The organism is Pseudomonas siliginis (assembly GCF_019145195.1).
Lineage (GTDB): Bacteria > Pseudomonadota > Gammaproteobacteria > Pseudomonadales > Pseudomonadaceae > Aquipseudomonas > Aquipseudomonas siliginis.
Window position 1 is genome coordinate 806945 of sequence record NZ_JAHSTW010000001.1, and the last position, 55212, is coordinate 862156.

Here is a 55212-nt window from a genome sequence, read left to right on the forward strand (position 1 = left end):
TGGCGCAATCGCTGGGTTGGTTGACGCCGCTGTTCACGGCAATTGTCAGCTACACCTTCTTCGGCTTCGACGCGATTGCCGATGAACTCGAAGACCCGTTCGGGCGTGATGAGAACGATCTGCCGACCGATGCGCTGGTGCGCACCCTGGAGCGCGATGTGCTGTACGAACTGGGCGTCTCGCCATTGCCCCCCGCGCCGGAGCCGGACGACTACGTGCTGCGCTGAATGGCTCAGCGGCAAACAACGAGATGGCCCGGCGCGTCCGCTCGGGACCGAGGTGCGGCCATTCGCGAGCAGGCTCGCTCCCACAGTTGAAATGCATTCTCCTGTGGGAGCGAGCCTGCTCGCGAAAAAGGCAACTCGGCCAATCAGCCCAAACGCCGTAAAGCGCCACCGACGAATCTTCCATTTACACGCGCGCAAATTCCCCCTTACTATCCGGGCACACCGGTCGCCGGGCCTGCCCAGCCGCCGACGCTTTCCGCCAACGGAAACACGCGTTATGAGTACGTCACCACAACAACCCCAAAGGTTGCACGTCTCTGCCGTACGCGCCCACTGCAACAGGGGCCGCGTATGAACCGCATCGTCAATCTGCCCATGGCCCTGCGCCGTTCCAAGCTGCGTCATTCCGCACGCCCGCCGGATATCGCCGTTCCTGCCTGATCGCGTGAGCTGAAACCGCGACAGTCAATTTCCCGATTTTCCTGATATCCCTGCCGGGACACCTACGCCTTTTTGTCGCGTCGTGTCCGGCCGAATCTGCGCGCCTGTGCGGCGCCATCGTGAGTGATTTGCCATGAAATTCGCAGCCATTGAAGACGCACGCCTGTTCCTCGAACAGAACCCCGATATCGACATGATCGAACTGTTCATTCTCGACGCCAACGGCGTGCCGCGCGGCAAGCTGTTGCATCGCGAAGAACTGCTCGCCGTGTATGAAAGCGGCCGACCACTGCCGAGCACCATCCTCGGCCTGACCGTACAAGGCGAGGACGTGGAAAACTCTGGACTGGTCTGGGATGTGGGCGACATCGACTGCCGCGCCTATCCGTTGCAAGGCAGTCTGGTGCGCCTGCCGTGGCGACAGATTCCGACCGCCGCCGTGCAGGTCAGCATGCACCCGAGCGAGGGCCTGCCGGCGAGCATCGCTGACCCTCGGCACCTGCTGATCAAGGTGATCGACGGACTCAAGGCCGAGGGTTTCCACCCGATCATGGCCTGCGAGCTGGAGTTCTATCTGCTCGACGCCAAACGCGATCACAACGGCCGCCCGCAACCGGCGCGGGACGCTGACGGCGGGCGACCGCGACACACGCAAGTCTACGGTTTGCGCGAGCTGGAACAGATCGAGCCGTTCCTCGCCGACCTTTACAGCGCCTGCAAACTGCACGGCATTCCGGCGCGCACGGCGATCTCCGAATACGCCCCGGGGCAAGTGGAAATCACCCTCGAACACGGCGATGCGCTGGAGGCGATGGATCAGGCGGTGCGCTACAAGCGTCTGGTCAAAGGCGTGGCGCACAAGCACGGCATGCAGGCGACGTTCATGGCCAAACCGTTCGATGATCTGGCCGGCACCGGCATGCACATGCACGTCAGCCTCGCCGATGCCGAGGGGCGTAATCTGTTCGCTTCTGAAGACCCGGCCGGCACACCGCTGTTGCGCACGGCGATCGGCGGCATGCTCGCCTCGCTGCTTGATTCGCTGCTGCTGTTCTGCCCCAACGCCAACTCTTACCGGCGTTTCCAAGCCAACAGCTACGCGCCACTGGCGCCGACCTGGGGCGTCGACAACCGCACCGTCAGCCTGCGCGTACCCGGCGGCCCGGCCCCTACGCGACACATCGAACACCGCATCTGCGGCGCCGACGCCAACCCGTATCTGGCAGCGGCAGCGATCCTCGCCGGCATTCATCGCGGCATCCGTGAAGAGCTGGATCCCGGGGCACCGGTCGAGGGCAATGGTTATGCCCAAGCGAAAGAACTGCTGCCGACCGATTGGCTGACCTCGCTGCAGGCGCTGGAAAATTCCGCATGGGCACGCGAGGCGCTGGGGCAGGAATTCCTTGGGGTGTATCTGGCGGTGAAGCGTGCCGAGTATCGGCAGTTCATGGCTGAAGTGGGTGAGCAGGATTGGCGGTGGTACCTGACCGAGGCCTAACGATCCGACACCGAACCTGTGGGAGCGAGCCTGCTCGCGAAGGCGTCGTCACATTCAACATTTTGGGTGACTGACACACCGCTTTCGCGAGCAGGCTCGCTCCCACAGGGAATGCACTTCGAACTAGAATTTTTTGTGGACCCTGACATGACCATTCGCTGCAATTCCTACTACACCGCCACCCTCAACCAGGACACCGACTACCCGACCCTGCAAGGTCGGCACAAGGTCGATGTGGTGATCATCGGCGGCGGTTTCACTGGCGTCGCCACTGCCGTCGAGCTGGCGGAAAAAGGCCTGAAAGTCGCCATCGTCGAAAGCCACAAGATCGGCTGGGGCGCCACCGGGCGCAATGGCGGGCAAGTCACCGGCAGCCTTTCCGGCGACGGCGCGATGCGCAAGCAGATGCGCGCGAAACTGGGCGATGACGTGGACGATTTCATCTGGCATCTGCGCTGGCGCGGGCATGAAATCATCCGCCAGCGCGTCGAGAAATATGCGATCCAGTGCGACCTCAAGCACGGCCATTTGCACGCGGCGTACAAGCCGAGCCACATGGTCGATCTGCGCAAGGATTACGACGAAGCCGTGCGTCGCGGATTGGGCGATGAAGTGAGCCTGCTCGACCGCAGCCAGGTTCGCGACCTGCTGCAAAGCGAGCTCTACCACGGCGCAATCAAGAACACCCGCAACATGCATCTGCACCCGCTCAACCTGTGCATTGGCGAAGCACGCGCAGCCGAAAGCCTGGGCGCGCTGATCTTCGAAAACAGTGAAGTGCTGGAGATCATTCACGGCGACACACCTGGCGTGCGCACCGCTCACGGTCAGATCGACGCCAGTCAGGTGATGCTCGCCGGTGACGTCTATCACAAGCTCGAACCGGGTCAGCTCAAGGGCAAGATCTTCCCGGCCATGGGCGGCATCGTCACCACCGCGCCGCTCGGTGATCTGGCGCAACAGATCAACCCCGAAGACCTCGCCGTGTACGACTGCCGCTTCGTCCTCGATTACTACCGGCTCACCGCCGACGGCCGTTTGCTGTTCGGCGGCGGCGCCAACTACAGTGGCAAGGATTCGCGCGACATTGCTGCGGAACTGCGCCCGTGTATCGAGCGCACGTTCCCGGCGCTAAAAGGCGTGCCGATCGACTACCAGTGGAGCTGCGCGATGGGCATCGTCATCAACCGCATCCCGCAACTGGGCAAGCTCTCGGACAATGTCTGGTATTGCCAGGGCTACTCGGGACACGGCATCGCCACCACGCACATCATGGGCGAGATCATGAGCCGCGCGATCACCGGGCAAATGGAGCAATTCGACACTTTCGCCGCGTGCCAGCACATTCGCGTGCCAATGGGCGACCTGCTAGGCAACCCGTTGCTGGCGGCGGGGATGTGGTATTACCAGATGCTCGAGCGGTTGCGCTGACTGGACCGGCCCTATCGCGAGCAGGCTCGCTCCTACATTGGATTTGTGCACGACACAACACCCTGTGGGAGCGAGCCTGCTCGCGAAGAGGCCCTCAAACCCCACACAAGCTCAATCCGGCAACTGCTCCACGACAATCCCCAACCGCCGATAATCCTCGACATTCCCCGACCCGGGATGCCGCTCGGTAATCAACATATGCAGGCGCGTACACGGCGCGACCACAAACGGCTCCACCGCGCCCAGCTTGTCCGCCGTGGTCACCGCAATCACCCGCGTTGCACTGTCGAGCATCGCCTGTTTGATCGGCACTTCATCGAAATGCAGCGAGGTAATCCCGACCTCGGGATGAATCGCACACACCCCGGTAATCGCCAGATCCGCCTTGATCCCCGCCAGCAGTCGCAGCGCTTCCTGACCACTGGCCGACATCGAATGCGGATTCAGTTCACCGCCCGCCAGAATCACTTTCACACCTTTATATTCGGACAAGGCAATCGCCGTCAGTGGGGAAGCGGTCACGGCGGTGATGCGGATATCGGACGGTAACGCGCGCGCCACCTGCAACGTGGTCGAGCCGGAATCAAAAAGCACAATCTGCCCGTCCTCGATGTGCTGCGCCGCCAATTGCGCCAGACGTACTTTGACCTCATCGGTCTCATCCAGACGTGTGAAGTAATCCTTGCCCGAGTCCTTCGGTCGCGGCAGCGCCCCGCCATGCACCCGCTGCACCAGTCCGGCGCTGTCCAGCTCGGCGAGGTCGCGGCGGATGGTGTCTTCGGACACTGCGAAATGCTGGCTCAGCTCGGAGGCCATGACCTTGCCGTCACGTTCGAGAAGCAAAAGGATCTTCTGCCGGCGCAGGGACGGCAATTCGGCGATGGAGTGGTCGTGCATGGTTATGCCTGTTTGTGCTTGTAGTTGCAGGTTTCAGCGACACTAGCGAAAGTTTCAGGCAAATACAAACGTAACGGCTATCAATGCTTTCGATCATTGGAATCAACACGGCGAATTTTTTCTTTGCGCTGCGCCTGTTCACAATGGCCCCACTCTCAAAAGCTCAGGATGAACAGCCCATGAATCTCAACTTCGCCTTCGCCTGCATGATCGTCGTGTCGTTCGCGATTGCCTTGGGCCACGCCTGAAAAAGCGTTAAACCGAGGCCAGCAATTGCTCACGAAGCTGTTTATGCGCCGCAGCCCCCCTGGGCGAGAGGGCTGGGGTGAGGGAAATGCATCTGACTGACACGCCGCAATCGCCAGGCAACACTGGCTTGCTTCAAGTTTCCTGGCGCACCCGCCTGACCTGCACCAACAACGCCGGGGCAAAATGCAGCAGCACCATCCGGCTCAGATGATGCGTCAGAATAAACACCACATTCAGCCCGCCACCAAACGCGACAATCGCAATCGTCTCGATCGCGCCCGGCATGTACGCCAGCCACAGCGCCAGCGGATCACTGCCCAGCCAGCGCGCAGCTACCTCGGCAAACGCCGCTGCGACGACGATCATCAAGCCGACCGAAACCAAAGCGGTGCGCCCATGACTCGCCAGCTCTGCGATGCCCAGCCCCTGAAACCGTGAGCCGATACGCACGCCAAGAATCAGTGCGGCCAGGTTCAAACTCCACTCCGGCATGTGAAAGCCGTGCAGCCATCCCGACTTCACAAACACAGCAGTGATGATGATCGCAGTGAGCATGAACGGCGCCGGGACGCCGATCAGCAACAGCAGGCGGCCGAGCAATACGCTCAGCGCGATGACAGAGAACGCGGTCAGCGCCATGCCTGTGGTCAACGGATCGCTGACCACTTCAGCCACCGCTGCTTGCCCGGGAATGAGCAAACTCACCAGCACGGTGATCAACAGCAGTCGCATGAGATGCACGATGATGACTTTGCTCGAAGCCTTTTCCGGCTCAAGCAAATCGAACACTGCGGCCAACGCGCCGGGATACACCGCCAGCAGTGCATCGGTGCGATTCCAGCCGGCGCCGCGTGTCAGCCACCATCCGGCGAGTGCAATTTGTACGGTCAAGCAGATCAGCAACACGCCAAGGCTGGGCAGCATCGTCGTCGCCGTTTCGCTGTCCCATGCTTCGAACATCAGCCCGGTGGCAATGCCCAGTGTGATCTGGATGTAACCCAATCCATAAGGAGTTGCCGGGGCGATGCCGGTTTTACTGGCGAACAACGCAGTAACGACAATCGAGCCCAACAGCAAGCCGTGAGGCACGCCTTCAAACTGCAACAACGCGCCGAAACCGGCAGCAAGCAACAAGCACACAATGGATTTCATAGTTCGCCTTCCTGGCTATTTTGTGAGACACCACCATTCCCCTGTGGGAGCGAGCCTGCTCGCGAAAGCGTCCTGCCAGTCACAGATGAATAACTGATCTATCGCCTTCGCGAGCAGGCTCGCTCCCACAAGAATCCAATACGTCTTACATACGCAAGCGTGCAATCGCCCGCCGATATTTCTCGATCCGCTCCAGATCCTCCCAACTCGGCGAGGCGATCCGCGAGATATCGCTGTTCTCTTCCAGATCCGCCAGCTTCACCACCCGGCCGATCGGGTTTTGCGCGGCGCGGTCGACAAAATCCTCGTAGGACTCGCCCGGCACTTTGGTCACTGCCGCAATCGCCGCCAGCACCTCTTCGCTGAAACCTTCCCCGCGCAAATCATCCAGACTCACCCCGCAATCCTCGACCACATCGTGCAGCACAGCGACGATGCGCTCCTCCAGCGTGTGCATGCGCAACATGACTTTCAGCGGATGCAGAATGTACGGCGCCCCACCCTTGTCCACCTGCCCGGTGTGGGCCGTGGCGGCAATGGCGATAGCGCGTTCGAGGGTTTGGGCCATGGGGATCGAATCCTGCGCTGTATGTTTCTGATTGTTGCGCAGTGTACGCGAAGATCGCTCAGCGCAAACCGATTGAACCTTGCCCGCCCTCGCCGCCTCGAAACCAGACAAGCGCCAAATCACCGATCAGACGCGGCGCCATTGGAGAGGAATTGCCGATGAAAACCCGACTGCTGCTCCTGATCGCCACGTTTGCCATCATCCCCACCTGCGTCATGGCTGAAGGCTGCGACGTCCAGACCCGCTCCTCCAGCGCCTCGGTGCCAGCGGTGGAAACCCACAGCTGCTACGAATACGAAGGCATGCCCGTGGACTCTATCAACTGGTCCTGCAGCAACGAAAGCAAGGACACCCTCAACGCCACCAAGAAAAAAGTCCAACGCTGCGACGACCACTACCAGGCCACCTGCACCGCCCGCCTCACCCAGGAATCCCTGGCCAACCCGCACTCGACCAGCAAAGACAAAAGCGCCAAACCACTGAACATGCCCGACAACGCCAAAGTCACCACGTATTACTACGACGTTGAGCACTTGGCGCAGGCGAAGATTGATTGTGAGAACAGCGGCGGAAACTGGAAGGCTAAATAGCTTCGGTTATCGAGGAATACCTGACAGAGAGCCCGGCTTGATGCCGGGCTTGCTGCATCTGCAAACAGCTTCAACCTTCACCAGCACCGCTGCTGGTGCCGCTGTCGTTCGATTGCTTCGAACCACTCGGTTTGGAACCCGAGGGTGTAGAGCCGTCATTGTTGGTGGTGTTGCCCTGTGTGCCTTTGGGCACGGTGGCACCGTTGGAATGAATGTCCTCCGGCGCACTCGGGTTGGTTTGGCTGTTGCCGTCGTTAGCGGTCGGTGCCGGGGTGTCGCTGGCGGCTGTTGCGTAAAGCGAAGTGGCGGATAACAGCGTGGCCAGGGTGAATGCTGCGAGACTGGATTTATGCATGTCGGCGGTTCCTTTGCGGGGGTGAGTTATGCATTGGAAGCGCGTGCGCGGGGAAAATGCGGGAGGGCTGACGAATGGCAGGAACAAACAACCCGACACCTCGTAAAAGATGCCGGGTCAACAAAAAAATAATGCGTTATCCGATCAGAAGTTCGCCGGCGTATTCGCACTGATAATCTCAGCCTCATCCGCGCCGATATTGCGGAACTTATGCGGCAACGTCGTCGGAAAGTAGTAACCATCCCCCGCACTCAACACACTCACCTGCCCGTCCACGGTCAATTCCACCGTGCCGCGCGTGACCAGTCCGCACTCTTCGCCTTCGGCATGCACGATCGGCTCTTCGCCGGAGCTGGCGCCAGGGGCATATTGTTCGCGGAGCAGGCGCATCTGGCGGCTGGGCACCGAGGCGCCGATGAGCAGCAGGCGCAGGCCGTGGCGGCCGAGGTCGGGTTGTTCGTTGGCGCGGAATACGTATTGGTGTTCGCGCGGGGGCTGGTCGAAGGTGAAGAAGTCGGCCAGGGACATCGGTATGCCTTCGAGCAGCTTTTTCAGCGAGCTGACGGAGGGGCTGACGCGGTTCTGTTCGATCAGCGAGATGGTCGCGTTGGTCACGCCGCTACGCCGGGCGAGCTCGCGCTGGGAGAGTTTGTAGCTTTCGCGTACTAGTTTGAGTCGAGAACCCGTATCCATGACAGCCTTATGTAAGAGCGACTTAAGGGCGATGGGGGTGGGTGGCGGGTGACGCGCAGGTCGCGCGGATCACGTTGCTCCCGTGTCCCGGAACCGTGAAAGGCGGCTATTAAATCACGTTTGCGGGTGTTGCTCAGCAGGTTCGATGGATGGTGATCGAAATGAGCTGGCTGGCGATTATTGCGGACAAATAAAAAACTTGTGGGAGCTGGCTTGCCAGCGATTGGATGGCACATTCAACATCCCTTTTGCTGAAAGACCGCAATCGCTGGCAAGCCAGCTCCCACAGGTTTTGTGTGCTGTTTAGGGAAAAACCGGCGAGGTCTTTCGGACCGCCGCCGGCAAGGTCAATCAGACGCCGAAGCGGTCGCGCAGGGAGTAGTAGACGGCACCCAGAGCGGTAAGCGGTGCGGAGAAGGTGCGGCCGCCGAGCATCGGCATGTGCGGCAGCGAGGCGAAGGCGTTGAAGCGTTCGGCGTCGCCGCGGATCATTTCCGAGATCAGTTTGCCGGCCAGGTGCGAGCAGGTGACGCCGTGGCCGCTGTAGCCCTGCATGTAGTAGGCGTTCTTTTCGATACGGCCGAATTGCGGCATGCGCGACATGGTCAGCAGGAAGTTGCCGGTCCAGCGGTAGTCGATCTTCACGTCTTTGAGCTGCGGAAAGGTCTTGAGGATCTTCGGCCGGATCAGTTGCTCGATATCGTCCGGCTCCCGCGCGCCGTAGACCACACCACCACCGTAAAGCAGACGGTTGTCGGCGGTCAGGCGGTAGTAATCCAGCAGGTAGTTGCAGTCTTCGACGCAATAGTTGTTGGTGATCAGGCTGCGCGCCTGCTGCTCGGTCAGAGGTTCGGTGACGACGATCTGCGAACCACAGGGCATGCTTTTCGCGGTGACGCGGTTGTCGAGGCCTTGCGGCAGATAAGCGTTGCCGGCGATCAGCAAATATTTGGCGTGGACCAGACCTTTGGCGGTGCGCACGGTGATCGGCTCGCCGTAGGTGATTTCCACCGCCGCTGATTGCTCGTAGATCTTGCCGCCCAAACGCACGATGGCGGCGGCCTCCCCTAGCGCCAGATTCAATGGATGAACGTGGCCACCCTGCATGTCCAGCAAGCCGCCAACGTAAGCGTCGGAGCCGACTTCGCGACGAATGTCCGCTGCATCAAGCATCTTCAGATTGCGGTTGCCGTAGCGTTCCCAGTTGCGTTTCTGCTCGGCCAGGCCATTGAGTTGTTTCTTGTTCATCGCTGCGAAGATACCGCCCGGGCGATAGTCGCACTTGATGTCGTAATCTTTGATGCGCGAACGAATGATGTCGGCGCCTTCAAAGATCATGCTGCCGAGGATTTCTGCAGTCTTGTCGCCGTAGCGCTCTTCGATCACGTCGACGTCGCGGCTATAGGAATTGACCAGTTGCCCGCCATTGCGACCGCTGGCGCCGTAGCCGACTTTCGCCGCTTCCAGCACGGTGACTTTGTAGCCGGCTTCGCTGAGGAACAGTGCCGAGGACAGGCCCGTGTAGCCGGCGCCGATGATGCAGACGTCGCAGTCCAGCGCTTCTTCGAGAATCGGGAAGTCGATGACTTCGTTGCGGGTGGCGGCGTAGTAGCTGTTTACGTGTTGCTGTTTCATAGGTTTCTCCGAGGGCCACCAACCAGGGGCGGCCGCCGCTGTAAAAGAATCAGAGCTTGATCCAGGTCGCTTTCAGTTCGGTGTACTTGTCGAACGCATGCAGCGATTTGTCGCGACCGTTGCCCGATTGTTTGAAGCCACCGAATGGCGCAGTCATGTCGCCGCCGTCGTACTGGTTGACCCAGACGCTGCCGGCGCGCAGGCCGCGGGCGAAGGTATGCGCCTTGCTCAGGTTGCTGGTCCACACCCCGGCGGCGAGGCCGAAGATGCTGTCGTTGGCGATCTGCAGGGCTTCTTCGGCAGTGTCGAAGGTGATCAGCGACAGCACCGGGCCGAAGATTTCTTCTTGGGCGATAGTCATCGCATTGGTCACGCCGTCGAAAATCGCTGGCTGCACGTAGAGGCCGCCGGTTTCTTCGAGGGTGCGTTGGCCGCCGGCAATCAACTCGGCGCCCTGCTCGCGGCCGATGCTGATGTAGCGCAGCACGTTGTCCAGTTGACGCTGGTCGACCACGGCGCCGACGGTGGTCGCCGGATCAAGCGCGTGCCCCGGTTTCCACGCTTGCAGCGCTTCCACCAGCAGCGGGATGAACTGCTCGCGAATCGAGCGCTCGACCAGCAGACGCGAGCCGGCAGTGCAGACTTCGCCCTGATTGAAGGCGATGGCACTGGCTGCTGCCTGGGCTGCCGCGCGCAGGTCCGGTGCGTCGGCGAACACCACGTTCGGGCTCTTGCCGCCGGCCTCGAGCCAGACGCGTTTCATGTTGCTCTGCCCGGCATAGATCATCAGCTGCTTGGCGATCGCCGTGGAGCCGGTGAAGGCCAGCACGTCGACATCCATGTGCAACGCCAGCGCCTTGCCGACGGTGTGGCCGTAGCCCGGCAGCACGTTGAACACGCCCTTCGGAATACCCGCCTCCAGCGCCAGTTGCGCGATGCGGATGGCGGTCAGCGGTGATTTTTCCGAAGGCTTGAGGATGAACGAGTTACCCGCCGCCAGCGCCGGGGCGAATTTCCAGCTGGCCATGATCAGCGGGAAATTCCACGGCACGATCGCTGCGACCACACCGGACGGCTCACGGGTCACGAGGCCGAGTTGGTCGTGCGGCGTGGCAGCGACTTCGTCGTAGATCTTGTCGATGGCCTCGGCGCTCCAGCGGATCGCGTTGGCGGTCGCCGGGATGTCGATGTTCATCGAATCGCTGATCGGTTTACCCATATCGAGGGTTTCCAGCAGCGCCAGTTCTTCCTGGTGCTGCAGGATCAGATCGGCGAAGCGGATCAGCACGCGCTTGCGCTCGGCGGGGGCTTTTTTCGCCCAGATGCCGGAGTTGAAGGACTGGCGCGCCGCTTCGACGGCCAGGTTGGCGTCGGCTTCATCGGTGCTGGCGACGGCGGCAAGAAAGCGGCCATCGACCGGGCTCAGGCATTCGAAGGTGTCGCCGCTGATCGCCGGGCGATATTCACCGTCGATGAAGGCGCGGGATTCGATGGACAGGGACTGGAAGCGTTGTTCCCAGTCGTTGCGGGTTGTGGTCATTGTTTTGAGCTCGACAAAGGCGGATTGGGCGACGGCGGGTGATCACCCACTCATCCAAATTGATAACCCGATCCCCTGTGGGAGCGAGCCTGCTCGCGAAAGCGTCGTGTCAGGCAACAATATTCTGAATGACATACCGCATTCGCGAGCAGGCTCGCTCCCACATTGGATCGGTGGTGTCTGTGATCACACCGTATGCAGATACCAGTTGTACTCAAGGTCAGAAATCGAGTTCTCGAACTCGGCCAGCTCGCTTTCCTTGCACGCGACGAACACGTCGATGTACATCGGGTCGATGTAGCGCGCCATGACTTCGCTGTCGTCGAGCTCGCGCAAGGCGTCGCGCAGGTTGTTCGGCAGGCTCTGCTCGTTCTGCTCGTAGCTGTTGCCTTCGACCGGGGCGCCGGGCTCGATCTGGTTGGTCAGGCCGTGGTGAATGCCGGCCAACACTGAAGCCATCAGCAGGTACGGGTTGGCATCGGCACCGGCGACACGGTGTTCGATGCGCACGGCATCCGCTGAACCGGTCGGCACGCGTACGGCCACGGTGCGGTTGTCGATGCCCCAGCTTGGCGAGTTCGGCACATAGAATTGCGCGCCAAAGCGGCGGTACGAGTTGACGTTCGGGCAGAGGAAGGCCATTTGCGCCGGCAGGGTCTCGAGCACACCGCCGATCGCGTGACGCAGTGCGGCGTTCTGCTCGGGATCCTCGCTGGCGAAGATGTTGTTGCCTTCTTTGTCCAGAATCGAAATGTGCACGTGCAGACCGTTGCCGGCCTGGCCCGGATACGGCTTGGCCATGAAAGTCGTGTCCATCTCGTGGTCGTAGGCAATGTTCTTCACCAGACGCTTGAGCAGGACCGCGTAATCGCAGGCCTTGATCGGGTCGGAGACGTGATGCAGGTTGACTTCGAACTGCGCCGGGGCGCTTTCCTTGACGATCGCATCAGCCGGGATGCCCTGCTCTTTCGCGCCTTCGAGGATGTCTTGCAGGCAGTCGACGTATTCGTCGAGGTCGTCGATCAGGTAAACCTGAGTCGACACCGGACGCTTGCCGGATACCGGTGAACGTGGCGATTGCGGACGGCCATTCACGTTGTCTTGGTCGATCAGGTAGAACTCGAGTTCAAACGCCGCGCAGATGGTCAGGCCGAGGTCGTCGAATTTGCGCACAACGTTGGCCAGCACTTCACGCGGGTCGGCGAAGAACGGCTGACCTTCGATCTCGTGCATGGTCATCAGCAGTTGAGCGGTCGGGCGTTTTTGCCACGGCTCGATGCTCAGGGTGCCGGGAATCGGGTAGCAGATGCGATCGGCATCGCCAATATCCAGGCCCAGACCGGTGCTTTCCACCGTCGAGCCGTTGATGTCCAGCGCGAACAGCGACGCCGGCAGGTTGATGCCTTTTTCGTACACCTTATGAAGACTGGTGCGTTCGATGCGCTTGCCGCGCACCACACCGTTCATATCCGCAATCAGAAGGTCGACGTACAAAACCTCAGGATATTTCTTAAGGAATGCGTTGGCTTCGTTGAGTTGAACGGTACGCAGAGGGACCGACATGATGCACCTATTTAGCTGTTAATTATTATGTTCACCACTGTGTTGCGCAGCCAGTCAATCCGAAAGGCAAAGTGAAGTCAATAGCGAACACCCTGCCCTGCAGCCTTTATTTTTCGGGCTTTTCTTAACACTCTCGTGCCATATCCGCCGGCAAACCCCGGTAAACCTGAGCGATTTGATGAATGGCGTTTAGAATTTTTTACATGGCAGTTGTTAATTAAAATCAACGAGGCTAAGCTCCGGAAAAGCTCGTTCAAGTGACAGACTTCGAGGTGAATAAAAATGGCACTCAAGCCATTGATCGGCGTTACTGCGTGCGTCAAACAGATTGGCCTGCACCCCTATCACATCAGCGGCGACAAGTACGTACGTGCTGTCAGCGTTGGCGCTCAAGGGTTGCCAGTGGTCATTCCTTCCCTCGGCAACCTGACTGAAATCGATGACCTGCTCGGTCAGCTCGACGGTCTGTTGCTCACCGGCTCCCCTTCGAACGTGGAGCCCTTCCACTATCAAGGCCCGGCCAGTGCACCCGGCACGGATCACGATCCGGCCCGTGACGCCACTACCCTTCCTTTATTGCGTGCAGCCATCGCGGCGGGCGTTCCGGTGCTCGGCATCTGCCGTGGTTTCCAGGAAATGAACGTGGCGTTCGGCGGCAGCCTGCATCAGAAGGTGCATGAGCTGCCCGGCATGCTCGACCACCGCGAAGCCGACAGCCCGGACGTGGCCGTGCAATACGCCCCGGCTCATGCGGTCAGCGTGATCGCTGGCGGCGTGTTCGAAGCGCTGGAGCTGCCCGACGAATTTCAGGTCAATTCGATTCACAGTCAGGGCATCGACCGCCTCGCTCCCGGCCTTCGTGCTGAAGCCATGGCACCGGATGGATTGATCGAGGCGATCTCGGTCGAGCACAGCCCGACTTTCGCCCTCGGCGTGCAATGGCACCCGGAATGGCAAGTGCTGGACAACCCGAACTACCTGAGGATTTTCCAGGCGTTCGGCGCAGCGTGCCGGCAACGGGCGGCGAAGCGCAGTCAGCGCTGACGCAATCCCAGACTCGATAACAATTTACTGCCCCCACGGCGGGCGGGTGTGCGTTTGCACATCCGCCCGTCGTGAACAGCAACACCCGTAATAACAACAAGTACGACCCAGGCAGCCAGGACGGCGGCGCCGAACAAGCCGGATCGGTACGGACAAAGGCCACTCAGGTCAACGCATATCCCCTGTGGGAGCGAGCCTGCTCGCGAAAGCGGTGTATCAGCAAACGATGATGTCGACTGACACTCCGTATTCGCGAGCAGGCTCGCTCCCACAGGTTCTGCGCCAGCTGACAGGCATTCCGGACCGCTCCGCAATCCACTTAAGCCCGGCCACATTGGCCAGGCACACGACACCTGTTGGGAGTTTCACATGGCAAACGCCTCCAGCACTTACCGCAAGGCACTCGAAGGTCAGCAGCAACCGAAAAAGGTGCTGGTGAAAGTCGATCGTGTCACCAAGAAGTTCGACGAAACCGTGGCCGTGGACGATGTGTCCCTGGAGATCCATCAGGGCGAGATTTTCGCGCTGCTGGGCGGTTCCGGTTCGGGCAAATCGACTCTGCTGCGCATGCTCGCCGGTTTCGAGCGGCCGACCGAGGGGCGGATTCTGCTCGATGGCGTGGACATCACCGACATGCCGCCGTACGAGCGGCCGATCAACATGATGTTCCAGTCCTACGCGCTGTTCCCGCACATGACCGTGGCGCAGAACATCGCCTTCGGCCTCAAACAGGACCGTTTGCCTGCCAGCGAAATCGATGCCCGCGTCGAAGAAATGCTGCGTCTGGTGCACATGACCCAATACGCCAAGCGCCGCCCGCACCAGTTGTCCGGCGGCCAGCGGCAGCGCGTGGCGCTCGCCCGCTCGTTGGCCAAACGGCCGAAACTGTTGCTGCTCGACGAGCCGATGGGTGCGCTGGATAAAAAGCTGCGTTCGCAGATGCAGCTTGAGCTGGTGGAAATCATCGAGCGCGTCGGCGTGACTTGCGTGATGGTCACCCACGACCAGGAAGAAGCCATGACCATGGCCCAGCGCATCGCGATCATGCACCTGGGCTGGATCGCGCAGATCGGCAGCCCGGTGGACATTTATGAAGCGCCGGTCAGCCGCATGGTCTGCGAATTCATCGGCAACGTGAACGCTTTCGACGGCACTGTGGTGGAAGATCTGGAAGGCCACGCGATCATTCACAGCCCGGACCTGCAACAGAAGATCTACGTCGGTCACGGCGTCAGCACGTCGGTGCAGGATAAGTCGATCACCTACGCCATCCGCCCGGAAAAAATGCTCGTCAGCACCACCCAACCGGAGTTCCGCTACAACTGGTCCGAAGGCAAGGTCCACGACATCGCTTACCTCGGCGGCCATTCGGTGTTCTACGTCGAGCTGCCCGGCGGCAAGATCGTCCAGTCGTTCATGGCCAATGCCGAACGCCGTGGCGCGCGGCCGACCTGGGACGACAAGGTCTACGTCTGGTGGGAAGACGACAGCGGCGTGGTGCTGCGCTCATGAGAACTTTCAATCAGCAATTCTTGCGCCTGGTGCCCAGCGGACGAAAACTGGTGATCGGCATTCCGTTCATCTGGCTGTTCCTGTTCTTCATGCTGCCGTTCTTTCTGGTGATGAAGATAAGCTTCTCGGAAGCCGCGCTGTCGATCCCGCCGTACTCGGAGATCTACACCTTCGCCGAACAGAAATTCCAGCTGCTGCTGGACATCGGCAACTACACCTTGCTCGGCGAAGACGAGCTGTACCTGTCGGCGTACCTCGGCTCGCTGAAAGTCGCGGCACTGAGCACGCTGATGTGCCTGGTGATCGGTTTCCCGATGGCCTACGCGATCACCAAGACCGGCAAGGAAACGCAAAACGTCCTGCTGCTGTTGATCATGATGCCGACCTGGACGGCGATCCTGATCCGCGTGTATGCGTGGATGGGCATCCTCAGCAACAACGGTCTGCTCAACGGGTTCCTGATGTGGACCGGACTCACCGATCACCCGATCGAGATCCTCAACACCAACACTGCGGTGTACATCGGCGTGGTCTATGCCTATCTGCCGTTCATGGTGCTGCCGCTCTACGCCAACCTCGTCAAGCACGACAACAGCCTGCTGGAAGCCGCGCAGGATCTGGGTTCGAGTAACTTCAACAACTTCTGGAAGATCACCGTGCCGCTGGCCAAGAACGGCATCATTGCCGGCTGCATGCTGGTGTTCATTCCGGTGGTCGGCGAGTTCGTGATTCCAGAACTGCTGGGTGGCCCGGAGACGCTGATGATCGGTCGCGTGCTGTGGCAGGAGTTCTTCAATAACCGCGACTGGCCGGTGGCTTCTGCGCTGGCGGTGGTGATGCTGTTGATCCTGATTGTGCCGATTCTGCTGTTCAACCGCAGCCAGGCCAAAGAGATGGAGGCACGGGGATGAAACGCTTCAACTTTTCCAAGTTCATGCTGATCTTCGGCTTGATGTTCATTTATCTGCCGATGCTGATTCTGGTGATCTACTCGTTCAACGCCTCGAAACTGGTGACGGTGTGGGGTGGCTGGTCGATCAAGTGGTATGTCGGCCTGCTCGACAACACGCAACTGATGGGCTCGGTGCTGCGCTCGCTGGAGATCGCCTGCTACACCGCGATTGCCGCTGTGGCACTGGGTACGCTGGCGGCGTTCGTGCTGACGCGGGTGACGCGCTTCAAGGGTCGCACGCTGTTTGGTGGCCTGGTGACCGCGCCGTTGGTGATGCCGGAAGTGATCACCGGTCTGTCGCTGTTGCTGCTGTTCGTGGCGATGGCGCAGCTGATCGGCTGGCCGCAGGAGCGCGGCATCGTCACCATCTGGATCGCCCACACCACCTTTTGTGCCGCTTATGTGGCGGTGGTAGTCTCCGCGCGCCTTCGCGAGCTGGATCTGTCGATCGAAGAAGCGGCGATGGACCTCGGGGCCAAACCATTCAAAGTGTTTTTCCTCATCACCATTCCCATGATCGCGCCGTCGCTGGCCGCCGGCGGGATGATGTCGTTTGCCTTGTCGCTGGATGATCTGGTGCTGGCGAGTTTTGTCTCCGGGCCGGGCTCGACGACGCTGCCGATGGAGGTGTTCTCGGCGGTGCGCCTGGGCGTGAAGCCTGAGATAAACGCCGTGGCCAGCCTGATTCTGCTGGCAGTGTCGCTGGTGACTTTCCTGGTCTGGTATTTCGGCCGCAAGGCAGAGGCCAACCGCAAACGGGCGATTCAGGAAGCGATGGATCAGACGGCGAATGAGTCGTGGCAACAGCCGGCAGCGGCGACTGCCTGAGCAACACCGATGAACAACTGTGGCGAGGGGATTTATCCCCGTTGGGCTGCGAAGCGGCCCCTGCAGTTCTACCTGAAGACTCCGTATTCAGGTTTTGCGACTGCTTCGCAGCCGAACGCGGATAAATCCCCTCGCCACAAGGTTCAAGTGCACCGAGCTTTTGTTTTGTTGAATAAGAAGAAGGGAGTTGTACCGATGAAAATGTTTGGCAGGACTCTGCTGACACTGTCCTTAATGGGCGCGATGGTCATGGGCGCCCAGGCCAACGACAAGGTGCTGCGTGTTTACAACTGGTCCGATTACATCGCGCCGGATACCGTGAAAAAGTTCGAAGACGAGACCGGCATTCGCGTGACCTACGACGTCTTCGACAGCAACGAAACCCTGGAAGCGCGCCTGCTCGCGGGCAAATCCGGCTATGACATCGTCGTGCCGTCGAACAGTTTTCTGGCCAAGCAGATCAAAGCCGGCGTCTACCAGACGCTGGACAAGTCGAAGCTGCCGAACTGGAAGAATCTCAACCCAGTATTGCTGAAAAACGCCTCCGCCAGTGATCCGGACAACGCGCATGCGTTCCCGTACATGTGGGGCTCGATCGGCATCGGTTTCAACCCGGCGAAGGTCAAGGAAGTACTCGGCGCCAACGCCCCGACCAACTCCTGGGACTTGCTGTTCAAACCGGAGAACGCGGAAAAGCTCAAAGCCTGTGGCATCAGTTTCCTCGATTCGCCGACCGAAATGCTCCCGGCCGCCCTGCACTACCTGGGCTATCCGGTGAACGACAAGGACAAGGCGCACATTGCCGAGGCCGAAGCTTTGTTCATGAAAATCCGCCCTTACGTGGCGTATTTCCATTCCTCGAAGTACATCTCCGATCTGGCCAACGGCAACATCTGCGTGGCGGTCGGTTACTCCGGCGACGTCCTGCAGGCCAAGGCCCGCGCAGTGGAATCGGGCAACAAGGTGGTGATCGACTACAGCATTCCCAAGGAAGGCGCCGGCAGTTTCTACGACATGGTCGCCATCCCCCGTGATGCGGCGAACGTCGACAATGCCTACCTGTTCATGGACTTCCTGATGCGCCCGGACATCATCGCCGAAGTCACCAACAGCATCGGCTACAGCAACGCCAACGCAGCGGCCACGCCACTGGTGGACGAAGCGATCCGCAACGAACCGGGTTCGTATCCGTCGCAAGTGGTGATGGCGACGTTGTATGCAGTGCCGGATCAGCCAATTGCCACGCAGCGGATCATGACGCGCGGCTGGACCCGGGTGAAGCTGGGTAAATAAAAACAGCGATGATCAAAATGTGGGAGCGAGCCTGCTCGCGAAGGCGCCGTGTCAGGCGATTGAGACGCCGGATGTGCCGACGCTTTCGCGAGCAGGCTCGCTCCCACAATGAAGCAATGCAGTGCTGAAAATTTTCCGTTCACGCAGCGCCTTACCACCGCTGCACCCTGCTCTGAACGGCCTCACCCGGCTCCCTCGGCTCGGGTGAATTTGCAGGCGCCTTCGGGCGCCTTTTTTTGTCCGTTCAGATCAGCGGCCAGTCCTGCACAACCCGATAGCGACCCTTGTGCGATTCGAACAGAGCGAAGCGTTCAGCGCGCAGAAAGAACTCCGGCGGCGTGCGCGCTTCCGGCTCCGGCGCGCGGTACTCGCGGGCCAGCGTCAGGTGCGGGCGGAACTCGTGGGTGGGCTCGTCAAAACCGAACGGCAGCATCGCCTGCTCCAGCGCGTAGACCAGGCGCAACAACGCGGGCGGCGCCTGTTCCGGTGCCAGCGATAGCACACCGGCGCGATGCCAGACCTGCAAACGATCCAGCGCAATGCGCAACGTTTCGCCGGGAATACGCACACTGCCCGCTGCTTCACAGACGCCATGAATCTGCGCCAGCGGCACCGCACCGAGGAACAGCAGAGTCAGATGAAAGTTATCCGCCGGCACCGGTTTGCCGCTGCGCAGGCCCAGCTCCGCGCGCCACTGGGCGATTGCCTTGCGCTGCGCCGGTGGGCAGTCCAAAGCGAAAAACAGCCGTTTCGACGGTTCATCCCTGCGCACTTCATCCATCATCGCCCTGCCCCCCATATCGTCATGATCGCGCCGATTCTACACAGCCTGTGCAGACGACTCGCGACAGGAAGCTATAGTTCAAGGATTGCCATCAACCGGAGGCTGCCATGCGCGAGATCCTCAGCAAAGAACCCTGGTGGGCCCGGCCACCGCATCCCGGACAGGACGAAAGCGAACTGGAATGGGGCTGGCTGGTGCATTACAGCGAAGGCGAACCGCGCTTCGAATTCGTCCGCCAACGGCCCAGTGACGAGCAGATTCGCAACCGCAAAAGTTGCCGGGTCACCCCCTCGCCCGAATGAATAGAGCCCGTGCATTGATCAGTGGGGTTGGGTGTCGCCGGCGGCGGTGTCGATGCTGACAACCACTGACATCCCCGGCCGCAAGCGTTCTGCTTCCTGCTGATCGGGATCGATGGTGATGCGCACCGGCACGCGCTGGGCGATCTTGACGAAGTTGCCGGTGGCGTTGTCGGCCTGCAGCAAGGCAAATTCCGAGCCGGTGCCCGGCGAAATATGCTGCACATGGCCGGTGAATCTGCGGTGGTTCAAGGCGTCGACGGTGAAGCGTACCGGTTGCCCGACCCGCACGTTGGCCATTTGGGTTTCCTTCATGTTGGCGATCACCCACTTCTGGTCCGGGACCAACGCCATCAGCTGCGCGCCGGAGTTGACGTAGGCCCCCAAGCGCACGCCGATCTGCCCGAGCTGACCGTCGCGCGGGGCGACAATTCGCGTGTTCGACAGATCGATCCGCGCCAGTTGCACCGCCGCTTCGGCACTGGCCACGGCGGCCTCCAGCGAGCCGCGATTGACGATCACCGTTTGCAGATCCTGCCGGGCGATTTCCAGATTGGCCTTGGCCTGCGCCACAGAAGCCGTGCTTTGCGCGTTGGCAGCGAGGGTCACGTCAAATTCGCGTTTGGACACCGAGCCGTCGCGCACCAGCTCCTGATTACGCCGCAGATCCGCCTCGCTCTTGCGCAACTGCGCCTGGCTGTCGGCGAGCACCGCCTGGCGCAATTTGATCGTTGCCTCGGCGCTGTTGCGCTGTTGCACGACGTTGGCCAGTCCAGCCTTCTGCACCGCCAGTTGTGCCAGGGACTGGTCGAGGCGTTGCTGATAAATGCGGTCGTCCAGACGCACCAGCAGATCCCCGGCCTTGACGTACTGGAAGTCCTGCACCGGCACTTCGAACACATAGCCGCTGAGCTGCGGGCCGATGATCGTCACCTGCCCGCGAATCAAGGCGTTTTCGGTGGTTTCGACCGCACTGCTGAACGGCGGCAGTTGCCAGGCATACAACACGATCAACACGCCGACAATGGCGATTGCGGCAAAGCCCAGCGAAGAAATGATCCGCACCCGCAGCGAACGCGGCGCAGTGTTGGGTGATGACGGCGGCGCCTCCCCTTCAGGTGTGGCGGCGATGGCGTTGGTGGTTGTGGTGGTCGGTTCGGTCATGAAGAAGTGGCACCGCTGGGTGGTACGGAAGGTGTCGGTTCAATGGCTTTGGTGGTGCTCATCAGCCACAACGCGCGAATCGAAAGCCAGATCATGGTCAGGACGGCAATGACCGCGATCAGCATGAAGACATCGTTATAGGCCAGCACGTTCGCTTCGCGTGTCGCCGCATTGGCGAGGCTGCGAATGCCGGCCAGATTGCGCAGGCTCGGGTCGGCGAGCAAACCGCCGAACGCCGAGCCGCCGCTCTGCACTCGCGCAGCCACCAAAGGATCGGACATCACCAGATGATCGACGATGTGGCTGGAATGGTACTTCTCCCGCACGATCTGAAAAGTGCCAAGCAACGCCGCGCCGAGCAGTCCGCCGAGGTTATTGCAGATCCCGAACAGCACGGAAAAGCTCACCAGGTTGCGCGGATTGGTCAGCACGTTACGCGTGCCGAAGACCATGGTCGGGCCGAGAAAAAACGTGCTGCCGAACGCCAGCAGGAACTGACTGAAATACATGTTTTCGGGGCGGGTCAGGTTGTTCGAGAAGCTGTCCATCACCGAACCGGTGGCCATCAGCGCCAAGGAAATGATCAACGGCATCAGCAAATGTTTGGGGTCGATGGTCAGCGCGCTGGTGGCAAGGCCGGCGATGCTGCCGATCAACATCACCACGTACAGACTGTGCAACTGCTCATAGCCCATGTTGAGGTTCTGCATGAAACCGACCGCGCCGGTGGATTGCTCCGAGGTGACCATGCGGATCAGAGTCACCGCCAGCGCCAGGCGGATCATCGTTCCGCTGCCCAGCCAACGTGTCATCAACATCGGGTTGCTGCGGTTGTGCTCAATAGCCAGGCCCATGATGATCAGCGCGATCGAACAGGCCAGCGCCACGCCGATCCAGTCTGCCTCCAGCCACCAGTCGATCCGCCCCAGCGACAACACCGCGCACAACAACGCTACACCAGTGGCGAGGATGGCGAAGGTGAGGAAATCGAGTTTTTCAAAGGTTTTGAAGCGGTCACCGGGCGGCAGCTTCAGCAGCAACACACAGCCCAATGACAGCAGGGCCATGCCCAATTCGAACAGGTACAGACCGCGCCATTCGGCGATCTGCAACAGGTCTTCGGAAAACAGCCGCGCCAGCGGTAACGCCAATTGCGACGTGCCGAGGCCGAGCACCAGCGCTTTGAGCCGCCACTTCGCCGGGAACGCCTGCACCATGTAATACAGACCCAGCGAGCTCAGCGCCGCACCGACCATGCCGTGCGCCGCTCGCACCGCCACTGCCGAGTTGAGATCGTTGACGAACAAATGGCCGAAGGTCACCAGTGCATACAGCACCAGAAACACTTCGGTGAACGCGCGCAAGCCGAACTGCTGGCGAAACTTCACCAGCAGCAGGTTCATCGACACGTTGGTCATCACATAGGCCGCGGGCAGCCAGGCCATCTCCGCCGTGGTCGCGCCGAGCGAGCCTTGCAGGTAAGGCAGGTTGGCAACCACCAGCGAGTTGCCCAGCCCACCGGTCACCGCCACCAGCACGCCAACCGCCGCGTACGCCAGGCGCTTGGGCGTGGAGTGCAGAGGTGTCGACGGAGAACCGGGCAGGCTGGGCTTTTCGTGGGGTTGCCAGTTGCGCGGGGCGTATTTATCCATGAATCGGCCTGGTGCTGGGGGTGGAGGAAGTTTGCCGCAATTTGACGGGCAATACACGACTCGACAGACACCAAGGAACCCTGTGGGAGCGAGCCTGCTCGCGAAAGCGCTGTGTCAGTCGACAACTTCATTGATTGAAAGTCCGCATTCGCGAGCAGGCTCGCTCCCACATGGGTTCGGCGTCGAATGGGAGGTCATCGTATAACTTCCAGTTGACAATCCCCGAAAATCTGGGAAATATCCGAATCGATGTTGTACGACGACGTATGACAAATAATAAAAACAACAAACGATCCAGGGAGCGTCACAGTGAGCCCACTCGCCCGCAATTCCGTCCGCCCTTCACGTTTTGCCCATTTCAAACCGCGTTCGACCCTCAGCCTGATCGGTTGCAGCAGCCTCGCTCTGGCCTTGCCGATGAGCGCCGATGCCGAGGGCTTTCTCGACGACAGCAAAGCCACGCTGAACCTGCGCAACGCCTACTTCAACCGCAACTTCGTCAACCCGGCCTATCCGCAGGGCAAGGCCGAAGAGTGGACGCAGAGCTTCATTCTCGACGCCAAATCCGGCTTCACCCAAGGTACCGTCGGCTTCGGCCTCGATGTGCTCGGGCTGTATTCGCAAAAGCTCGATGGCGGCAAAGGCACTGGCGGTACGCAGTTGTTGCCGATTCATGATGACGGTCGCCCGGCCGACAATTTCGGTCGCCTCGGCGTGGCGCTGAAAGCCAAAGTCTCGAAGACCGAATTGAAGGTCGGCGAATGGATGCCGGTATTGCCGATCCTGCGCTCCGACGACGGCCGCTCCCTGCCGCAGACCTTTCGCGGCGGGCAGATCACGTCCACCGAGATCAACGGCCTGACCGTCTACGGCGGCCAGTTCCGTGGCAACAGCCCGCGCAACGACGCGAGCATGGAAGACATGTCGATGAACGGCCGCGGTGCATTCACCTCCGATCGTTTCAACTTCGGCGGCGGCGAATACACCTTTAACGAAAAACGCACCATGGTCGGCGTGTGGTACGCCGAGCTCACCGACATCTACCAGCAGCAGTATTTCAACCTCAGCCACAGTCAGCCGATGGGCGACTGGACGCTGGGCGCCAACCTCGGTTTCTTCACCGGCAAGGAAGACGGCAGCGCTCAGGCCGGCGACCTCGACAACAAGACCGCGTTCGCCCTGCTCTCGGCCAAGTACGGTGGCAACACCTTCTACGTCGGCCTGCAGAAACTCACCGGCGACGATGCCTGGATGCGCGTCAACGGCACCAGCGGCGGAACCCTGGCCAACGACAGTTACAACGCCAGTTATGACAACGCCAAAGAGCGCTCCTGGCAGGTGCGTCACGACTACAACTTCGTTGCGCTGGGCGTGCCTGGCCTGACCCTGATGAACCGCTACATCAGCGGCGATAACGTGCACACCGCCACCACCAATGACGGCAAGGAATGGGGCCGCGAATCGGAACTGGCCTACACCGTGCAGAGCGGCCCGCTGAAGAACCTCAACGTGAAATGGCGCAACGCGACCATTCGCCGGGACTTCAGCACCAACGAATTTGACGAGAACCGGATTTTTATCAGCTATCCGATTTCGTTGTTGTAACGGTTGGCGGTTTACCCTGCGGGAGCGAGTCTGCTCGCGAAAGCGCCGGACCAGTCGATTTGTTCTGACTGGCACACCGCATTCGCGAGCAGGCTCGCTCCCACAAGGGGATTGCATTGCAAGGCAGGTATCGGGTCTTGAGAAAATGAATCGCCCCTTCCGTCATCTACACCAAAAGTCGCGTTGACAAGATCCGGAAACCCTACCGATACTTCAGCGCAGTCATACGACAACCTACAACAAACCTAATAACAATGTGTTCAGGGATTGCCATGACGTCTACTTCTACCCCCCGCGCTCCTTTCAACCGCCTGCTGCTGACCGGTGCCGCCGGCGGCTTGGGCAAAGTGTTGCGCGAACGCCTGCGCCCTTACGCCAATGTGCTGCGCCTGTCCGACATCGCCGCCCTCGCCCCGGCCGTCGATGAACACGAAGAAGTCGTGCTCTGCGACCTCGCCGACAAGCAAGCCGTGCATCAACTGGTCGAAGGGGTCGATGCGATCCTGCATTTCGGCGGCGTCTCGGTCGAGCGCCCGTTCGAAGAAATCCTCGGCGCCAACATCTGTGGCGTGTTCCACATTTACGAAGCGGCACGCAAGCACGGTGTGAAGCGGGTGATCTTCGCCAGTTCCAACCACGTCATCGGTTTCTACAAACAGGACCAACAGCTCGACGCCACTTCGGCGCGTCGTCCCGATGGTTACTACGGCTTGTCCAAGTCCTACGGCGAAGACATGGCCAGTTTCTACTTCGATCGCTACGGCATCGAAACCGTCAGCATCCGCATCGGCTCCTCGTTCCCCGAACCGCAGAACCGCCGGATGATGCACACCTGGCTGAGCTTCGACGATCTCACGCAACTGCTCGAACGCTCGCTGTACACCCCAAATGTCGGCCACACAGTGGTCTACGGCATGTCCGCCAACAAAGACGTCTGGTGGGACAACCGCTACGCCAGCCACCTCGGTTTCGAAGCCAAGGACACCTCGGAAGTGTTCCGCGACAAGGTCGAAGCGCAACCGATGCCAGCCGACGATGATCCGGCGCGGATCTATCAGGGCGGCGCTTTCGTCGCAGCAGGCCCGTTCGGCGACTGACCGTTCGACTTGATCCCCTCCAATAAAAACCATGGGAATGAGTATGCAAGCCGAATTGATCGTCGACGCCCGCAACGCGGTCGGTGAAAGCCCGGTCTGGGTGCCGCAGGAAAACGCTCTGTACTGGGTCGATATTCCCAACGGCGGGCTGCAACGCTGGAGCGCTGACACTGGCCATGTTGCCTCGTGGAAGGCCCCGCAAATGCTCGCCTGCATCACCCGCCACCGCAGTGGCGGCTGGGTCGCTGGCATGGAAAGCGGCTTCTTTCGCCTGCACCCGCACAGCGACGGCAGCCTCGACAGCGAATTGCTCGCCACCGTCGAGCACAGCCGCGCGGACATGCGCCTCAACGACGGTCGCTGCGATCGCCAAGGGCGTTTCTGGGCCGGCAGCATGGTGCTGAATATGGGCCTGAACGCGCCTGAAGGCCGGCTCTATCGCTACGGCGCCGGGCAGACTGGCGTGATCGAAGCGCAACTGGATGGCTTCATCGTACCCAACGGCCTCGCTTTCAGCCCTGACGGCAAAACCATGTACCTCTCGGATTCGCACCCCAACGTGCAACTGATCTGGGCCTTCGATTACGACACCGAGACCGGCACGCCATCGAATCGCCGAATCTTCGTCGACATGAACCATTTCCCCGGCCGCCCCGATGGAGCTGCCGTGGACGCCGAAGGCTGCTACTGGATCTGCGCCAACGACGCCGGCCTGATCCACCGCTTTGCCCCGGATGGCCGACTGGATTTCTCGCTGGAAGTACCGGTGAAGAAACCGACCATGTGCGCCTTCGGCGGCAGCAACCTGGACACCTTGTTTGTCGCCTCGATTCGCCCCGGCGATGACCACGACCCGCAATCCCTGGCCGGCGGCGTGTTCGCCCTGAAGCCAGGCGTCAAGGGCCTCGCCGAACCGCAATTCAACGATTTGCTTTAAACCCTCTGCTGCACCGCTGCGCCTTGAACACAAAAATAACAAGACTGGAGACTCACCCCCATGAACTTCAAACGCACCTTGCTCGCCGCTGCACTCCCGCTGATGTTCACCTTTGCTGGTGGCGCTCAGGCAGATATGAAACTCAAATTCGCTGATATTCATCCAGACGGTTACCCAACCGTGGTGGCCGAAAAGAGCATGGGCAAAACGCTTGAAAAGGAAACCAACGGCGAGCTGACCTTCCAATACTTCCCGGGCGGTGTGCTCGGCTCCGAGAAGGAAGTTATCGAGCAGATGCAGGTCGGCGCGGTGCAGCTGTCGCGCGTCAGCCTGGGGATCGTCGGCCCCGTGGTGCCGGATGTGAACGTGTTCAACATGCCGTTCATCTTCCGCGACCAGCAACACATGCGTAACGTCATTGATGGCGCGGTAGGCGATGAGATCCTCGACAAGATCACCAACTCCGAATTCGGCCTGGTAGCCCTGGCGTGGATGGACGGCGGGACGCGCAACATCTACACCAAGAAACCGGTGCGCAAGCTCGAAGACCTCAAGGGCATGAAAATTCGCGTGCAAGGCAACCCGATGTTCATCGACATGATGAACGCCATGGGCGGTAACGGCATCGCCATGGACACCGGGGAAATCTTCAGCGCCCTGCAGACCGGCGTGATCGACGGTGCGGAAAACAACCCGCCGACCCTGCTCGAACACAACCACTTCCAGAACGCCAAGTTCTACAGCCTGACCGGTCACCTGATCCTGCCGGAGCCGATCGTGATGTCGAAAATCACCTGGGAAAAACTCACTCCGGATCAACAGAAGATGGTGAAAACGGCGGCCAAGGCTGCCCAGGCTGAGGAGCGCGTGCTGTGGGACAAGAAGTCCGCTGCCAGTGAAGAAAAACTCAAGGCCGCCGGCGTCGAGTTCATCGAAGTCGACAAGAAACCTTTCTACGACGCCACCGCTCCGGTACGGGAAAAGTACGGCGCGAAGTACGCCGACCTGATCAAGAAAATCGAAGCTGTTCAGTAACGCCTCCCGCTCCGTACTCATGAAAAAGGCCCGGCGCGCCAGCGGTTCAGGCGCGCCCGGTTACGGTGGAACCCGATGAAGAATCTGCTGCTGCGTATCAACGACAAGATCTACATGACGTGCATCTGGGTCGCCGGCCTTTCCGTCCTGGCGATTTCCCTGATGATTCCCTGGGGCGTGTTCGCCCGTTACGTGCTCGGCACCGGCTCCAGCTGGCCAGAGCCGACGGCGATCCTGCTGATGATGGTGTTCACCTTCATCGGCGCCGCCGCCAGTTACCGCGCCGGTGCGCACATGGCCGTGGCCATGCTCACCGACCGCATGCCACCGCAGCTGAAATCCGCAGCAGCGATTTTTTCGCAACTGCTGATGGCGGCAATCTGCATCTTCATGACCATCTGGGGCACCAAGCTGTGCATGTCCACTTGGAACCAGTTCATGGCCGCCCTGCCCGATCTGCGCGTTGGTGTGACCTATCTGCCGATCCCCGTGGGCGGTTTGCTGACGCTGATTTTTGTCGTGGAAAAACTCTTGCTCGGTGACCAGAGCAAACGTCGGGTCGTGCAGTTCGACCTGGTTGAAGAAAGTGAAGGTGCCGTTTAATGGACGCTCTGATTCTGCTGGGCAGTTTTATCGTATTGATCCTGATCGGCATGCCGGTCGCCTACGCGTTGGGCGCCGCTGCGCTGATCGGCGCTTGGTGGATCGACATTCCCTTCCAGGCGGTGATGATCCAGGTCGCCTCGGGGGTGAACAAATTCTCGCTGCTGGCGATTCCGTTCTTCGTCCTCGCCGGCGCGATCATGGCCGAGGGCGGCATGTCCCGGCGGTTGGTGGCGTGTGCCGGCGTGCTGGTAGGTTTCGTCCGTGGTGGCCTGTCACTGGTCAACATCGTGGCATCGACCTTCTTCGGTGCGATCTCCGGTTCGTCGGTGGCTGACACGGCGTCGGTGGGTTCGGTGCTGATTCCGGAAATGGAACGCAAGGGCTATCCACGGGACTTCTCCACCGCCGTGACCGTCAGCGGTTCGGTGCAAGCTTTGCTGACCCCGCCAAGCCACAACTCGGTGCTCTACTCGCTGGCCGCTGGCGGTACGGTGTCGATCGCTTCGCTGTTCATGGCCGGCATCGTCCCGGGCCTGCTGATGAGCGCCTGCCTGATGGTGCTGTGCCTGATTTTCGCGAAAAAGCGCAACTACCCCAAGGGCGAAGTGATTCCGATGCGCCAGGCGCTGAAGATCGTCGGCGAAGCCCTGTGGGGCATGATGGCGATGGTGATCATCCTCGGCGGCATTCTCTCGGGTATTTTCACCGCCACTGAATCGGCGGCCATCGCGGTACTTTGGTCATTCTTCGTGACCATGTTCATCTACCGCGACTACAAATGGAGCGAGCTGCCCAAGCTGATGCACCGCACGGTGCGCACCATCTCCATTGTGATGATCCTGATCGGTTTCGCCGCCAGCTTCGGCTACATCATGACCCTGATGCAGATCCCGGCGAAGATCACCACGCTGTTCCTGACCCTGTCGGACAACCGCTACGTGATCCTGATGTGCATCAACGTCATGCTGCTGTTGCTTGGCACGGTGATGGACATGGCGCCGCTGATCCTGATCCTCACGCCGATCCTGATGCCAGTGATCATGGGCATCGGTGTCGATCCGGTGCAGTTCGGCATGATCATGCTGGTCAACCTGGGGATCGGATTGATAACACCGCCGGTGGGCGCCGTGCTCTTCGTCGGCTCGGCGGTGGGCAAGGTCAGTATCGAAAGCACCGTGAAAGCGCTGCTGCCGTTCTATGGCGTGCTGTTCCTGGTGTTGCTGCTGGTGACCTACGTGCCGGCGATTTCGCTGTGGCTGCCACACCTGGTGTTGTAACCCGCTGAGAAGATCGCAGCCTCGTGCAAGGAGGCTGCGATCTTTTGCTCTTCACGCCCGCAACAACATGTACCCCGCCACCACCAGACAGACACTGGCAAACCCCACCTGCAACGCCCGCGCCGGCACCTGCGCGCACAGCCTGCGACCGACGATCATGCCAACGATGCTGGCGACAATGAACGCCGCGCCCTGACTGTCGATACGCACCCCCGCATGAAGCGCGCCGATCACCCCGATCGCGGAAATCAGACTGATCACCATCAACGACGTCGCAACGATGCCGCGCATCTGCACATCGGTCAGTTGCTTGAACGCCGGCACGATCAGAAAGCCGCCGCCGACGCCGAGCAAGCCCGAAACCACGCCGGTAATCGCGCCCAGTGCAGCCAGGGTGGCGGTGCATTTGGCGGTCCAGTCGAAGCGCCCGGTCTGCTCGTTGAGCATGCAGTTTTTCTGCCCCCAACTGGCATGGCCGTGGTCGCTCGGCCCCGCTTGCTGACGGTCCTTTCTGAACATTCGCCACGCGACCAGAACCATCAGCAGGCTAAACAGCATCCTCAGAATCTTTTCCTGCAACTGATGTGCGAAGTAGATCCCCAGCGGCGAAAACACCGCGCCCAGAGCCGCGATCAACAGCGCCGCGCGGTAACGCACCAGGCCATGGCGCAAACCGTCGATCGCCCCGACCGCAGCCGCGCTGCCGACCGCAAACAAGGCCACCGGCGCCGCTTGCGTCATCGTCCAGCCGAGCCCGAGCACCAGCGCCGGCACCGCGAGAATCCCGCCGCCCGCACCGGTCAGGCCGAGGACCAAGCCCATCACCACGCCAAACAGACTTGCCAGCAACATAGGAGTTTTCTCAGTCGACCCTGGACAGACGCGTCAGCCACTCGCGGCCCTTGAGCATGCCGTGCCAGTAGAACCACGGCAGCAGCGTCGCCTTCAGCCACCATGCCGAACGGCGGGCCACGGTCGGGTCCAGCGGGAAGGTCGGCAGCAGTTTGCCGCCATAGCCGAACTCGGCGAGGATCACCTTGCCCTTCTCCACCGTCAGCGGGCAGGAACCGTAGCCGTCGTACTTGAGCGGCAGCGGCTGTTGTTTGCGCGCGGCCAGCAGGTTTTGCGCAACGACGACAACCTGCTTGCGCACCGCTGCGGCAGTTTTCGCATTGCTGGTGCCGCAGATATCGCCCAGTGCGAACACCTCGGGATAACGCGGATGCTGCAAGCTGTGTGGATCGACTTCGCACCAACCGCCGGCATCGGCCAGCGGACTCTGTGCGATGAAATCCGGCGCGACTTGTGGCGGCACGACGTGCAGCAGGTCGAAGGTTTTCGCCACGCGGCTGACAGTGCCGTCGGCGTCCTTGACTTCAAACCACGCGGTTTTTGCCGGGCCGTCGACCTTGACCAGATTCGAGTTGAACGCCAGTTGCGCGTCGTACTGTTCGATGTACTTCATCAACGGCGGCACGAAGGTCGGCACGCCAAACAGCGCAGCGCCAGCGAGATTGAATTCAACCTTGATGTCTTTCAGCACGGCGGATTTGCGCCAGTGATCGCAAGACAGGTACAGGGCTTTTTGCGGCGCGCCGGCGCATTTGATCGGCATCGCCGGCTGGGTGAACAGCGCCCGGCCATCGCGCAGTTTCTGCACTTGATCCCAGGTGTACTGGGCGTGTTGATAGCTGTAGTTGGAGGTGACGCCGTGCTGACCGAGGCTTTCCTGCAAGCCTTCGATTTTCTCCCAGGCCAGGCGCAGGCCGGGGCAGACGATCAGGTTTTGATAGCTGACGGTGCGCTGGTCGTCGAGGGTGAGTTGGCGGCTTTGCGGGTCGATGGCGCTGACACTGGCCTGAATCCACGTTGCCTGACGCGGCATGACTTGGCTCATCGGCCTGACCGTGTCTTTCACGTCAAATGCACCACCGCCGACCAGCGTCCACGCAGGTTGATAGTAGTGCTGCGAACTCGGTTCGATCACGGTGACTTTGAGCTGCGGGTCACGCTTGAGCAGGCTGGCGACAAAACCGATGCCGGCCGTGCCACCGCCGATGACCACGATGTCCGCACTGATGGATAGGCCCCAGTGTTGATCGTTCATTGCTTGTTCCTTTTGCTGCACGCAAGGATTTGTTCGGGTCAAACCAAAGAACCTGTGGGAGCTGGCTTGCCAGCGATAGCGGTGTGTCAGTCACATAAATGTTCGCTGATAAGTCCTCATCGCTGGCAAGCCAGCTCCCACAGGGTAAGTAAGTGTGAGGGCTGGCATTTATGGCTGTTCCCAGCTCTTGAGTACCGCTCCGCAATACAGCCCCGACAGGGTTTTCATCACCTGGATCACTTCGTGACTGGCCAGGCCATAGAAAATGTATTTGCCTTCGCGGCGGGTCGCGACCAGGCCTTCATCGCGCAAGATGCCCAGTTGCTGGGACAGCGTCGGCTGGCGTACGCCGGTCATTTTTTCCAGTTCGCCGACGTTGCGTTCGCCCTGGGTCAGTTGACAGAGGATCAACAGGCGATCCTCATTGGCCAGGGCTTTGAGCAAGGCGCAGGCTTTGGACGCCGAGGCGCGCAGTTGGGCGACTTCACATTCGGTCAGACTGGATTGCATTTGCACGAGGCCTTGAAGGTCACTTAAGCTGCGAACATTATGTTTTTACATAAACTGTTGCAACCCGAAATTCCCAGCACAGGTTTCTGCCATGTCCGCCCAGATTGAAGCGTTCCTCGACCCCGCCTCCTCGACCTACAGCTACGTGGTCTACGAAGCCGACGGCGGCCAGTGCGCGATCGTCGACCCGGTGCTCGATTACGATGGCGCTGCCGGGCGCACCGGCACGGCGCAGGCGGACAAGATCATCGCTTTCGTGCGTGCGCACCGGCTGCAAGTGCAATGGCTGCTGGAAACCCACGCCCACGCCGATCACCTGTCTGCCGCGCCGTATCTGCGTCGGGAACTGGGCGGCAAGATCGCCATCGGTGAATCGATCAGCAAAGTGCAGAGTGTGTTCAAGGCACTGTTCAATCTGGAGCCGGAATTTTGCGTCGATGGCTCGCAGTTCGATCATCTGTTCGCGCCGAACGAGTCGTTCATGATCGGCAACCTCATGGCTACCGCCCTACACGTCCCCGGCCATACGCCAGCGGACATGGCCTACCTGATCGACGGCGAGCAGATCCTGGTGGGTGACACGCTGTTCATGCCGGACGTTGGCACCGCGCGCTGTGATTTCCCTGGCGGCAATGCGCAGCAATTGTTCAAGTCGATCCAGAAGCTGTTGGCGTTTCCGGCCAGCGTGAAGCTTTACGTTTGCCACGACTATCCGCCCGAGGGCCGCGCCTCGCAGTGCCAGACCACTGTCGGCGAACAGCGCAAAAGCAATATTCATGTGCATGACGGGATCGATGAAGCGGCGTTCGTGGAGATGCGCACGACACGTGACGCTGGGTTAGGCATGCCGACGTTGCTGCTCCCGGCGATCCAGGTGAATGTACGGGCGGGGAATATGCCGGCGCCTGAGGACAATGGCGTGGTTTACCTGAAGATCCCGCTTAACAAACTCTGACCGCGCTGATTCACGCGCGAAGCCAACTGATCATTCCCACGCGCAGCAAAGGAATGCCGCCAGGGACGCTCCGCGTTCCGCCTCAAGAAGTGACGCAGAGCGTCACGGGATGCATTCCCACGCGGAGCGTGGGAACGATCGGCGAATGGAGCTGCCGTGGCTGCGATGTTTTGATCTTCACGTCCCCAACGTCAAACCGTTCGCAGGCAACGGCAACGCGGTCTTATAACGCACCTGCTTCAGCGCAAAGCTCGAGCGGATGTTCGCCACCCCCGGCACCTTGGTCAGAAAATCCATCATGAAGCGTTCCAGCGACTGAATGCTCGGCACCAGCACGCGGATCAGATAGTCCGGGTCCCCGGCCATCAGATAGCACTCCATCACCTCGGGCCGGTCGGAGATCGCTTCCTCGAAATGCTGCAGCGCTTCTTCCACCTGCTTTTCCAGGCTGACGTGAATGAACACATTCACATGCAGCCCCAGCAGATCGGCATCCAGCAGCGTCACCTGCTCGCGAATCAGTCCCAATTCTTCCATTGCCTTGACCCGGTTGAAGCATGGCGTCGGCGACAGGTTCACCGAGCGAGCGAGGTCGGCATTGGTGATGCGCGCGTTCTCCTGAAGGCTGTTGAGAATGCCGATGTCGGTACGGTCCAGTTTGCGCATGAGACAAAACCACCTGTTTTTTATGTTTATGCAGAATTTCTATCTGCAAATGGTCGCCAGCGCAACGAAACACAGAGAAATATTCTTCTTGGCCACGCCTATGATTGTTGTAGGACAAGATTTCCTCATCCCGGAATGACTGCCAGCTCACTACAAGAAATTCACAAGATCGAGCGTAGAAGCCATGACCCAAGCGTATGAACCGCTGCGCCTGCACGTCCCTGAACCCTCGGGCCGTCCCGGCTGCAAAACCGATTTTTCCTACCTGCATCTGACCGATGCCGGTACGGTGCGCAAACCTCCTGTCGATGTAGAACCTGCCGATACCGCCGACCTCGCCCGTGGTTTGATCCGCGTGCTTGACGATCAGGGCAACGCCCTCGGCCCGTGGGCCGAAAACGTGCCGGTCGAGATCCTGCGCAAAGGCATGCGCGCGATGCTCAAGACGCGCATCTACGACAACCGCATGGTCGTCGCCCAGCGGCAGAAAAAGATGTCGTTCTACATGCAGAGCCTCGGTGAAGAAGCCATCGGCAGCGCCCAGGCTCTGGCACTGAACATCGACGACATGTGCTTCCCGACCTATCGCCAGCAAAGCATCCTGATGGCCCGCGATGTGCCGTTGGTCGACCTGATCTGCCAGTTGCTGTCCAACGAGCGCGATCCGCTCAAGGGCCGCCAGTTGCCGATCATGTACTCGGTCAAGGACGCCGGTTTCTTCACCATTTCCGGCAACCTCGCCACCCAATTCATTCAGGGCGTCGGCTGGGGCATGGCCTCGGCGATCAAGGGCGATACGAAAATCGCCTCGGCGTGGATCGGTGACGGCGCCACCGCCGAATCGGACTTCCACACCGCCCTCACCTTCGCCCACGTTTATCGCGCGCCGGTGATCCTCAACGTGGTCAACAACCAGTGGGCAATTTCCACCTTCCAGGCCATCGCCGGCGGTGAAGCCACGACTTTCGCCGGACGCGGCGTCGGTTGCGGCATCGCCTCGCTGCGTGTCGATGGCAACGATTTCTACGCGGTCTACGCCGCTTCCGCCTGGGCTGCCGAACGCGCCCGGCGCAACCTCGGCCCGACCATGATCGAATGGGTCACCTACCGCGCCGGCCCGCACTCGACCTCCGACGACCCATCGAAATACCGCCCTGCCGATGACTGGAGCCACTTCCCGCTCGGCGATCCGATCGCGCGTCTGAAACAGCACCTGATCAAGGTCGGCCACTGGTCGGAGGAAGAGCACAGCGCCGTCAGCGCTGAACTTGAAGCCGAAGTGATTGCCGCGCAGAAACAGGCCGAACAGTACGGCACCCTCGCCGGCGGGCAGATTCCAAGCGCCGCGACCATGTTCGAAGACGTCTACAAAGAGATGCCGGAGCACTTGAAGCGCCAGCGTCAGCAGTTGGGGATCTGACATGAACGATCACAACAACAATATTCAGTTGGAAACCGCCATGACCACGACCACCATGACCATGATCCAGGCCCTGCGCTCGGCCATGGATGTGATGCTTGAGCGTGATGACAATGTCGTCGTCTTCGGCCAGGACGTCGGTTACTTCGGCGGTGTGTTCCGCTGCACCGAAGGCCTGCAGACCAAGTACGGCACCTCGCGGGTGTTCGACGCGCCGATTTCGGAAAGCGGCATCGTCGGCGTGGCCGTCGGCATGGGCGCCTACGGTTTGCGTCCGGTCGCCGAAATCCAGTTCGCCGACTACGTCTACCCCGCCTCCGACCAGATCATCTCCGAAGCGGCGCGCCTGCGTTATCGCTCGGCTGGCGAATTCACCGCACCGATGACCCTGCGCATGCCATGCGGCGGCGGCATCTACGGCGGTCAGACGCACAGCCAGAGCATCGAGGCGATGTTCACTCAGGTCTGCGGTCTGCGCACGGTGATGCCGTCCAACCCGTACGACGCCAAAGGCCTGCTGATCGCCTCCATCGAAAACGATGACCCGGTGATCTTCCTCGAGCCGAAACGCCTGTACAACGGCCCGTTCGATGGCCATCACGACCGCCCGGTAACCCCGTGGTCGAAACACCCGCAAGCCCAGGTGCCGGACGGTTACTACACCGTGCCGCTGGACGTTGCCGCGATCACTCGCCCGGGCAAGGACGTGACCGTGCTGACCTACGGCACCACCGTCTACGTCTCGCAAGTCGCTGCCGAAGAATCCGGCGTCGATGCCGAAGTCATCGACCTGCGCAGCCTGTGGCCGCTGGACCTGGAAACCATCGTCAAGTCGGTGAAGAAAACCGGCCGCTGCGTGGTGGTTCACGAAGCTACGCGCACCTGCGGTTTCGGCGCCGAGCTGGTATCGCTGGTGCAAGAGCACTGCTTCCATCACCTGGAAGCGCCGATCGAACGCGTCACCGGTTGGGACACTCCCTACCCGCACGCGCAGGAGTGGGCGTATTTCCCAGGGCCGTCCCGCGTGGGCGCGGCGTTGAAACGGGTCATGGAGGTCTGAATGGGCACGCACGTTATCAAGATGCCGGACATCGGCGAAGGCATCGCAGAAGTAGAACTGTCGCAGTGGCACGTCAAGGTTGGCGATCTGGTGGTTGAAGACCAGGTGCTGGCGGATGTCATGACCGACAAGGCGATGGTCGATATTCCGTCGCCGGTGCACGGGAAAGTGATTGCGCTCGGTGGTCAGCCGGGTGAAGTGATGGCGGTCGGCAGTGTGCTGATCAGCATCGAGGTTGAAGGAGCCGGCAACCTTAAAGAGTCCGCCGCGCCTGTTGTTACCAAAGAGCCTGTTACGCCGGCAGTTGAAGCCGTTGTGGAAAGCAAACCTGTTGCAGCCGCGCCGCGCCCTGCTCCTGCTCCTGCTTGCCAAAGCCCGATGGTTGCCCGCGAAGCCGATGAGCGCCCACTGGCCTCGCCAGCCGTGCGCAAACATGCGCTGGATCTGGGTATTCAATTGCGTCTGGTTCGCGGCAGCGGCCCGGCCGGTCGCGTGTTGCATGAGGATCTTGAGACCTATCTGGCGCAAGGTCAGTCGAACGCTTCGGCGCCGGCCGCTGCCGCTTATGCCCAGCGCCACGACGAAGAACAGATTCAAGTGATCGGCATGCGCCGCAAGATCGCCCAGCGCATGCAGGATGCTACTCAGCGTGCCGCGCACTTCAGTTATGTGGAAGAAATCGACGTCACCGCGATCGAAGAACTGCGTGCGCATCTGAATGAAAAACATGGCGCCAGCCGTGGCAAGTTGACCTTGTTGCCGTTCCTTGTTCGCGCGCTGGTTGTGGCCCTGCGCGACTTTCCGCAGATGAACGCCCGTTACGACGACGAAGCGCAAGTCATCACCCGCCTCGGTGCGGTGCATGTCGGAGTCGCCACGCAAAGCGATGTCGGCCTGATGGTGCCCGTGGTGCGTCACGCCGAAGCGCGCAGCCTGTGGGACAGCGCCGCCGAAATTTCGCGTTTGGCCAACGCCGCGCGCAATGGCAAGGCCAGCCGCGATGAGCTGTCCGGTTCGACCATTACTCTGACCAGTCTCGGCGCATTGGGCGGCATTGTCAGCACGCCGGTGCTGAACCTGCCGGAAGTGGCCATTGTCGGCGTAAACAAAATCGTCGAACGGCCAATGGTGGTCAAAGGCCAGGTGGTGATCCGCAAGATGATGAACCTCTCCAGCTCCTTCGATCACCGCGTGGTCGACGGCATGGACGCGGCGCTTTTCATTCAGGCCATTCGTGGCTTGCTCGAACAACCCGCTACCTTGTTTGTGGAGTAATGGAATGCAGACTTTGAACACCACCCTGCTGATCATCGGCGGCGGCCCCGGCGGTTACGTCACGGCGATCCGCGCCGGGCAACTGGGTATCCCGACCATTCTGGTCGAAGGCCAATCGTTGGGCGGCACCTGCCTGAATATCGGCTGCATTCCGTCGAAAGCGCTGATTCACGTGGCTGAGCAGTTTCATCAGACGCAGCATCACAGCCAGCATTCGGCGCTCGGCATCAGCGTTGCCGCGCCGACTCTGGATATCAGCAAAAGCGTCGAGTGGAAGGACGGCATCGTTGATCGCCTGACCACTGGCGTCGCCGCGCTGTTGAAGAAAAACAAGGTTCAGGTCATCAACGGCTGGGCGAAAATCATCGACGGCAAAACCGTGGAAGTCGGCGATACGCGCATCCAGTGCGAACATCTGGTGCTGGCGACCGGTTCGACCAGCGTCAACCTGCCGATCCTGCCGATTGGCGGGCCGATCATCTCCTCCACCGAAGCGCTGGCGCCAACGGCTGTGCCGAAGCGTCTGGTGGTGGTCGGCGGTGGTTACATCGGGCTGGAGCTGGGCATCGCTTATCGCAAGCTCGGCGCCGAAGTCAGCGTGGTCGAGGCGCAGGACCGCATCCTGCCGGCCTATGACGCAGAACTGACGCAACCGGTGCATGAGGCGCTCAAGCATCTGGGTGTGAAGCTGTACCTCAAGCACAGCGTGCTGGGTTTCGACGGCACGTTGCAGGTGCGCGATCCCGAAGACGAAACCCTCAATCTGGAAACCGATCAGGTACTGGTTGCCGTCGGTCGCAAACCCAATACGCAGGGATTTAATCTCGAAGCGCTGAATCTGGACATGAACGGTTCAGCGATCAGGATCGACAGCCGTTGCCAGACCAGCATGCGCAACGTCTACGCCATTGGCGACGTGAGCGGCGAACCGATGCTGGCCCACCGCGCCATGGCTCAGGGCGAGATGGTTGCCGAGCTGATCAGCGGCAAGCGCCGCGAATTCAACCCGACCGCCATCGCCGCCGTGTGCTTTACCGACCCGGAACTGGTGGTGGTCGGCAAAACTCCGGACGAGGCCAAGGCTGCCGGGCTGGACTGCATCGTTGCAAGCTTCCCGTTCGCCGCCAACGGCCGGGCGATGACCCTGGAATCGAAAAGCGGCTTCGTCCGCGTGGTCGCACGTCGCGACAATCATCTGATTGTCGGCTGGCAGGCGGTCGGTGTCGGTGTTTCCGAATTGTCGACGGCATTCGCGCAGAGCCTGGAAATGGGCGCGCGACTGGAAGACATCGGCGGCACCATCCATGCCCATCCAACCTTGGGCGAAGCGGTGCAGGAAGCGGCGTTGCGGGCGCTGGGGCATGCGCTGCATCTGTAAATACGTCAAATTGATCGTTCCCACGCTCCGCGTGGGAATGCAGCCCGGGACGCTCTGCGTCCCAACAGCCGAACGCGGAGCGTCCGATGAGGCATTCCCACGCAGAGCGTGGGAACGATCAGTCGAGGGAACGATCAGCGGAGCGAATTCCGGCTGCGAAACCGCTCAAGAATGAAGTATTGTTGCGCCCATCCAAAAAAACGTCAGAAGCCTTGAACCGTTTCGGCGGTTGTTCAGTGATAGAGGGTGTCATGGGTAACGAAAGCATCAATTGGGACAAGCTGGGTTTTGACTACATCAAGACCGACAAGCGCTATCTGTCGTACTTCCGCGATGGCGAGTGGGACAAAGGCACCCTGACCGAAGATAACGTCCTGCACATCAGCGAAGGCTCTACGGCTCTTCACTATGGCCAGCAGTGCTTCGAAGGCATGAAGGCCTATCGCTGCAAGGACGGCTCGATCAACCTGTTCCGCCCGGACCAGAACGCCCTGCGCATGCAGCGCAGCTGCGCGCGTCTGCTGATGCCGACGGTCGACACCGAGCAGTTCATCGAAGCCTGCAAAGCCGTGGTTCGCGCCAACGAGCGTTTCATCCCGCCGTACGGCACCGGCGGCGCGCTGTACCTGCGCCCGTTCGTGATCGGCGTCGGTGACAACATCGGCGTACGCACCGCACCCGAGTTCATCTTCTCGATCTTCTGCATCCCGGTCGGCGCCTACTTCAAGGGTGGCCTGACCCCGCACAACTTCCAGATCTCCAGCTACGACCGCGCGGCCCCGCAAGGCACCGGTGCGGCCAAGGTCGGTGGCAACTACGCCGCCAGCCTGATGCCGGGCTCGAAAGCCAAGAAAGCCAACTTCGCCGACGCGATCTACCTCGATCCGATGACCCACACCAAGATCGAGGAAGTCGGTTCGGCCAACTTCTTCGGGATCACCCACGACAACAAGTTCGTCACCCCGAACTCGCCATCGGTCCTGCCAGGCATCACCCGCCTGTCGCTGATCGAACTGGCCAAATCGCGTCTGGGCCTGGAAGTGGTTGAAGGCGACGTGCTGATCGACAAACTGGCGGACTTCAAGGAAGCCGGTGCCTGCGGTACCGCTGCGGTGATCACGCCGATCGGTGGCATCAGCTACAACGATCACCTGCATGTGTTCCACAGCGAAACCGAGGTCGGCCCGGTGACCCAGAAGCTCTACAAAGAGCTGACTGGCGTGCAGACCGGCGACATCGAAGCGCCAGCGGGCTGGATCGTCAAGGTTTGATCTGACGACTGCAGATGCTCAGAAGCCCTCCATTGAGTGATTGATGGAGGGCTTTTTTGTTGGGCTGCAAAAGATCAAAAGATCGCAGCCTTCGGCAGTTCCTACACGGTCTCTGTAAGACCTGCCGAAGGCTGCGATCTTTCGATCTTCTATTTCAAAGCAATCCGCTTCCCGGCTCGACTGGCGATTCCGCTCGCCTGCCCATTCTGCTGCTTGCCCATCCGCGCCTGGGTGATCAATCCCGGTATCAACTCACCCTCCGGCAGATTCTTCCAGAACCGCACCGGCAGATGCCCTTGCATGACCTTCGGGTTCAACCGCGCCGGGTTGAAGATGTGGCTGTAGTAGGTCAACCACAAATCGCCGTGGGGGTCGTCGACGTTCTGCGCCAGTTGCTGCCATTCAATCGGGCATTGCCGCTCGTGAATCAATTGCTCACCGTCGTAATAAACGCCGTCACGCGGTGTGGCGATCAACCAGCGATGCTGGCCCATGCGCCCGATAAAGTGCTCGCTGGCGCTGTGCAGAATGTCATGCGCCGGTTCGTGCCACGCCACGTATTGTGGACCAGGCAGATCCTTGGGCCGCTCGATGAAACGCACAAACGCATGCAGATGATGGGCCTCGCGGCTGACCTGCTTGATGCGGCGCTGCAACTCGCTGCCGAGCTTGTCGCCCGCCATCATCGCCGTGCGGTCGCCGTGACTGACGCGCCAGAGCACTTCATACAACAGGCTCCAGCGTTGCTCGCCGCGATAGCGCGCCGCTTGTTCGAGGGTGGCGAGCAGCGCACGGGGAATACGCGCCTGAAACGGCCCCTGACCTTCGGGCACGTGATCATCACTGGCAAACAGATCGCCCACCCCTTCCGCCGCCCAGCTCACCAGACTCGGATCGATTTCATGGCTGAGCAACCAGCGCGCCTGCTGGCGCCAGGTGTCGAACAGATCGTCGCAATCAAGACTGATCATCCCCACAACCCCATCTGCTGCGGCATCGGCCGGTCACGCAATTGCTGGTAGAGCATGTGGCTGGTGACTTCCGCCTGTTGCGGGTGGTAATCGCTGGTGATGATGAACGGCTTGGCCTTGGCCAGCACGCAGCGCATCCGCGCCACGTCTTCGTAACGGATGCGGCGCTGACGGCGCAGCTCGACCAGGCGCTCCGTGGTGCGCAAGCCAATGCCGGGGATGCGCGCGATCAACGTCGCGTCGGCACGATTGAGGTCCAGCGGAAACACTTCGCGATTTTCCAGCGCCCAGGCCAGCTTCGGGTCGATATCGAGCGCCAGATTGCCCGGGCCTTTGAGCAGTTCGTCAGCGCTGTAGCCGTAGCTGCGTAGGAGGAAATCAGCCTGATACAAACGGTGCTCGCGCATCAGCGGCGGCGCGGCGAGCGGTACGCTTTTCGGGCTGTCGGGGATCGGGCTGAACGCCGAGTAATAGACCCGGCGCAAACGGAAGTTGCCGTACAGCGACTGGGCGCTGTGGAGGATGGTGCTGTCGTCGGTGTCATCGGCACCGACGATCAATTGCGTGCTCTGCCCGGCCGGGGCGAATTTTGCCGAGCGCGGCTCGTTCAACACTGTTTGCACGCCGGTGTAGATGGTGTTCATCGCTTGCTTGATCGAGGTGATGTCCTTCTCCGGCGCCAGTGTCTGCAGGCTGGCATCGGTGGGCAGTTCGATGTTGACGCTGAGGCGATCGGCATAGCGCCCGGCTTCTTCGATCAAGGCCGGATCCGCTTCCGGAATGGTCTTTAAATGGATGTAGCCGCGAAATTCGTGCTTTTCACGCAGCAACTTGGCGACGCGCACCAGTTGCTCCATGGTGTAGTCCGCCGAGCGGATGATCCCGGAGCTGAGAAACAGGCCGCTGACGCAGTTGCGGCGGTAGAAATCCATGGTCAGCGTCACGACTTCTTCCGGAGTGAAGCGCGCACGTGGCACATCGCTGGAACGGCGGTTGACGCAGTACTGGCAATCGTAAAGACAGAAGTTGGTCAGCAGGATTTTCAGCAACGACACACAGCGCCCGTCCGGCGTGTAGCTGTGGCAAATGCCCATGCCGTCTGTCGAACCGAGCCCGCTCTTGCCCTCGGAGCTGCGCTTGGGCGCACCGCTGCTGGCGCAGGAGGCGTCGTACTTGGCGGCGTCGGCGAGGATGCTCAGCTTGTCGATGATTTGCATGGCGCGGGCTCTTTACTGTGTGCATATACAGTATAGGCTCGCCCGCCGGGAAACAAGTTGATGGATGACCCCTCGTCGGCTGGCCATCTGAATTGCGACCAACCGCGCAACCAGTGGGAGCGAGCTCGCGAAGAGGCCCTGCCAGTCACCGCAACACAGTGATCAAACCTCCCACTGCAATATCAACCAGCTGTTCGCCCCGCTGATCAACACAAACAGCCCCCAGGCCAGCACCCGCGTGGGCCAGCGATTCACAAACGGCCCCATCAGCCGTTTGTCGTTGGTCATGCGAATCAGCGGGTACAAGGCAAACGGCAGTTGCAGGCTGAGCACGACCTGGCTCAACACCAGCAACTTGCCGATCGCGTTATCGCCCATGAGCCAGACGCCGATGAACGCCGGAATCAGCGCCAGCCCGCGGGTGATCAAACGCCGCTGCCAGCACGGGATGCGCAGGTTCAGATAGCCTTCCATGATGACCTGCCCGGCGATGGTCCCGGTGAAGGTCGAACTCTGCCCCGACGCGAGCAGCGCCACGCCGAACAGCACACTGGCCAGCGCACCGCCAACCAGCGGGTCGAGCAGGTGATACGCGTCCTGAATGTCGACCACATCGGTGTGTCCGGACTGGTGAAACGCCGCCGCCGCGAGAATCAGGATCGCCGCGTTGACCAGCAGCGCCAGGGCCAGCGAACCAATGGTGTCGATACGCGCGAGTTTCACCGCGTCCTGCTTGCTCGCCAGGTCCTTGCCGATCATCCGCGTCTGCACGATCGAGGTGTGCAGATACAGGTTATGCGGCATCACTGTGGCGCCGAGGATGCCAATGGCCAGATACAGCGGCGCCGCATCGCCAATAGCCGACAGCGAGGGTTTGAAGCCCAGCGCCACGTCTGGCCAATAGGGTTTGATCAACAACAATTCGACGAAGAAACACACACCGATGGTCGCGACCAGCACCAGCATGATCGCTTCGAGCCGGCGGAACCCCCGGTTCTGCAAGGCCAGCACCAGCAACGTGTCGAACGCCGTCAGAGCGATACCGAAGGTCAGCGAACAGCCGAGCAGCAAGTGAAACGCCAAGGCGCAGCCAAGCACTTCGGCGAGGTCGGTGGCGATGATCGAGATTTCCGCCAATATCCATTGCAAGCGCGCAGTCGGGGTGCTGTAGCGCTCGCGGGACAACTGCGCCAGATCGCGCCCGGTGGCGATGCCTAACCGCGAGCACAGGCACTGCACCACCATGCCTGCCAGACTCGCCAGCAACACGACGAACAACAGGCTGTAGCCAAAACGCGAACCGGCCTCGATCGCAGTGGCCCAATTGCCCGGGTCCATGTAGCCGATCGACACCAGCAAACCGGGACCGGCGAAACGCAGCACACGTTTGAAGAACGAGGCAGTCGGATCGACCGCGACACTGCCGGCCACTTCCGGCGGGCAAAACGGCGCGGTGGCGATTTTGGGCAAGCTGAATTTCACGCACACATCCAGAAACAAAAACGGGAGCCCGGCAGCTTAGTCGTTTCGCCTGATGCCTTGAAGCGCAAAGATCACTGAACCTATGGGTTCACGCCCAGCAACTGCTCGCGCAACTCGGGACTGCGTGTTCGTGGATCCAGCCAGATATCGAAAAACGCCTTGGCAAACTGCGGATCCTCAATCTCATGCTGGAGCTTCTGCCCGACAAAAAACCGCGCGCCCTGCCCCGGCAGATATACGCCGGTGATCCGTGTACCGGCCTGCACGTCGACAAACGACTGTTGCATCTGCGTCTGCCAGCCGGCCAATTGCGCTGAAGTGACCCGGGAACCGGCCAGGCGTTTGATCTCATCGACGCTGGTGCTGACCAGATCGTCGCGCGAGATGTTGCGCCGGTAGATCAGCTCCAGAGCAAACGGCTGGCCATCCGCCAGAGGCCGCGCGGCACTCCACAAGCGCGCGCTGTAAACGTCGAAGCCGAACACGCTGAAATCGCCGCTGCCGATGATTTGCGCGCCCGGCACTGCGTCCTGCCAATTGGCCCACGTCGGCGTCAGCAACAGCGCCCATAAACCGATGCCACAACAGCCACGAACGAGCTTGGGTGTTCTGTTCATCGCCGTATCGTCTCCGCTGCATTCTGATGATCAAAGCATAGCCGGATTCGCGCCTGAATTTTTGTATACAAAAATTTTGAACATAGGCAGCAATCTTTAGTCGGCAGTGCTAACGTGGCTCATCCTGACCCGACGGAGACACACGCGTGCTGATCCTGAAATTGCTGCTGATTCCCGGTTTTCTCCTGCTGATTTCCCTGGCGGGCAAGCGCTGGGGGCCGAGCGTGGCTGGGTGGCTGTCGGGATTGCCGGTGGTGGTCGGGCCGATTCTGTTCTTTCTGGCGATCGAACAAGGGCCGCAATTTGCCGCGCAATCGGCGGTCGCGGCGCTGTCGGCAATGTTCGCGATGATCGCTTTCTGCATCACTTATGCGCAGGTGGCGCAGCGGGCGAACTGGCCGTGGGCGTTGACCATTTCGTTGGCGGTGTGGGCCGCGCTGGCGGCAGTCTTGTCGGTGATTCCGGCGTCCTTGCCGTTCTCGGTGATTGCGGCAGCGGTGGCACTGCTCGCTTCGCCTTATCTGTTCCCCGAGGTGCAGCCGGTGTTGAACGGGCCAGCACCGAAGTCGGACAAACTGATCTGGCGGATGATCGCCGGTGCGGCGCTGACGCTGGTGGTGACGATGCTCGCCAGCACCGTCGGCGAACGCTGGAGCGGCCTGCTCGCGGTGTTTCCGGTGCTTGGCAGCGTGATGGCGGTGTTCTCGCAACAAACCCGCGGCCCGGCGTTTACCGCTGCGTTATTGCGCGCAACGGCGACCGGCATGTATTCGTTCTCGGCGTTTTGCCTGGTGTCGGCCCTGACGCTGCCGAGCATGGGCCTCAGCGGTTTTGTCGTAGGCGTGGCAGTGTCGGTGGCCATGCTCGGGGTGACCCGGCGTCTGCTGGCGCGGCCATTGGCCAAGGCGCAAGCGCAATAACCGCCCGGACGAATCGCGCTGGAACGCCCGGCACGCTCCGTGGGATGATCGCCCGCCTCGCGCGACCATTTCCCGGAGATTTCAGATGTCATTGTTGAGCAAAAAAGCCGTCGTCCTGATGCTGGCGGCCGTCGCCGGTTTCGCCGCGATCAACGCGCACGCCGCCAAGGAAAAGGTCAAAACCGAGAAGGTTACGCTGCTCGACGGCAAATTCGCCTTCGTCCTGCCCAAAGGCTTTGTCGCCGACCCGCTGCCCGCCAGCCCGAGCGGGGCCAAGGGCACGATGTACACCAACCAGACCACCAAAACCGTGGTCATCGCCGCCGAAAACCAGATCCCGGCTGGGCAGAACGTCAAGGACAACGACGGTGAGTTTCTCGACGGCAGCGTGTCGAGTTTCATCGACGATCAGCGCAAGGCCCTGCCGGACTTCAACAAGCTCAGCGAAAAAAGCCTGACCCAGAAAGGCACCGGCCTGGGGCTGCGTCAGGTTGACAGCACCGCCACTCAGGGCGGTGGCCAAACCCTGAACACCACATTGCTGGCCGGCTCGGGGACGAAGATGGCGCTGGTGCAGGTGATTTCCCGCGCCAGCGACAAGAAAGCTCACGATGCCCTGGTCAAAGCCATCGTCAAGGATTGAGCCGCTGCAACCAGCCATTCAGATCGCGCAACTCGGCCGCACTGATGCTGTGGCCGACGCCCGGATACGCGTGAAACTCGGGCTGGTAATCGAGCTTCTGCAATAGCGCGTTGGCCTCGGTGCCGTGACGGTAAGGCACCGGATCATCAGCGGTGCCGTGGCCGATAAAAATGCTCAGCGGCAGTGGCGCTTGCCCGGGCTTGAGTTCGGCTTTGAGCACCGGCAACAAGCGCCCGCTCAACGCGGCAAACCCGCCCACGACCGCTGGCGCGCGCAGGCCCACTTCGTAGCTCATCATCGCGCCCTGGCTGAAGCCGATCAGGTACACCTTGTCGGGCGCGGCGTGATATTTCTTCGCCGCCTGGGTGATAAAGTCGCGCAGCTTCTGACCGCTGACCTTCAGATCATCGGTCTCGCCGTTGTAGGCGCCTTCGCCCTTCTTGCGAAACCACTGGTAACGTCCTTCACCCAACGTCATCGGCGCGCGCACGGAAAGGTAGTTGTACTGCGCCGGCAGCTGAAACTTCATGCCGATCAGATCGGCCTCGTTACTGCCGTAACCGTGCAGGAAAATCACCAGCGGACGTGGTTCAGCGTCGGCGTGGACCTGTTCGAGGTACTTGAGTGGCAAGTCGGATTGCAGGGTGGTTTGCGCGTGAACGGCGGTGGATGCGAGCAGGGTCAGCAGGGCGAACAATTTCAGCATTGCAGCGTTCCTTCACAGAGTGTCGGGTTCGCGGGGAGCCTAACATTCTCGGCTGAGGATCCAAATTTTGTGGCGTGGCTGATGGCCCTTTCGCGAGCAGGCTCGCTCCCACCGTTGAAATGCGTTCCCTTGTGGGAGCGAGCCTGCTCGCGAAGAGGCCCGCACATTTACCGCAACCTGTCAGTCGTTCGTCAGCTTGCCGGTACGAAACGGCACCCGCCCCGCCACTTTCGCCTGCCAGATCCCCGGCTCGGTATAACGCCCGCGATCAATCGCAAACAGCACCCCGCTGGTGCCGGCGCGCACGGTGGTCACGCGATCCTGCAACGGGTCAACAACCTCGAACAGCGCATCGCCCTGCTCTACCCACTCGCCGGCATTGCGCAAGAAACTGACCACGCCATGGTGCGGGGCGAACAGGTATTCGGTGCCTTCGAACGGCAGACCTTCACAACATTCGCTCGGCGCCGCCGGCCATTCGCCGCTGATGAAACCCTGCTCGGCGAGAAAGCCCAGAATCGCTTCGCAATTGGCCTGAGCCTGATCGACGCGGGTGTCGCCCATGCTGCCCAGCTCCAGCGTCGTCGCCAGATTCGCCGCCGGAATCGCCGCGTCCGGGAATGCTTTGGCCAGACGCAGCCACGGCGTCGAGCACGACTCATCGAATGAGCTGCCACCGGAGTCCTCGCAGAGCAATGCCACGCCGGCCTGCAACCGCGCCGCCAGCGATTGCCACTGCGGCCAGTGTTGCGGCAGCGCATAGAGGTGAATCGCAGCGTCGAAGTCGCAGTGCAAGTCGAGGGTGATGTCGGCGTCGCAGGCATGGCGCAGCAACAAGCGGTGCAAGGCTTCCAGTTGCGATGCCGGCGCCGTTAATTCTTCGAAGACCTGAGCCATGGCCTGGCGGATCAGCGCGACATTGGCCTCGGCATCCGCGCCCAGACGCTCGCCCACCAGCGCAGCGACCGGGGCGCTCAGTTCGACGAATGCGCGGTTGAAATTCTTGCCGCTGCCCAATTCGAAGCGGCCCATGTGATTGCCTTGCAGATGCTGATCCAGGCCGATCGGATTGGCCACCGGCGCCAGTTCGATAACGCCCTGCAAACGCCCCTGCCGTTCCAGTTCGTTCAAGCGCAGCTTGAGTTCCCACGCGGTACGCATGCCCGGCAGTTCATCGGCGTGCAGGCTGGCCTGAATGTACACCTTGCGGCTGCCGGCGCCGTAGCGGAACACGCTGAGGGAGCGCTCGCTGCCCAAATGGCTCCAGGGCAGAACGTGGTCGATGCGTTGCATGGAAAACTCCTTAATAGCTGGGTTACGCAAATCCCTGTGGGAGCGAGCCTGCTCGCGAATGCGTCAGGTCAGACGATGACGATGTCGAATGTCAGACCGCTTTCGCGAGCAGGCTCGCTCCCACAGAGAATTTCCATCAATAAAAAAACATAAAAAAAGTGGCCACCGCGCAAACGGGGCCACTTTTTTTCACGGCGTATTAATGGCCGTACACGTCAAAGTCGAAGTACTTGTCCTGGACTTTCTTGTACTCGCCATTGGCGCGGATTTCGGTGATGGCTTTGTTGAATTGCTCAGCCAGTGCGGTATCGCCCTTGCGCACGGCAATGCCAGCGCCGCCGCCGAAGTACTTGGCGTCTTCGTAGGTCGGACCGACGAATTCGAAACCTTTGCCGGCATCGGTTTTCAGGAAACCGTCGCTGAGGTTGACCGAGTCAGCCAGCATCGCGTCGATACGCCCGGACACCATGTCGAGGTTGGCTTCCTGCTGCGAGCCGTAGCGCACCAGTTCGATCCCGGCCGGAACCAGCACTTCGGTCGCGTAGCGGTCATGGGTACTGGCACGCAGCACGCCGACTTTCTTGCCCTTGAGTTCGGTCAGCGGGTCTTTCACGCCGGAGCCTTCCTTCATCACGAAGCGTGCCGGGGTGTGGTAGTACTTGATGGTGAAGTCGACGTTCTTCTTGCGATCGTCAGTGATGGTCATCGACGACAGGATCGCGTCGATTTTTTTCACTTTGAGTGCCGGGATCAGGCCATCGAACTCTTGCTCGACCCACGTGCATTTGACTTTCATCTGCGCGCACAGCGCGTCACCGATGTCCACGTCAAAACCAGTGAGTTTGCCGTCAGGGGTTTTCATCGAAAATGGCGGGTACCCGGCTTCGATACCGATGCGGATCGGCTTGGCGTCTTCGGCCACAGCGGTCAGGGACAACATCGACAGTGCCAGGGCACCGAACATCACTAGCTTTTTCATTTATTACTCCCGTGCGGAGGCTTTTATTGGCAGCTTTCGAGTCAGCGTTCGGTCATGGCGTTCTAACGGCAAAAACCGACGTGGCCGGCAGTCTATGGCGGCGCGCACGGAGGCAATTGTTTTTAAGCGACAATTACTTACAGAACATCGGCGCACGCATTGACGAGGGTCAAGGCGTGCGCCGTGGTGGTGCGAAGGCTGTAGGACAAGACTGTTTTAAGAGCAAGAAGCGCCGATCCTCCGGCAGCTCCTTGTATCTACAGAAACGTCAGCATTCGCAGGCGACAGGTGTATTGGCGACTGACGCCGCGCTCAGTTCGAAACCTTCATCGAGCCATCCGGTGACGCCGCCGATCATCTCTTTCACCGGATAACCCAACGCCGCGAGCTTCACCGCAGCCTTGTTCGCCCCATTGCAATGCGGCCCTGCGCAATAGACCACGACCAACGTGCTTTTCGGGTAATCGGCCAAGCGCTCCGCCGTGAGCAAGCGTGTCGGGATATTGATCGCGCCGGGTACATGGCCGCGCTCGAACGCCAATGGGCCGCGCACATCCACCAGAACAAAATCGACCTCCCCGGCCTCTTGGCTACTGAACACGTCGGAACAATCGGTTTCGAAGGTCAGACGATTGCTGAAATGCATCAGGGCAATCGCCGAAGGTGCGGCGGGGATTTCGCGAACCAGGCTGGTCATGTTGTGTTGCTCCTTTGTCTGTGGGGGATGAACAGACTTTATCGAGCCACCGCTTGACGCTACAGTGGCGTGCAAGACACCGACCGGGAGTTTGCCGCCAAATGCCCACTCAGCCCAATCTGGTTGCCATTCTGGCCTACGATGGCCTCTGCACGTTCGAGTTCGGCATTGCCGTGGAGATCTTCGGCCTGGCCCGGCCAGAGTTCGATTTCCCTTGGTACGAGCATGCGATTGCCGCAGTCGATCCAGGCCCGATGCGCGCCATGGGTGGCATTCAGGTGCTGGCCGATGGCGGCTTGGAACTGCTCGCCGCAGCGCGCACCATCGTCATTCCGGGCTGGCGCGACCGCGATGCCCCGGTACCGCCAGCGCTGATCGACGCGTTGCGTCAGGCCCATGACCGAGGCGCGCGGTTGCTGTCGATCTGCTCGGGCGTGTTCGTCCTCGCCGCCAGCGGCCTGCTCGACGGCCACCGCGCCACCACTCACTGGCGCTACACCAGCGAACTGGCGCAACGCTACCCTGCGATCGAGGTCGATCCGGACGTGCTCTACGTCGACGCCGGCCAACTGATCACCTCCGCCGGAAGCGCCGCCGGCATCGACGCCTGCCTGCATCTGGTGACACGTGACTTCGGCACGCAGGTCGCCAACGCCGTCGCGCGGCGACTGGTCATGTCGCCACAACGCACCGGCGGCCAGGCCCAATTCATCCCCACCCCGGTCAGCCCGACACCCCGCAGCGACCTGTCGCGCGTCATGCAATGGGCCCGCGAACGCCTGCACGAACCACTGGAAGTCCGCGATCTGGCCAGCGAAGCGGCGATGAGCGAGCGCACGTTTTTGCGGCGCTTCACCGAAGCCAGCGGGCAAACGCCCAAGGCGTGGCTGCAACATGAACGCCTGGCGCGAGCGCGAGAGCTGCTCGAGAGCACCCATGAACACACCGAGCAAATCGCCCAACGCTGCGGCTATCGCTCGGTGGAGAGCTTTCGTGTGGCGTTTCGCAGCGTGGTGGGCGTACCGCCGTCGGTTTATCGGGAGCGATTTGGGAGAAGCAACAAGCTTTCGCTCCATTCCACAGCGTTTTAAGGGCTGACGCTGGCGGCGAGACCTGCAGAAACGCCGGCCGATGAAAACCATAAAACGGACAAATGCGGCTTGCTTTATATTGATTCTGATATAACCTGAAAATCAAACGCGCACTGGCACTTCTTGCAATACAACTCACCGTCGCCGCTTACGTTCAGCTATTACGCTTTTCCTTTTGACACAGGACTAGCCGATGCCGAAACACAAGGATGTGGTGTTCGTGGGAAGCGCGTTGAAAGATCTCAAAGCGTTCCCGGTTGATGTCCGAAGAGCGGCGGGGTTTCAGCTGGACCTGTTGCAACAGGGTGATGCCCCACTCGATTGGCGCCCTATGAAAACCGTAGGACGCGGTATCAACGAAATCAGGATCACCGAGGACTCAGGGGCGTTTCGCGTGTTTCATGTAGTCAATCGACCACAAGCAATCTATGTGCTTCACGCCATGCACAAAACCACGCGTAAAACGGAAATTAGAGACATCGAACTGGCCCGGGCCAGATATCAGGAAATAGGTTAAGCCATGAAGGAACATCAAGACTCATCCCAACGATTTTCCAGTGTATGGGATGCATTGGAGGACACGCCTCAGGAAGCCGCCAACATGCGTTTGCGAGCCAAGCTCATGCGTTCGCTTTGCGAGACCATTCGAGCGTGGGAGCTCCCTCAAAAGGACGCGGCACAGAGATTGGGAATCTCGCAGCCGCGCCTCAATGATGTACTCAACGGGAAAATCGACAAATTCTCGCTGGATGCATTGGTCAACCTGTCAGCTGCTGCAAGGCTGGAGGTGGACATTTGCTTTCCGTCAGGCCCGTTGCAATGGGCCTGACACTGGCTCTGCGTGGCAATGTCCACCCTGCATTCCGAGTTTTGAAATCGAGGGAGTTGAATAGCATGCAACTTCGCAGCTAACCATCGACATCATCCAGCTGCACAGAAACTCCGCTGGATGATTCCTCCCCCTTCAATCCTCCCGCGTCAAAACCTCCAGCAACTCAATCTCAAACACCAGATTCGAATTCGGCGGGATCTTGCCCATGGTCCGCTCGCCGTAGCCCAGATGCGCCGGCACCAGCAACTTGCGTTTGCCGCCGACCTGCATGTCCATCAGGCCCTGGTCCCAGCCTTTGATCACGCGGCCAGTGCCGATCACGCACTGAAACGGTTTGCCCCGGCTCCAGGACGAATCGAATTCAGTGCCGTCTTCCAGCCAGCCGGTGTATTGGGTGGTGATCAGCGCGCCTTTCACCGCGGCTTTGCCGTCGCCCGGTTGCAGGTCGATGATTTGCAGTTCGTCTGTCATGTCGTTGGCTCTTGAGATGTTCGCAGGCGGCGTTTTTCGCAGAATCCGGCGTCGATGGCAATCCATGGAACCGAAAACACGCCTTGCCGCTCACATGTGTATCGACATCGTATGACGACAAGGATGCTTAGATGACCGACTCTCGATTACTGCGCAGTTTCATCCCGCCCTACATCCTCAACCGCATCATCGCCCACGGTTCCGAGCCGCAGCGCAACGCCGCGATGCAGACGCTCAATCATGTGCGCAGCCTGCTGCCCAACCCCGGCCGTCCTTCACAGCCGCCGGCGCGGGCGATTCTGCCGGAGGCGAGCAAGCCTGGTCTGGCACGGCGCAGCGTGCATGATGCGCAGAACAAAATGCTCTTGCCGGGCATGCCGGTGCGTCTCGAGGGCCAGCCGGCGTCCGGGGATCCGGCGGTCGATGAGGCGTACGATGCGCTGGGCGCCAGCTATGATTTCTTCTGGAAAGTGCTCGGTCGCGACTCGATCGACAATCAGGGATTCGCGCTGATCGGCAGCGTGCATTATGGCCAGGGCTACGAAAACGCATTCTGGAACGGCGCGCAGATGGTCTTCGGTGACGGCGATGGCGAAATCTTCCAGCGCTTCACCCGCTCGCTAGACGTCATCGGCCATGAACTGGCCCACGGCGTCACCGAAAGCGAAGCCGGGCTGATTTATGCCAACCAGTCCGGCGCGTTGAACGAGTCGCTCTCGGATGTATTCGGCGTGTTGATCAAGCAATACACCCTTGGCCAAACCACCGAGCAGGCAGACTGGTTGATCGGCGCCGACCTGCTGATGCCACAGATCCAAGGCAAGGGCCTGCGCTCGATGTCGCATCCCGGCACGGCATACGACGACCCGATGCTGGGCAAGGATCCGCAACCGGATCACATGCGCAAGTTCGTCATCACCAGCGAAGACAATGGCGGCGTGCACATCAACTCCGGCATTCCCAACCGCGCGTTTTACCTGGCAGCCCGAGCGTTTGGCGGCTTCGCTTGGGAAAAAGCCGGACGCATCTGGTACGACACGCTGTGTGATGACCGCTTGAAACAGGACGCAACGTTCGACGCTTTCGCAACACTGACGATCGACCACGCCGCCCAGCGCTTCGGCGCAGAAGCAGCCGACACAGTGCAGCAAGCCTGGGCACAGGTCGGTATCGAATAATCCGAGGAGACCGTATGAAAACGCTACCCGAGCTGGATAAAGATTCCGTTTTGCGCGTATCTCGCCAGGGTGGCGTTGCAGCGATTCACAGCCTGAGCCGCCCACGGGAAATCGAATTCGCGCAATGCGACATCAGTCAGCGTTCGAGAATATGCTCGGTGCTTGAGGGTTGCCTGCCACTGGACAGCAGCGAATCCGGCCGTGGGGATCAGCGCTTCTACCAGATTGAAGTGCGCTACCCGTCAGGGGAAATGGTGTTGAAGGTGCCAGAGGATCGTGCGCCTGGGGAGCTGGTGCAGCTTTGGGACAAGGGGGAGCTGCTCTGATTCATGCTGCCGGCTCTTCTGCGTCGACAACTGACGATGTGCGTGGGCCAAAGCCTGCGGTTTGGCCGAATACGACACCGTTGAATGTGTGCGTACAGCACTCGCAGCGCGGCGTCATGTCCTGCGCCTGCAGCTTCGGATTGACCATTTGCAGGAGATTTTTCTCGTCGACATACAGCCCGTTGAAATAACTGGACTCACCCAGTCGCACGACTTCTTCGCGATCCTTCTCATGGATGGCAACCATCCAGAAAACCGGCGCTGATTGATCCAGTCGGGCCACAGCTTCGCTGAAAATGGCATCCCAAGAACCGCCAACCCGAGACAGCAGGAAGCGAAACAACGGCGTGTAATCTCGCCCGTATTGTTTGCCTGCGTGCATCGAACTTCGCATGCCTTCGTCACGGCTTGCAGCTTTGCTGTTGCGCTGATCGCGATAATGCGCAACTGATTCGTGGCGACGAACACCCCACGTACGAGTGTTCACTTTGCGATAGAGCGGTTTCTTGTCCAATCCCTTGTTCCTCATCCAGACATCCGCTGTTTTACTGGAACGGCGTTCGAATGCAATCAGCCATCCGTGGCCAATTGTAAACCTGATCTATCGCTCGACGGGTTGCATCTCGACAATCGTGCCGTTGGTGATCATCACCATCACGTACTTGTCATTGATCTGCACCCACTGCGCCTGCTCGATCGGTGCTTTCAGACCTTTGGCTTTCCAGTTCTTCAGCGCCTTGTCTTCGCGCTGGTACATTTCCGGTGCGCGGTCGTTGACCTTCAGTTGGCGATCGCTGGTCGGCGATTGCACGGCGGGTTCGCTGGAGGTTTGCGCCGCTTGAACAATGGGTGTGATTCCGGCAATGCCCGCAACAAGGGCCAGGCTGGCGATTAGGGTTTTGCTGTTCATCGGTGAACCTCTTTCAGATGAGTAGTACCTGAACTCCGACTGCGTGGCGCGGGAAACATTCCTTGTTTTTTGCCGGAGGTGGCCGTTAGAAGGCTTTGTCCATCAGACCGCCATCGCTGACAACTCGAATCGTCGCACCGCAGCTCCCACAGGGCTGGTGCTACATCACAGTTTTTGACCTGAGCTCCACTCCCACAAGACTTGGCGGACGCTGATTCTCTGATCACCACCGATCCCCTGTGGGAGCGAGCCTGCTCGCGAATACGCCGGCACATCCGCCATCGTTGCCAACTGACGGAAAGCCTTCGCGACCAGGCTCGCTCCCACATTGACTGCGCTCCCGCCAAGACGATTGATCCGCCCCACGCATCAATCCATGCCAACAATGCAATTAACAGATTGTTACATCTGCGCCACCATCCACCTCAATAAAAACCGTGCGCCGCTTCTCCGTAGCGCACGTCATAAAAGCGGTGGAGTACTTTTCAATGACAGCCTCAATCCCAACCAACGGCTCGCGGGCCGGTGCCATCTTCCGGGTGACCTCGGGCAACTTCCTCGAACAGTTCGACTTCTTTCTGTTCGGCTTCTACGCCACGCAGATCGCAGCAGTGTTCTTCCCGGCGAGCAGCGAGTTCGCCTCGCTGATGATGACTTTCGCGGTATTCGGCGCCGGTTTCCTGATGCGGCCGCTGGGCGCCATCGTGCTCGGCGCGTACATCGATGACGTCGGCCGGCGCAAAGGTCTGATCGTCACCCTGTCGATCATGGCCAGCGGCACGATATTGATCGTGCTGGTGCCCGGATACGAAACCATAGGCCTGTTCGCCCCGGCGCTGGTGTTGATCGGGCGGCTGCTGCAAGGCTTCTCGGCCGGTGCGGAATTGGGCGGTGTCTCGGTGTATCTGTCCGAAATCGCTACGCCGGGCCGCAAAGGCTTTTTCACCGCTTGGCAGTCGGCCAGTCAACAAGTGGCGATCATCGTTGCTGCCGCGCTGGGCTACGGTCTGAACCAGTGGATGGAGCCGCAAGCCGTGGCCGCCTGGGGCTGGCGCATTCCGTTTTTCGTCGGTTGCATGATCGTCCCGTTCATCTTCTTCCTGCGCCGCAACCTAGCGGAAACCGAAGAGTTCGCCGCGCGTAAACATCGCCCGAGCATGCGCGAAGTGTTCCGCACCCTCGGTCAGAACTGGGGCGTGGTGCTCGGCGGAATGCTGATGGTCGCGCTGACCACTACCGCGTTCTACCTGATCACCGTGTACGCGCCGACCTTCGGTAAGACCGTGCTGCACCTGAGCACTTCCGACGCGCTG

57 protein-coding genes (2 of these 57 only partly in view) are annotated in these 55212 nt (G+C 60.5%); 31 read left to right on the plus strand and 26 right to left on the minus strand.

Annotated elements, in window-relative coordinates:
* The 3 genes from KVG87_RS03465 to KVG87_RS03475 form a co-directional block, all read left to right on the plus strand.
* Positions 1-227: the final stretch of a bestrophin family protein gene (locus KVG87_RS03465; protein ID WP_217849272.1), read on the plus strand. Its footprint begins 673 nt before the window's first position; only the last 227 of its 900 coding nucleotides appear in the window; its start codon lies off the left edge, out of view; the stop codon is at positions 225-227.
* Between the two features lie 574 nt (positions 228-801).
* On the plus strand, positions 802-2166 hold the full coding sequence (locus tag KVG87_RS03470; protein ID WP_076563425.1) for a glutamine synthetase family protein: 1365 nt from the start codon (positions 802-804) through the stop codon (positions 2164-2166).
* A 147-nt stretch (positions 2167-2313) separates the two neighbouring features.
* Positions 2314-3597: an NAD(P)/FAD-dependent oxidoreductase gene (locus KVG87_RS03475; RefSeq protein ID WP_217849274.1), complete on the plus strand. Its 1284-nt coding sequence runs from the start codon at positions 2314-2316 to the stop codon at positions 3595-3597.
* 111 nt (positions 3598-3708) lie between these two features.
* Here the strand turns inward: KVG87_RS03475 and KVG87_RS03480 are convergent, their stop codons facing one another.
* On the minus strand, positions 3709-4494 hold the full coding sequence (locus KVG87_RS03480) for a DeoR/GlpR family DNA-binding transcription regulator (protein WP_024013325.1): 786 nt from the start codon (positions 4492-4494) through the stop codon (positions 3709-3711).
* Between the two features lie 83 nt (positions 4495-4577).
* On the opposite strand from KVG87_RS03480, the gene KVG87_RS03485 reads away from it, so the two are divergent.
* A complete protein-coding gene (locus tag KVG87_RS03485; RefSeq protein WP_163012744.1) occupies positions 4578-4742 on the plus strand; it encodes a hypothetical protein in 165 nt (54 codons plus the stop codon).
* 133 nt (positions 4743-4875) lie between these two features.
* Here KVG87_RS03485 and KVG87_RS03490 read toward each other — a convergent pair whose 3' ends face one another.
* Both KVG87_RS03490 and KVG87_RS03495 read right to left on the minus strand, forming a co-directional pair.
* Complete coding sequence (locus KVG87_RS03490; protein ID WP_217849276.1) at positions 4876-5895, minus strand: AbrB family transcriptional regulator; 1020 nt, start codon at positions 5893-5895, stop codon at positions 4876-4878.
* A gap of 145 nt (positions 5896-6040) precedes the next feature.
* The gene (locus tag KVG87_RS03495) at positions 6041-6463 is read right to left on the minus strand and encodes an HD domain-containing protein (protein WP_095181993.1); all 423 of its coding nucleotides are present in this window, start codon (positions 6461-6463) and stop codon (positions 6041-6043) included.
* 158 nt (positions 6464-6621) lie between these two features.
* On the opposite strand from KVG87_RS03495, the gene KVG87_RS03500 reads away from it, so the two are divergent.
* A complete protein-coding gene (locus KVG87_RS03500; RefSeq protein ID WP_217849278.1) occupies positions 6622-7053 on the plus strand; it encodes a hypothetical protein in 432 nt (143 codons plus the stop codon).
* 70 nt (positions 7054-7123) lie between these two features.
* On the opposite strand, the gene KVG87_RS03505 is transcribed toward KVG87_RS03500, so the two are convergent.
* The 5 genes from KVG87_RS03505 to KVG87_RS03525 all read right to left on the minus strand — a co-directional run bounded on the left by KVG87_RS03505 (position 7124) and on the right by KVG87_RS03525 (position 12839).
* The gene (locus tag KVG87_RS03505; protein WP_217849279.1) at positions 7124-7408 is read right to left on the minus strand and encodes a hypothetical protein; all 285 of its coding nucleotides are present in this window, start codon (positions 7406-7408) and stop codon (positions 7124-7126) included.
* 144 nt (positions 7409-7552) lie between these two features.
* Positions 7553-8101 (minus strand): cupin domain-containing protein, encoded by a 549-nt coding sequence (locus KVG87_RS03510; protein WP_011333561.1) that lies wholly within the window; start codon positions 8099-8101, stop codon positions 7553-7555.
* A 351-nt stretch (positions 8102-8452) separates the two neighbouring features.
* Positions 8453-9736, minus strand: a complete 1284-nt coding sequence (locus KVG87_RS03515) for an NAD(P)/FAD-dependent oxidoreductase (protein WP_125918742.1) — start codon at positions 9734-9736, stop codon at positions 8453-8455.
* Positions 9737-9785: 49 nt separating this feature from the next.
* The gene (locus KVG87_RS03520; RefSeq protein ID WP_110600952.1) at positions 9786-11276 is read right to left on the minus strand and encodes an aldehyde dehydrogenase; all 1491 of its coding nucleotides are present in this window, start codon (positions 11274-11276) and stop codon (positions 9786-9788) included.
* A gap of 186 nt (positions 11277-11462) precedes the next feature.
* Positions 11463-12839 carry a glutamine synthetase family protein gene (locus tag KVG87_RS03525; protein WP_007918694.1) on the minus strand — a complete coding sequence of 459 codons (1377 nt, stop codon included), beginning with the start codon at positions 12837-12839 and terminating at the stop codon, positions 11463-11465.
* Between the two features lie 282 nt (positions 12840-13121).
* On the opposite strand from KVG87_RS03525, the gene KVG87_RS03530 reads away from it, so the two are divergent.
* From KVG87_RS03530 to KVG87_RS03550, 5 genes are all read left to right on the plus strand, one after another.
* Complete coding sequence (locus KVG87_RS03530) at positions 13122-13883, plus strand: gamma-glutamyl-gamma-aminobutyrate hydrolase family protein (protein WP_217849281.1); 762 nt, start codon at positions 13122-13124, stop codon at positions 13881-13883.
* A gap of 369 nt (positions 13884-14252) precedes the next feature.
* Positions 14253-15395 (plus strand): polyamine ABC transporter ATP-binding protein, encoded by a 1143-nt coding sequence (potA, locus tag KVG87_RS03535; RefSeq protein WP_024013333.1) that lies wholly within the window; start codon positions 14253-14255, stop codon positions 15393-15395.
* Positions 15392-16306, plus strand: coding sequence for an ABC transporter permease subunit (locus KVG87_RS03540; RefSeq protein WP_217849283.1), 915 nt, complete (start codon positions 15392-15394; stop codon positions 16304-16306). Before potA ends, KVG87_RS03540 begins: the two co-directional genes overlap by 4 nt.
* Positions 16303-17175: an ABC transporter permease subunit gene (locus KVG87_RS03545; RefSeq protein WP_016775182.1), complete on the plus strand. Its 873-nt coding sequence runs from the start codon at positions 16303-16305 to the stop codon at positions 17173-17175. The genes KVG87_RS03540 and KVG87_RS03545 overlap by 4 nt, the downstream gene beginning before the upstream one ends.
* Before the next feature lie 195 nt (positions 17176-17370).
* Entirely contained in the window at positions 17371-18468 is a 1098-nt protein-coding gene (locus KVG87_RS03550; RefSeq protein ID WP_217849285.1) for a polyamine ABC transporter substrate-binding protein, read from the plus strand.
* A gap of 244 nt (positions 18469-18712) precedes the next feature.
* On the opposite strand, the gene thpR is transcribed toward KVG87_RS03550, so the two are convergent.
* On the minus strand, positions 18713-19252 hold the full coding sequence (gene thpR / locus KVG87_RS03555) for an RNA 2',3'-cyclic phosphodiesterase (RefSeq protein WP_130911367.1): 540 nt from the start codon (positions 19250-19252) through the stop codon (positions 18713-18715).
* Between the two features lie 107 nt (positions 19253-19359).
* Between thpR and KVG87_RS03560 the strand changes: the two genes are divergently transcribed.
* Complete coding sequence (locus KVG87_RS03560) at positions 19360-19554, plus strand: hypothetical protein (RefSeq protein WP_217849287.1); 195 nt, start codon at positions 19360-19362, stop codon at positions 19552-19554.
* Positions 19555-19572: 18 nt separating this feature from the next.
* Here the strand turns inward: KVG87_RS03560 and KVG87_RS03565 are convergent, their stop codons facing one another.
* Both KVG87_RS03565 and KVG87_RS03570 read right to left on the minus strand, forming a co-directional pair.
* Positions 19573-20715, minus strand: coding sequence for an HlyD family secretion protein (locus KVG87_RS03565; protein WP_122612196.1), 1143 nt, complete (start codon positions 20713-20715; stop codon positions 19573-19575).
* Positions 20712-22367: an MFS transporter gene (locus KVG87_RS03570; RefSeq protein WP_071172840.1), complete on the minus strand. Its 1656-nt coding sequence runs from the start codon at positions 22365-22367 to the stop codon at positions 20712-20714. The genes KVG87_RS03565 and KVG87_RS03570 overlap by 4 nt, the downstream gene beginning before the upstream one ends.
* Positions 22368-22676: 309 nt before the next feature.
* Between KVG87_RS03570 and KVG87_RS03575 the strand changes: the two genes are divergently transcribed.
* The 6 genes from KVG87_RS03575 (at position 22677) to KVG87_RS03600 (ending at position 28924) form a co-directional block, all read left to right on the plus strand.
* The gene (locus KVG87_RS03575; RefSeq protein ID WP_130899229.1) at positions 22677-23972 is read left to right on the plus strand and encodes an OprD family porin; all 1296 of its coding nucleotides are present in this window, start codon (positions 22677-22679) and stop codon (positions 23970-23972) included.
* Positions 23973-24244: 272 nt separating this feature from the next.
* Positions 24245-25069 carry an NAD-dependent epimerase/dehydratase family protein gene (locus KVG87_RS03580; RefSeq protein WP_122612194.1) on the plus strand — a complete coding sequence of 275 codons (825 nt, stop codon included), beginning with the start codon at positions 24245-24247 and terminating at the stop codon, positions 25067-25069.
* Positions 25070-25112: 43 nt separating this feature from the next.
* Positions 25113-26006, plus strand: coding sequence for an SMP-30/gluconolactonase/LRE family protein (locus KVG87_RS03585; RefSeq protein ID WP_217849289.1), 894 nt, complete (start codon positions 25113-25115; stop codon positions 26004-26006).
* Positions 26007-26066: 60 nt separating this feature from the next.
* Positions 26067-27041 (plus strand): TRAP transporter substrate-binding protein, encoded by a 975-nt coding sequence (locus KVG87_RS03590; RefSeq protein ID WP_076563441.1) that lies wholly within the window; start codon positions 26067-26069, stop codon positions 27039-27041.
* Between the two features lie 75 nt (positions 27042-27116).
* The gene (locus tag KVG87_RS03595) at positions 27117-27644 is read left to right on the plus strand and encodes a TRAP transporter small permease (protein WP_110600937.1); all 528 of its coding nucleotides are present in this window, start codon (positions 27117-27119) and stop codon (positions 27642-27644) included.
* On the plus strand, positions 27644-28924 hold the full coding sequence (locus KVG87_RS03600; protein WP_016775191.1) for a TRAP transporter large permease: 1281 nt from the start codon (positions 27644-27646) through the stop codon (positions 28922-28924). The genes KVG87_RS03595 and KVG87_RS03600 overlap by 1 nt, the downstream gene beginning before the upstream one ends.
* Positions 28925-28975: 51 nt before the next feature.
* Here the strand turns inward: KVG87_RS03600 and KVG87_RS03605 are convergent, their stop codons facing one another.
* The 3 genes from KVG87_RS03605 to KVG87_RS03615 form a co-directional block, all read right to left on the minus strand.
* Complete coding sequence (locus tag KVG87_RS03605) at positions 28976-29776, minus strand: sulfite exporter TauE/SafE family protein (protein WP_217849291.1); 801 nt, start codon at positions 29774-29776, stop codon at positions 28976-28978.
* 10 nt (positions 29777-29786) lie between these two features.
* Positions 29787-31031, minus strand: a complete 1245-nt coding sequence (locus KVG87_RS03610; RefSeq protein ID WP_217849293.1) for an NAD(P)/FAD-dependent oxidoreductase — start codon at positions 31029-31031, stop codon at positions 29787-29789.
* Positions 31032-31199: 168 nt separating this feature from the next.
* Positions 31200-31541 carry an ArsR/SmtB family transcription factor gene (locus tag KVG87_RS03615; protein ID WP_016775194.1) on the minus strand — a complete coding sequence of 114 codons (342 nt, stop codon included), beginning with the start codon at positions 31539-31541 and terminating at the stop codon, positions 31200-31202.
* Positions 31542-31632: 91 nt separating this feature from the next.
* On the opposite strand from KVG87_RS03615, the gene KVG87_RS03620 reads away from it, so the two are divergent.
* Positions 31633-32496: an MBL fold metallo-hydrolase gene (locus tag KVG87_RS03620; protein WP_217849295.1), complete on the plus strand. Its 864-nt coding sequence runs from the start codon at positions 31633-31635 to the stop codon at positions 32494-32496.
* A gap of 177 nt (positions 32497-32673) precedes the next feature.
* On the opposite strand, the gene bkdR is transcribed toward KVG87_RS03620, so the two are convergent.
* Positions 32674-33162 carry a Bkd operon transcriptional regulator BkdR gene (gene bkdR / locus KVG87_RS03625; protein ID WP_039762201.1) on the minus strand — a complete coding sequence of 163 codons (489 nt, stop codon included), beginning with the start codon at positions 33160-33162 and terminating at the stop codon, positions 32674-32676.
* Positions 33163-33346: 184 nt separating this feature from the next.
* On the opposite strand from bkdR, the gene KVG87_RS03630 reads away from it, so the two are divergent.
* The 5 genes from KVG87_RS03630 (at position 33347) to KVG87_RS03650 (ending at position 39566) form a co-directional block, all read left to right on the plus strand.
* Complete coding sequence (locus KVG87_RS03630; protein WP_024013347.1) at positions 33347-34582, plus strand: 3-methyl-2-oxobutanoate dehydrogenase (2-methylpropanoyl-transferring) subunit alpha; 1236 nt, start codon at positions 33347-33349, stop codon at positions 34580-34582.
* 1 nt (position 34583) lies between these two features.
* Positions 34584-35642: an alpha-ketoacid dehydrogenase subunit beta gene (locus KVG87_RS03635; protein ID WP_003224000.1), complete on the plus strand. Its 1059-nt coding sequence runs from the start codon at positions 34584-34586 to the stop codon at positions 35640-35642.
* Positions 35643-36917 carry a dihydrolipoamide acetyltransferase family protein gene (locus KVG87_RS03640; protein WP_217849297.1) on the plus strand — a complete coding sequence of 425 codons (1275 nt, stop codon included), beginning with the start codon at positions 35643-35645 and terminating at the stop codon, positions 36915-36917.
* A 4-nt stretch (positions 36918-36921) separates the two neighbouring features.
* Positions 36922-38295, plus strand: coding sequence for a dihydrolipoyl dehydrogenase (lpdA, locus tag KVG87_RS03645; protein WP_217849299.1), 1374 nt, complete (start codon positions 36922-36924; stop codon positions 38293-38295).
* A gap of 251 nt (positions 38296-38546) precedes the next feature.
* Positions 38547-39566: a branched-chain amino acid aminotransferase gene (locus tag KVG87_RS03650; protein ID WP_041476992.1), complete on the plus strand. Its 1020-nt coding sequence runs from the start codon at positions 38547-38549 to the stop codon at positions 39564-39566.
* A gap of 149 nt (positions 39567-39715) precedes the next feature.
* Here the strand turns inward: KVG87_RS03650 and KVG87_RS03655 are convergent, their stop codons facing one another.
* The 4 genes from KVG87_RS03655 to KVG87_RS03670 all read right to left on the minus strand — a co-directional run bounded on the left by KVG87_RS03655 (position 39716) and on the right by KVG87_RS03670 (position 43853).
* Complete coding sequence (locus KVG87_RS03655) at positions 39716-40537, minus strand: TIGR03915 family putative DNA repair protein (RefSeq protein WP_123442174.1); 822 nt, start codon at positions 40535-40537, stop codon at positions 39716-39718.
* A complete protein-coding gene (locus tag KVG87_RS03660) occupies positions 40534-41754 on the minus strand; it encodes a putative DNA modification/repair radical SAM protein (RefSeq protein ID WP_217849301.1) in 1221 nt (406 codons plus the stop codon). Before KVG87_RS03660 ends, KVG87_RS03655 begins: the two co-directional genes overlap by 4 nt.
* 162 nt (positions 41755-41916) lie before the next feature.
* The gene (locus KVG87_RS03665; RefSeq protein ID WP_217849303.1) at positions 41917-43236 is read right to left on the minus strand and encodes an Nramp family divalent metal transporter; all 1320 of its coding nucleotides are present in this window, start codon (positions 43234-43236) and stop codon (positions 41917-41919) included.
* Between the two features lie 80 nt (positions 43237-43316).
* On the minus strand, positions 43317-43853 hold the full coding sequence (locus tag KVG87_RS03670; RefSeq protein WP_076563450.1) for a chalcone isomerase family protein: 537 nt from the start codon (positions 43851-43853) through the stop codon (positions 43317-43319).
* A 146-nt stretch (positions 43854-43999) separates the two neighbouring features.
* On the opposite strand from KVG87_RS03670, the gene KVG87_RS03675 reads away from it, so the two are divergent.
* Positions 44000-44773: a hypothetical protein gene (locus KVG87_RS03675; protein WP_217849305.1), complete on the plus strand. Its 774-nt coding sequence runs from the start codon at positions 44000-44002 to the stop codon at positions 44771-44773.
* 85 nt (positions 44774-44858) lie between these two features.
* Positions 44859-45416: a DcrB/PsbP domain-containing protein gene (locus tag KVG87_RS03680; protein WP_076563452.1), complete on the plus strand. Its 558-nt coding sequence runs from the start codon at positions 44859-44861 to the stop codon at positions 45414-45416.
* Here the strand turns inward: KVG87_RS03680 and KVG87_RS03685 are convergent.
* The 4 genes from KVG87_RS03685 to KVG87_RS03700 all read right to left on the minus strand — a co-directional run bounded on the left by KVG87_RS03685 (position 45406) and on the right by KVG87_RS03700 (position 49091).
* Positions 45406-46122 carry an alpha/beta hydrolase gene (locus tag KVG87_RS03685; RefSeq protein WP_076563453.1) on the minus strand — a complete coding sequence of 239 codons (717 nt, stop codon included), beginning with the start codon at positions 46120-46122 and terminating at the stop codon, positions 45406-45408. The two genes, KVG87_RS03680 and KVG87_RS03685, sit on opposite strands and share 11 nt — an antisense overlap.
* Positions 46123-46302: 180 nt before the next feature.
* Positions 46303-47415 carry a succinylglutamate desuccinylase/aspartoacylase family protein gene (locus KVG87_RS03690; RefSeq protein WP_217849307.1) on the minus strand — a complete coding sequence of 371 codons (1113 nt, stop codon included), beginning with the start codon at positions 47413-47415 and terminating at the stop codon, positions 46303-46305.
* A gap of 199 nt (positions 47416-47614) precedes the next feature.
* On the minus strand, positions 47615-48394 hold the full coding sequence (locus KVG87_RS03695; RefSeq protein ID WP_024013359.1) for an ABC transporter substrate-binding protein: 780 nt from the start codon (positions 48392-48394) through the stop codon (positions 47615-47617).
* 268 nt (positions 48395-48662) lie between these two features.
* Positions 48663-49091, minus strand: a complete 429-nt coding sequence (locus KVG87_RS03700; RefSeq protein WP_217849310.1) for a rhodanese-like domain-containing protein — start codon at positions 49089-49091, stop codon at positions 48663-48665.
* Positions 49092-49192: 101 nt separating this feature from the next.
* Between KVG87_RS03700 and ftrA the strand changes: the two genes are divergently transcribed.
* From ftrA to KVG87_RS03715, 3 genes are all read left to right on the plus strand, one after another.
* Positions 49193-50182 (plus strand): transcriptional regulator FtrA, encoded by a 990-nt coding sequence (gene ftrA / locus KVG87_RS03705; RefSeq protein WP_217849312.1) that lies wholly within the window; start codon positions 49193-49195, stop codon positions 50180-50182.
* A gap of 193 nt (positions 50183-50375) precedes the next feature.
* Positions 50376-50699, plus strand: a complete 324-nt coding sequence (locus tag KVG87_RS03710) for a type II toxin-antitoxin system RelE/ParE family toxin (RefSeq protein WP_217849314.1) — start codon at positions 50376-50378, stop codon at positions 50697-50699.
* Between the two features lie 3 nt (positions 50700-50702).
* A complete protein-coding gene (locus KVG87_RS03715; protein ID WP_016775213.1) occupies positions 50703-51011 on the plus strand; it encodes a helix-turn-helix domain-containing protein in 309 nt (102 codons plus the stop codon).
* Between the two features lie 135 nt (positions 51012-51146).
* Here KVG87_RS03715 and KVG87_RS03720 read toward each other — a convergent pair whose 3' ends face one another.
* Positions 51147-51485, minus strand: coding sequence for an FKBP-type peptidyl-prolyl cis-trans isomerase (locus KVG87_RS03720; protein WP_076563458.1), 339 nt, complete (start codon positions 51483-51485; stop codon positions 51147-51149).
* Between the two features lie 131 nt (positions 51486-51616).
* On the opposite strand from KVG87_RS03720, the gene KVG87_RS03725 reads away from it, so the two are divergent.
* The gene (locus KVG87_RS03725; protein ID WP_217849316.1) at positions 51617-52663 is read left to right on the plus strand and encodes a M4 family metallopeptidase; all 1047 of its coding nucleotides are present in this window, start codon (positions 51617-51619) and stop codon (positions 52661-52663) included.
* Positions 52664-52677: 14 nt separating this feature from the next.
* Positions 52678-52989 (plus strand): protealysin inhibitor emfourin, encoded by a 312-nt coding sequence (locus KVG87_RS03730; protein ID WP_041477010.1) that lies wholly within the window; start codon positions 52678-52680, stop codon positions 52987-52989.
* Between the two features lies 1 nt (position 52990).
* Here KVG87_RS03730 and KVG87_RS03735 read toward each other — a convergent pair whose 3' ends face one another.
* On the minus strand, positions 52991-53503 hold the full coding sequence (locus KVG87_RS03735; protein WP_076563460.1) for a hypothetical protein: 513 nt from the start codon (positions 53501-53503) through the stop codon (positions 52991-52993).
* 87 nt (positions 53504-53590) lie between these two features.
* Complete coding sequence (locus tag KVG87_RS03740; protein WP_042609276.1) at positions 53591-53899, minus strand: RcnB family protein; 309 nt, start codon at positions 53897-53899, stop codon at positions 53591-53593.
* 488 nt (positions 53900-54387) lie between these two features.
* On the opposite strand from KVG87_RS03740, the gene KVG87_RS03745 reads away from it, so the two are divergent.
* On the plus strand, positions 54388-55212 hold the 5' portion of the coding sequence (locus KVG87_RS03745) for an MFS transporter (protein WP_016775219.1). 468 nt of this gene lie beyond the right edge of the window; only the first 825 of its 1293 coding nucleotides appear in the window; it begins with the start codon at positions 54388-54390; the stop codon falls past the right edge of the window.

What these genes read in the sequence shown, in the direction of transcription:
- KVG87_RS03650 (WP_041476992.1), top strand. Translation starts at nt 38,547, where the DNA reads ATGGGTAACGAAAGCATCAATTGGGACAAGCTGGGTTTTGACTACATC.
- KVG87_RS03695 (WP_024013359.1), bottom strand. Translation starts at nt 48,394, where the DNA reads ATGAAAAAGCTAGTGATGTTCGGTGCCCTGGCACTGTCGATGTTGTCC.
- KVG87_RS03580 (WP_122612194.1), top strand. Translation starts at nt 24,245, where the DNA reads ATGACGTCTACTTCTACCCCCCGCGCTCCTTTCAACCGCCTGCTGCTG.
- KVG87_RS03475 (WP_217849274.1), top strand. Translation starts at nt 2,314, where the DNA reads ATGACCATTCGCTGCAATTCCTACTACACCGCCACCCTCAACCAGGAC.
- KVG87_RS03615 (WP_016775194.1), bottom strand. Translation starts at nt 31,541, where the DNA reads ATGCAATCCAGTCTGACCGAATGTGAAGTCGCCCAACTGCGCGCCTCG.
- KVG87_RS03520 (WP_110600952.1), bottom strand. Translation starts at nt 11,276, where the DNA reads ATGACCACAACCCGCAACGACTGGGAACAACGCTTCCAGTCCCTGTCC.
- KVG87_RS03710 (WP_217849314.1), top strand. Translation starts at nt 50,376, where the DNA reads ATGCCGAAACACAAGGATGTGGTGTTCGTGGGAAGCGCGTTGAAAGAT.
- KVG87_RS03545 (WP_016775182.1), top strand. Translation starts at nt 16,303, where the DNA reads ATGAAACGCTTCAACTTTTCCAAGTTCATGCTGATCTTCGGCTTGATG.
- KVG87_RS03570 (WP_071172840.1), bottom strand. Translation starts at nt 22,367, where the DNA reads ATGGATAAATACGCCCCGCGCAACTGGCAACCCCACGAAAAGCCCAGC.
- ftrA (WP_217849312.1), top strand. Translation starts at nt 49,193, where the DNA reads ATGCCCACTCAGCCCAATCTGGTTGCCATTCTGGCCTACGATGGCCTC.
- KVG87_RS03605 (WP_217849291.1), bottom strand. Translation starts at nt 29,776, where the DNA reads ATGTTGCTGGCAAGTCTGTTTGGCGTGGTGATGGGCTTGGTCCTCGGC.
- KVG87_RS03690 (WP_217849307.1), bottom strand. Translation starts at nt 47,415, where the DNA reads ATGCAACGCATCGACCACGTTCTGCCCTGGAGCCATTTGGGCAGCGAG.
- KVG87_RS03470 (WP_076563425.1), top strand. Translation starts at nt 802, where the DNA reads ATGAAATTCGCAGCCATTGAAGACGCACGCCTGTTCCTCGAACAGAAC.
- KVG87_RS03700 (WP_217849310.1), bottom strand. Translation starts at nt 49,091, where the DNA reads ATGACCAGCCTGGTTCGCGAAATCCCCGCCGCACCTTCGGCGATTGCC.
- KVG87_RS03550 (WP_217849285.1), top strand. Translation starts at nt 17,371, where the DNA reads ATGAAAATGTTTGGCAGGACTCTGCTGACACTGTCCTTAATGGGCGCG.
- KVG87_RS03510 (WP_011333561.1), bottom strand. Translation starts at nt 8,101, where the DNA reads ATGGATACGGGTTCTCGACTCAAACTAGTACGCGAAAGCTACAAACTC.
- KVG87_RS03730 (WP_041477010.1), top strand. Translation starts at nt 52,678, where the DNA reads ATGAAAACGCTACCCGAGCTGGATAAAGATTCCGTTTTGCGCGTATCT.
- KVG87_RS03530 (WP_217849281.1), top strand. Translation starts at nt 13,122, where the DNA reads ATGGCACTCAAGCCATTGATCGGCGTTACTGCGTGCGTCAAACAGATT.
- KVG87_RS03660 (WP_217849301.1), bottom strand. Translation starts at nt 41,754, where the DNA reads ATGCAAATCATCGACAAGCTGAGCATCCTCGCCGACGCCGCCAAGTAC.
- KVG87_RS03715 (WP_016775213.1), top strand. Translation starts at nt 50,703, where the DNA reads ATGAAGGAACATCAAGACTCATCCCAACGATTTTCCAGTGTATGGGAT.
- bkdR (WP_039762201.1), bottom strand. Translation starts at nt 33,162, where the DNA reads ATGCGCAAACTGGACCGTACCGACATCGGCATTCTCAACAGCCTTCAG.
- KVG87_RS03560 (WP_217849287.1), top strand. Translation starts at nt 19,360, where the DNA reads ATGCGCGAGATCCTCAGCAAAGAACCCTGGTGGGCCCGGCCACCGCAT.
- KVG87_RS03655 (WP_123442174.1), bottom strand. Translation starts at nt 40,537, where the DNA reads ATGATCAGTCTTGATTGCGACGATCTGTTCGACACCTGGCGCCAGCAG.
- potA (WP_024013333.1), top strand. Translation starts at nt 14,253, where the DNA reads ATGGCAAACGCCTCCAGCACTTACCGCAAGGCACTCGAAGGTCAGCAG.
- KVG87_RS03500 (WP_217849278.1), top strand. Translation starts at nt 6,622, where the DNA reads ATGAAAACCCGACTGCTGCTCCTGATCGCCACGTTTGCCATCATCCCC.
- KVG87_RS03515 (WP_125918742.1), bottom strand. Translation starts at nt 9,736, where the DNA reads ATGAAACAGCAACACGTAAACAGCTACTACGCCGCCACCCGCAACGAA.
- KVG87_RS03485 (WP_163012744.1), top strand. Translation starts at nt 4,578, where the DNA reads ATGCTTTCGATCATTGGAATCAACACGGCGAATTTTTTCTTTGCGCTG.
- KVG87_RS03495 (WP_095181993.1), bottom strand. Translation starts at nt 6,463, where the DNA reads ATGGCCCAAACCCTCGAACGCGCTATCGCCATTGCCGCCACGGCCCAC.
- KVG87_RS03505 (WP_217849279.1), bottom strand. Translation starts at nt 7,408, where the DNA reads ATGCATAAATCCAGTCTCGCAGCATTCACCCTGGCCACGCTGTTATCC.
- KVG87_RS03600 (WP_016775191.1), top strand. Translation starts at nt 27,644, where the DNA reads ATGGACGCTCTGATTCTGCTGGGCAGTTTTATCGTATTGATCCTGATC.
- KVG87_RS03585 (WP_217849289.1), top strand. Translation starts at nt 25,113, where the DNA reads ATGCAAGCCGAATTGATCGTCGACGCCCGCAACGCGGTCGGTGAAAGC.
- KVG87_RS03525 (WP_007918694.1), bottom strand. Translation starts at nt 12,839, where the DNA reads ATGTCGGTCCCTCTGCGTACCGTTCAACTCAACGAAGCCAACGCATTC.
- KVG87_RS03725 (WP_217849316.1), top strand. Translation starts at nt 51,617, where the DNA reads ATGACCGACTCTCGATTACTGCGCAGTTTCATCCCGCCCTACATCCTC.
- KVG87_RS03640 (WP_217849297.1), top strand. Translation starts at nt 35,643, where the DNA reads ATGGGCACGCACGTTATCAAGATGCCGGACATCGGCGAAGGCATCGCA.
- KVG87_RS03490 (WP_217849276.1), bottom strand. Translation starts at nt 5,895, where the DNA reads ATGAAATCCATTGTGTGCTTGTTGCTTGCTGCCGGTTTCGGCGCGTTG.
- lpdA (WP_217849299.1), top strand. Translation starts at nt 36,922, where the DNA reads ATGCAGACTTTGAACACCACCCTGCTGATCATCGGCGGCGGCCCCGGC.
- KVG87_RS03740 (WP_042609276.1), bottom strand. Translation starts at nt 53,899, where the DNA reads ATGAACAGCAAAACCCTAATCGCCAGCCTGGCCCTTGTTGCGGGCATT.
- KVG87_RS03480 (WP_024013325.1), bottom strand. Translation starts at nt 4,494, where the DNA reads ATGCACGACCACTCCATCGCCGAATTGCCGTCCCTGCGCCGGCAGAAG.
- KVG87_RS03635 (WP_003224000.1), top strand. Translation starts at nt 34,584, where the DNA reads ATGAACGATCACAACAACAATATTCAGTTGGAAACCGCCATGACCACG.
- KVG87_RS03540 (WP_217849283.1), top strand. Translation starts at nt 15,392, where the DNA reads ATGAGAACTTTCAATCAGCAATTCTTGCGCCTGGTGCCCAGCGGACGA.
- KVG87_RS03620 (WP_217849295.1), top strand. Translation starts at nt 31,633, where the DNA reads ATGTCCGCCCAGATTGAAGCGTTCCTCGACCCCGCCTCCTCGACCTAC.
- KVG87_RS03680 (WP_076563452.1), top strand. Translation starts at nt 44,859, where the DNA reads ATGTCATTGTTGAGCAAAAAAGCCGTCGTCCTGATGCTGGCGGCCGTC.
- KVG87_RS03720 (WP_076563458.1), bottom strand. Translation starts at nt 51,485, where the DNA reads ATGACAGACGAACTGCAAATCATCGACCTGCAACCGGGCGACGGCAAA.
- thpR (WP_130911367.1), bottom strand. Translation starts at nt 19,252, where the DNA reads ATGATGGATGAAGTGCGCAGGGATGAACCGTCGAAACGGCTGTTTTTC.
- KVG87_RS03590 (WP_076563441.1), top strand. Translation starts at nt 26,067, where the DNA reads ATGAACTTCAAACGCACCTTGCTCGCCGCTGCACTCCCGCTGATGTTC.
- KVG87_RS03565 (WP_122612196.1), bottom strand. Translation starts at nt 20,715, where the DNA reads ATGACCGAACCGACCACCACAACCACCAACGCCATCGCCGCCACACCT.
- KVG87_RS03630 (WP_024013347.1), top strand. Translation starts at nt 33,347, where the DNA reads ATGACCCAAGCGTATGAACCGCTGCGCCTGCACGTCCCTGAACCCTCG.
- KVG87_RS03595 (WP_110600937.1), top strand. Translation starts at nt 27,117, where the DNA reads ATGAAGAATCTGCTGCTGCGTATCAACGACAAGATCTACATGACGTGC.
- KVG87_RS03670 (WP_076563450.1), bottom strand. Translation starts at nt 43,853, where the DNA reads ATGAACAGAACACCCAAGCTCGTTCGTGGCTGTTGTGGCATCGGTTTA.
- KVG87_RS03610 (WP_217849293.1), bottom strand. Translation starts at nt 31,031, where the DNA reads ATGAACGATCAACACTGGGGCCTATCCATCAGTGCGGACATCGTGGTC.
- KVG87_RS03685 (WP_076563453.1), bottom strand. Translation starts at nt 46,122, where the DNA reads ATGCTGAAATTGTTCGCCCTGCTGACCCTGCTCGCATCCACCGCCGTT.